Source organism: Leisingera sp. F5 (assembly GCF_001593695.1).
This window is the reverse complement of sequence record NZ_LUKH01000013.1, coordinates 1-55402: the sequence shown is the minus strand read 5'-3', so window position 1 is coordinate 55402 and position 55402 is coordinate 1. Positions and strand designations below refer to the sequence as shown.

The 55402-nt window shown below is 60.1% G+C and carries 55 protein-coding genes and 4 pseudogenes (1 of these 59 cut by a window edge); 14 read left to right on the top strand and 45 right to left on the bottom strand.

The features are described from left to right. From A2I95_RS10825 to A2I95_RS10800, 6 genes are all read right to left on the bottom strand, one after another. Positions 1-1276, bottom strand: the 5' portion of a protein-coding gene (locus A2I95_RS10825) for a dynamin family protein (RefSeq protein WP_291729768.1). 770 nt of this gene lie to the left of the window's left edge; the window shows 1276 of its 2046 coding nt (coding positions 1-1276); the start codon lies at positions 1274-1276; the stop codon falls past the left edge of the window. A gap of 88 nt (positions 1277-1364) precedes the next feature. Then, positions 1365-2558 (bottom strand): hypothetical protein, encoded by a 1194-nt coding sequence (locus A2I95_RS10820; RefSeq protein WP_291729767.1) that lies wholly within the window; start codon positions 2556-2558, stop codon positions 1365-1367. Continuing rightward, positions 2555-3508, bottom strand: a complete 954-nt coding sequence (locus A2I95_RS10815) for a protein phosphatase 2C domain-containing protein (RefSeq protein WP_291729766.1) — start codon at positions 3506-3508, stop codon at positions 2555-2557. The genes A2I95_RS10820 and A2I95_RS10815 overlap by 4 nt, the downstream gene beginning before the upstream one ends. Beyond that, the gene (locus A2I95_RS10810; protein WP_291729765.1) at positions 3492-4841 is read right to left on the bottom strand and encodes an FHA domain-containing protein; all 1350 of its coding nucleotides are present in this window, start codon (positions 4839-4841) and stop codon (positions 3492-3494) included. Before A2I95_RS10810 ends, A2I95_RS10815 begins: the two co-directional genes overlap by 17 nt. Positions 4842-4852: 11 nt before the next feature. Then, positions 4853-6211, bottom strand: coding sequence for a serine/threonine-protein kinase (locus A2I95_RS10805; RefSeq protein ID WP_291729764.1), 1359 nt, complete (start codon positions 6209-6211; stop codon positions 4853-4855). Positions 6212-6810: 599 nt separating this feature from the next. Then, complete coding sequence (locus A2I95_RS10800) at positions 6811-7401, bottom strand: TetR/AcrR family transcriptional regulator (RefSeq protein WP_291729763.1); 591 nt, start codon at positions 7399-7401, stop codon at positions 6811-6813. 109 nt (positions 7402-7510) lie between these two features. Here A2I95_RS10800 and A2I95_RS10795 point away from each other — a divergent pair, with 109 nt between their 5' ends. Further along, positions 7511-7660, top strand: coding sequence for a zinc-binding dehydrogenase (locus A2I95_RS10795; RefSeq protein ID WP_291729762.1), 150 nt, complete (start codon positions 7511-7513; stop codon positions 7658-7660). 54 nt (positions 7661-7714) lie between these two features. Here A2I95_RS10795 and A2I95_RS10790 read toward each other — a convergent pair whose 3' ends face one another. Genes A2I95_RS10790 through gstA form a run of 4 tightly spaced genes read right to left on the bottom strand, consistent with a single transcriptional unit; the run spans position 7715 to position 9896 of the window. Continuing rightward, positions 7715-8686: a nitronate monooxygenase gene (locus A2I95_RS10790; RefSeq protein WP_291729761.1), complete on the bottom strand. Its 972-nt coding sequence runs from the start codon at positions 8684-8686 to the stop codon at positions 7715-7717. Next, positions 8683-8904, bottom strand: coding sequence for a 4-oxalocrotonate tautomerase family protein (locus A2I95_RS10785; protein ID WP_291729760.1), 222 nt, complete (start codon positions 8902-8904; stop codon positions 8683-8685). Before A2I95_RS10785 ends, A2I95_RS10790 begins: the two co-directional genes overlap by 4 nt. Positions 8905-8907: 3 nt before the next feature. Next, positions 8908-9288 (bottom strand): nuclear transport factor 2 family protein, encoded by a 381-nt coding sequence (locus A2I95_RS10780; RefSeq protein ID WP_291729759.1) that lies wholly within the window; start codon positions 9286-9288, stop codon positions 8908-8910. Then, positions 9285-9896, bottom strand: a complete 612-nt coding sequence (gene gstA / locus A2I95_RS10775) for a glutathione transferase GstA (protein WP_291729758.1) — start codon at positions 9894-9896, stop codon at positions 9285-9287. Before gstA ends, A2I95_RS10780 begins: the two co-directional genes overlap by 4 nt. Before the next feature lie 109 nt (positions 9897-10005). Here gstA and A2I95_RS10770 point away from each other — a divergent pair, with 109 nt between their 5' ends. After that, entirely contained in the window at positions 10006-10890 is an 885-nt protein-coding gene (locus A2I95_RS10770; protein WP_291729757.1) for a LysR family transcriptional regulator, read from the top strand. 665 nt (positions 10891-11555) lie between these two features. On the opposite strand, the gene A2I95_RS10765 is transcribed toward A2I95_RS10770, so the two are convergent. Together A2I95_RS10765 and A2I95_RS10760 are read right to left on the bottom strand one after the other, a co-directional pair. Continuing rightward, positions 11556-11801: a hypothetical protein gene (locus A2I95_RS10765; protein ID WP_291729756.1), complete on the bottom strand. Its 246-nt coding sequence runs from the start codon at positions 11799-11801 to the stop codon at positions 11556-11558. A gap of 61 nt (positions 11802-11862) precedes the next feature. Further along, entirely contained in the window at positions 11863-12414 is a 552-nt protein-coding gene (locus A2I95_RS10760; protein ID WP_291729755.1) for a hypothetical protein, read from the bottom strand. Between the two features lie 301 nt (positions 12415-12715). Here A2I95_RS10760 and A2I95_RS10755 point away from each other — a divergent pair, with 301 nt between their 5' ends. Continuing rightward, positions 12716-13735: an AraC family transcriptional regulator gene (locus A2I95_RS10755; RefSeq protein ID WP_291729754.1), complete on the top strand. Its 1020-nt coding sequence runs from the start codon at positions 12716-12718 to the stop codon at positions 13733-13735. A gap of 308 nt (positions 13736-14043) precedes the next feature. Here A2I95_RS10755 and A2I95_RS10750 read toward each other — a convergent pair whose 3' ends face one another. The 4 genes from A2I95_RS10750 to A2I95_RS10735 are packed head-to-tail and all read right to left on the bottom strand — an operon-like array spanning position 14044 to position 17032. Beyond that, positions 14044-14604, bottom strand: a complete 561-nt coding sequence (locus A2I95_RS10750) for a hypothetical protein (RefSeq protein ID WP_291729753.1) — start codon at positions 14602-14604, stop codon at positions 14044-14046. Beyond that, positions 14601-15200 (bottom strand): SCO family protein, encoded by a 600-nt coding sequence (locus tag A2I95_RS10745; RefSeq protein WP_291729752.1) that lies wholly within the window; start codon positions 15198-15200, stop codon positions 14601-14603. The genes A2I95_RS10750 and A2I95_RS10745 overlap by 4 nt, the downstream gene beginning before the upstream one ends. Next, positions 15200-16660, bottom strand: coding sequence for a cbb3-type cytochrome c oxidase subunit I (locus A2I95_RS10740; protein WP_291729751.1), 1461 nt, complete (start codon positions 16658-16660; stop codon positions 15200-15202). Before A2I95_RS10740 ends, A2I95_RS10745 begins: the two co-directional genes overlap by 1 nt. Then, positions 16661-17032, bottom strand: a complete 372-nt coding sequence (locus tag A2I95_RS10735; protein WP_291729750.1) for a cytochrome C oxidase subunit I — start codon at positions 17030-17032, stop codon at positions 16661-16663. It lies immediately after the preceding gene. A 245-nt stretch (positions 17033-17277) separates the two neighbouring features. Here A2I95_RS10735 and A2I95_RS10730 point away from each other — a divergent pair, with 245 nt between their 5' ends. Beyond that, positions 17278-17742 (top strand): Rrf2 family transcriptional regulator, encoded by a 465-nt coding sequence (locus A2I95_RS10730; RefSeq protein ID WP_291729749.1) that lies wholly within the window; start codon positions 17278-17280, stop codon positions 17740-17742. Positions 17743-17920: 178 nt separating this feature from the next. Here A2I95_RS10730 and A2I95_RS10725 read toward each other — a convergent pair. From A2I95_RS10725 to A2I95_RS10715, 3 genes and pseudogenes are all read right to left on the bottom strand, one after another. Continuing rightward, positions 17921-18082 (bottom strand): annotated as a pseudogene (locus A2I95_RS10725) (IS3 family transposase); the annotation flags it as partial. Positions 18083-18085: 3 nt separating this feature from the next. Then, positions 18086-18328, bottom strand: a pseudogene (locus A2I95_RS10720) (integrase core domain-containing protein); the annotation flags it as partial. Between the two features lie 413 nt (positions 18329-18741). Beyond that, the gene (locus A2I95_RS10715) at positions 18742-19638 is read right to left on the bottom strand and encodes a TauD/TfdA family dioxygenase (RefSeq protein WP_291729748.1); all 897 of its coding nucleotides are present in this window, start codon (positions 19636-19638) and stop codon (positions 18742-18744) included. A gap of 95 nt (positions 19639-19733) precedes the next feature. Between A2I95_RS10715 and A2I95_RS10710 the strand changes: the two genes are divergently transcribed. Further along, on the top strand, positions 19734-20654 hold the full coding sequence (locus tag A2I95_RS10710; protein WP_291729747.1) for a LysR substrate-binding domain-containing protein: 921 nt from the start codon (positions 19734-19736) through the stop codon (positions 20652-20654). Between the two features lie 184 nt (positions 20655-20838). Here the strand turns inward: A2I95_RS10710 and A2I95_RS10705 are convergent, their stop codons facing one another. After that, a complete protein-coding gene (locus A2I95_RS10705) occupies positions 20839-21369 on the bottom strand; it encodes a cytochrome b/b6 domain-containing protein (protein WP_291729746.1) in 531 nt (176 codons plus the stop codon). A 129-nt stretch (positions 21370-21498) separates the two neighbouring features. Between A2I95_RS10705 and A2I95_RS10700 the strand changes: the two genes are divergently transcribed. Beyond that, complete coding sequence (locus A2I95_RS10700; protein WP_291729745.1) at positions 21499-22392, top strand: LysR family transcriptional regulator; 894 nt, start codon at positions 21499-21501, stop codon at positions 22390-22392. Between the two features lie 182 nt (positions 22393-22574). On the opposite strand, the gene A2I95_RS10695 is transcribed toward A2I95_RS10700, so the two are convergent. The 5 genes from A2I95_RS10695 to A2I95_RS10675 are packed head-to-tail and all read right to left on the bottom strand — an operon-like array spanning position 22575 to position 26745. Beyond that, entirely contained in the window at positions 22575-23612 is a 1038-nt protein-coding gene (locus A2I95_RS10695) for an ATP-binding protein (RefSeq protein ID WP_291729744.1), read from the bottom strand. A 6-nt stretch (positions 23613-23618) separates the two neighbouring features. Then, a complete protein-coding gene (locus A2I95_RS10690) occupies positions 23619-24179 on the bottom strand; it encodes a hypothetical protein (RefSeq protein WP_291729743.1) in 561 nt (186 codons plus the stop codon). Then, entirely contained in the window at positions 24176-24775 is a 600-nt protein-coding gene (locus A2I95_RS10685; protein WP_291729742.1) for an SCO family protein, read from the bottom strand. The genes A2I95_RS10690 and A2I95_RS10685 overlap by 4 nt, the downstream gene beginning before the upstream one ends. Further along, complete coding sequence (locus tag A2I95_RS10680) at positions 24775-26235, bottom strand: cbb3-type cytochrome c oxidase subunit I (protein ID WP_291729741.1); 1461 nt, start codon at positions 26233-26235, stop codon at positions 24775-24777. Before A2I95_RS10680 ends, A2I95_RS10685 begins: the two co-directional genes overlap by 1 nt. Further along, positions 26236-26745: a cytochrome C oxidase subunit I gene (locus tag A2I95_RS10675; protein ID WP_291729740.1), complete on the bottom strand. Its 510-nt coding sequence runs from the start codon at positions 26743-26745 to the stop codon at positions 26236-26238. A gap of 108 nt (positions 26746-26853) precedes the next feature. On the opposite strand from A2I95_RS10675, the gene A2I95_RS10670 reads away from it, so the two are divergent. Next, positions 26854-27309: an Rrf2 family transcriptional regulator gene (locus A2I95_RS10670; RefSeq protein WP_291729739.1), complete on the top strand. Its 456-nt coding sequence runs from the start codon at positions 26854-26856 to the stop codon at positions 27307-27309. A 41-nt stretch (positions 27310-27350) separates the two neighbouring features. Here the strand turns inward: A2I95_RS10670 and A2I95_RS10665 are convergent, their stop codons facing one another. From A2I95_RS10665 to A2I95_RS10620, 10 genes are all read right to left on the bottom strand, one after another. Further along, the gene (locus A2I95_RS10665; RefSeq protein ID WP_291729738.1) at positions 27351-27533 is read right to left on the bottom strand and encodes a hypothetical protein; all 183 of its coding nucleotides are present in this window, start codon (positions 27531-27533) and stop codon (positions 27351-27353) included. Continuing rightward, on the bottom strand, positions 27517-28389 hold the full coding sequence (gene ccoP / locus A2I95_RS10660; protein ID WP_291729737.1) for a cytochrome-c oxidase, cbb3-type subunit III: 873 nt from the start codon (positions 28387-28389) through the stop codon (positions 27517-27519). The genes A2I95_RS10665 and ccoP overlap by 17 nt, the downstream gene beginning before the upstream one ends. Next, entirely contained in the window at positions 28380-28547 is a 168-nt protein-coding gene (locus tag A2I95_RS10655) for a cbb3-type cytochrome c oxidase subunit 3 (protein ID WP_039174659.1), read from the bottom strand. The genes ccoP and A2I95_RS10655 overlap by 10 nt, the downstream gene beginning before the upstream one ends. Beyond that, entirely contained in the window at positions 28544-29275 is a 732-nt protein-coding gene (ccoO, locus tag A2I95_RS10650; protein WP_291729736.1) for a cytochrome-c oxidase, cbb3-type subunit II, read from the bottom strand. The genes A2I95_RS10655 and ccoO overlap by 4 nt, the downstream gene beginning before the upstream one ends. Positions 29276-29281: 6 nt before the next feature. Continuing rightward, the gene (gene ccoN, locus A2I95_RS10645) at positions 29282-30904 is read right to left on the bottom strand and encodes a cytochrome-c oxidase, cbb3-type subunit I (protein WP_291729735.1); all 1623 of its coding nucleotides are present in this window, start codon (positions 30902-30904) and stop codon (positions 29282-29284) included. Next, entirely contained in the window at positions 30894-31184 is a 291-nt protein-coding gene (locus A2I95_RS10640) for a DUF1971 domain-containing protein (protein ID WP_291729734.1), read from the bottom strand. Before A2I95_RS10640 ends, ccoN begins: the two co-directional genes overlap by 11 nt. Further along, positions 31181-31921, bottom strand: coding sequence for a DUF2189 domain-containing protein (locus tag A2I95_RS10635; RefSeq protein ID WP_291729733.1), 741 nt, complete (start codon positions 31919-31921; stop codon positions 31181-31183). The genes A2I95_RS10640 and A2I95_RS10635 overlap by 4 nt, the downstream gene beginning before the upstream one ends. A gap of 73 nt (positions 31922-31994) precedes the next feature. Continuing rightward, entirely contained in the window at positions 31995-32414 is a 420-nt protein-coding gene (locus A2I95_RS10630; RefSeq protein WP_291729732.1) for a group III truncated hemoglobin, read from the bottom strand. 127 nt (positions 32415-32541) lie between these two features. After that, positions 32542-33441: a haloalkane dehalogenase gene (locus A2I95_RS10625; protein ID WP_291729731.1), complete on the bottom strand. Its 900-nt coding sequence runs from the start codon at positions 33439-33441 to the stop codon at positions 32542-32544. 115 nt (positions 33442-33556) lie between these two features. Beyond that, entirely contained in the window at positions 33557-34387 is an 831-nt protein-coding gene (locus A2I95_RS10620) for an SDR family oxidoreductase (RefSeq protein WP_291729730.1), read from the bottom strand. Positions 34388-34881: 494 nt separating this feature from the next. Here A2I95_RS10620 and A2I95_RS10615 point away from each other — a divergent pair, with 494 nt between their 5' ends. Continuing rightward, positions 34882-35385: a hypothetical protein gene (locus A2I95_RS10615; RefSeq protein ID WP_291729729.1), complete on the top strand. Its 504-nt coding sequence runs from the start codon at positions 34882-34884 to the stop codon at positions 35383-35385. 47 nt (positions 35386-35432) lie between these two features. On the opposite strand, the gene A2I95_RS10610 is transcribed toward A2I95_RS10615, so the two are convergent. The 3 genes from A2I95_RS10610 to A2I95_RS10600 form a co-directional block, all read right to left on the bottom strand. Next, the gene (locus tag A2I95_RS10610) at positions 35433-36935 is read right to left on the bottom strand and encodes a hypothetical protein (protein WP_291729728.1); all 1503 of its coding nucleotides are present in this window, start codon (positions 36933-36935) and stop codon (positions 35433-35435) included. Between the two features lie 245 nt (positions 36936-37180). Beyond that, positions 37181-40309 carry an efflux RND transporter permease subunit gene (locus A2I95_RS10605; RefSeq protein WP_291729727.1) on the bottom strand — a complete coding sequence of 1043 codons (3129 nt, stop codon included), beginning with the start codon at positions 40307-40309 and terminating at the stop codon, positions 37181-37183. Between the two features lie 2 nt (positions 40310-40311). Continuing rightward, positions 40312-41445 (bottom strand): efflux RND transporter periplasmic adaptor subunit, encoded by a 1134-nt coding sequence (locus A2I95_RS10600; RefSeq protein WP_291729726.1) that lies wholly within the window; start codon positions 41443-41445, stop codon positions 40312-40314. Positions 41446-41577: 132 nt separating this feature from the next. Here A2I95_RS10600 and A2I95_RS10595 point away from each other — a divergent pair, with 132 nt between their 5' ends. Further along, positions 41578-42195: a TetR/AcrR family transcriptional regulator gene (locus A2I95_RS10595; protein ID WP_291729725.1), complete on the top strand. Its 618-nt coding sequence runs from the start codon at positions 41578-41580 to the stop codon at positions 42193-42195. A 174-nt stretch (positions 42196-42369) separates the two neighbouring features. Here A2I95_RS10595 and A2I95_RS10590 read toward each other — a convergent pair whose 3' ends face one another. Further along, positions 42370-42888: a MarR family transcriptional regulator gene (locus tag A2I95_RS10590; RefSeq protein WP_291729724.1), complete on the bottom strand. Its 519-nt coding sequence runs from the start codon at positions 42886-42888 to the stop codon at positions 42370-42372. 81 nt (positions 42889-42969) lie between these two features. Here A2I95_RS10590 and A2I95_RS10585 point away from each other — a divergent pair, with 81 nt between their 5' ends. Both A2I95_RS10585 and A2I95_RS10580 read left to right on the top strand, forming a co-directional pair. Next, the gene (locus A2I95_RS10585; protein WP_291729723.1) at positions 42970-43959 is read left to right on the top strand and encodes an alpha/beta fold hydrolase; all 990 of its coding nucleotides are present in this window, start codon (positions 42970-42972) and stop codon (positions 43957-43959) included. 179 nt (positions 43960-44138) lie between these two features. Continuing rightward, positions 44139-45530, top strand: a complete 1392-nt coding sequence (locus tag A2I95_RS10580; RefSeq protein ID WP_291729722.1) for an aminotransferase class V-fold PLP-dependent enzyme — start codon at positions 44139-44141, stop codon at positions 45528-45530. A gap of 349 nt (positions 45531-45879) precedes the next feature. On the opposite strand, the pseudogene A2I95_RS10575 reads toward A2I95_RS10580, so the two are convergent. Further along, a pseudogene (locus A2I95_RS10575) lies at positions 45880-46266 on the bottom strand (metallopeptidase family protein). Between the two features lie 245 nt (positions 46267-46511). Between A2I95_RS10575 and A2I95_RS10570 the strand changes: the two are divergent. Both A2I95_RS10570 and A2I95_RS10565 read left to right on the top strand, forming a co-directional pair. Continuing rightward, positions 46512-47531 (top strand): IS110 family transposase, encoded by a 1020-nt coding sequence (locus A2I95_RS10570; protein WP_291729721.1) that lies wholly within the window; start codon positions 46512-46514, stop codon positions 47529-47531. Between the two features lie 66 nt (positions 47532-47597). Next, positions 47598-47954: pseudogene (locus tag A2I95_RS10565) on the top strand (transposase); the annotation flags it as partial. Here the strand turns inward: A2I95_RS10565 and A2I95_RS10560 are convergent. The 3 genes from A2I95_RS10560 to A2I95_RS10550 form a co-directional block, all read right to left on the bottom strand. Then, complete coding sequence (locus A2I95_RS10560; protein WP_291729720.1) at positions 47927-48763, bottom strand: PhzF family phenazine biosynthesis protein; 837 nt, start codon at positions 48761-48763, stop codon at positions 47927-47929. The pseudogene A2I95_RS10565 and the gene A2I95_RS10560 sit on opposite strands and share 28 nt — an antisense overlap. Positions 48764-48878: 115 nt before the next feature. Next, on the bottom strand, positions 48879-49841 hold the full coding sequence (locus A2I95_RS10555) for an alpha/beta fold hydrolase (protein ID WP_291729719.1): 963 nt from the start codon (positions 49839-49841) through the stop codon (positions 48879-48881). 13 nt (positions 49842-49854) lie between these two features. Further along, a complete protein-coding gene (locus A2I95_RS10550) occupies positions 49855-50496 on the bottom strand; it encodes a pyridoxamine 5'-phosphate oxidase family protein (protein WP_291729718.1) in 642 nt (213 codons plus the stop codon). Between the two features lie 135 nt (positions 50497-50631). Here A2I95_RS10550 and gcvA point away from each other — a divergent pair, with 135 nt between their 5' ends. After that, the gene (gene gcvA, locus A2I95_RS10545; protein ID WP_291729717.1) at positions 50632-51543 is read left to right on the top strand and encodes a transcriptional regulator GcvA; all 912 of its coding nucleotides are present in this window, start codon (positions 50632-50634) and stop codon (positions 51541-51543) included. Between the two features lie 516 nt (positions 51544-52059). Here gcvA and A2I95_RS10540 read toward each other — a convergent pair. Both A2I95_RS10540 and A2I95_RS10535 read right to left on the bottom strand, forming a co-directional pair. Then, on the bottom strand, positions 52060-53244 hold the full coding sequence (locus A2I95_RS10540) for an acetyl-CoA C-acyltransferase (RefSeq protein WP_291729716.1): 1185 nt from the start codon (positions 53242-53244) through the stop codon (positions 52060-52062). Next, positions 53241-55361, bottom strand: coding sequence for a 3-hydroxyacyl-CoA dehydrogenase NAD-binding domain-containing protein (locus A2I95_RS10535; RefSeq protein ID WP_291729715.1), 2121 nt, complete (start codon positions 55359-55361; stop codon positions 53241-53243). The genes A2I95_RS10540 and A2I95_RS10535 overlap by 4 nt, the downstream gene beginning before the upstream one ends. Between the last annotated feature and the right edge of the window lie 41 nt (positions 55362-55402).

The window sequence follows — 55402 nt, the reverse complement described above, 5'->3', positions numbered from 1 at the left end:
CCTGCTGGCCGGTGGCGGCGGTAACAGCAGAGCCGGCAATGCGGGCCAGCAGCGGCGTGCCAAGATCGGTTACGATCCGTTCAGCCATCACCCGGTTCAGCGCGGGCAGTCCGGACAGTTCCCAAACCATGTTCTGGGCTGACAGTTCGGTATGGGAACTGTTGACCGAGGCTTCGGCCCAATTGAGCAGCGCGGCGGAACTTGCCTTGTCCATGTCCTCCAGCCCGCCGGTCAGCACCTTGTTAGCCCAATAGGCGCTGCCGAAGAGGACGGTTGCGTCCTGGGGCCCGTGATGAGAGTCCAGTGTCTGGCGGATGCTGGCCTCGATCTCGGGGATCTGGGCGGCGGGGTCGGCCAGCTCGTCGATGCGGTTGACAAAAATCACAACCTCGCGGGACTTGAGGTTGGAGATCATCCGGATCAGCCCCATGTCGACCGAGGTCAGCGCCTGGCCTGCCGACAGAACCACCACGCATAGGCGGCTGTCGCGGATTGCTTGGATGGTGATCTGCTCGCGCATCATGAAGGTGTCGTTGACGCCGGGCGTGTCGCGCAAGCACAGGCGGTGTGGCACGCTCTGGCAGTTCAGGTACAGATCGGCTGCACGGGTGATATCGGCAAAGCGGCCTTGTTCGCCGGCACCGCCTTCATCCTCGCCAAAGTCGTCGCCCAGGCAGATGTAGCGTTCGATCAGGTTTTTATCGAAATAGCCGTACTCGTGTTTCTGCCCCATCAGCAGTTCGAATTTACGGCCCAGCCGCTGGCGCGAGCGTTCCCGCATCTCTTCGATCTGAGAGCGGATTTTCTGCAGCTCGCTGCTGGCGCCGGCACGGCCTGCCATTTCACCGATGCGCCCGCCCTTGGTCAGCAGCCGGTCCCATTCCGCCTCGGTCATAAACTGGAAGCAGGCCCTGTTCTCAACCCGGGTATCTCCCGGCGTCAGGTGCAAGGAGGTGACGACCGAGGTCCAGGGGTTCACGTCCGAAGGCAGAAGGTCGGCCCAGCCCGCCATCGCATTGACCAAGGATGTCTTGCCGGATTTCACCTGTCCCAGCAGGGTGACACTGGGTTCAAAGGTGCCAAGTTCCGCCTGCAGCCGCGCAAGACTGCGCTGGACGCGCATCCCCGAAACACCGGACAGGACGGACAGGGCTGCATCAAGCCGCTGCGCTTTGCCGGCGAATTCCGAGAGCGGTTCCAGCCCCGCATTCAAATTGGTCGGACGCGCGGAGGCGTGGATGTCTGTGGCACTCTCGATCTGAGCTTCCATGTTCATGGCTGAACCTTGCTGTGTCTTGCTTTGGCGTGTGTTTCTGCCCTGCCGGGCCGCGGTGAGGCAGCAGGAAAGGATGTGCGGCGGGTCATCACCCCGAGGGGTCTTCGGACAGTTCCTTCTTCAGCTGGATGAGCAGCGTCACCGCGTCGATGGCCGCGTCTTCGTCCTGTTCCAGTTGGCAGAGCATCAGCATTTCCTCTCCGTCCTGCGCCGCTTCGCGGGCGGCCTCCACTGCTGTGCTGCCTGGCATTGCCTCCAATGTCTGCGACAAGCCGCGGATCATCTCCATGCATTGCGCCAGCACCGGACCGGCTTGGGGGCCGCCTGCGGCTTCGGCTTCTGCCAGCATCTCCTCTGCCCGGGCTTGCATCTGGTCCAATGCGCTGCTGAGGCCGCCAGCAGCGGTCCGCGGCGGGTCCGCGGCAGGAAATGCCGGCTGCAGGCCGGTAAGACCAGTTGTTTCGCCGCCAAACTGGCGGATCAGCAATTCGGCCTGATCCACATCCGAGGCACGGCCGGTTTCAACCTGCCGCATCACGCCATCCGCCAATTGCTTGCCGCCGCTGGAGCGCCAAAGATCATGTGCCGGTGCGGGTGCTGTCCGGGCCGTCAGCCCCTGGATCGCGGCAACCGGATAGACGCCCAGAAATTCCTCAGCGGCAACCGGTTCCAGCGTCTTGATCAACCCGGCCAAAGTTCCCCGCATGATCTGCCGGTCGGCCATGGTCAGCACCAGGAAACTGTGATCCTTGGTGCTGTCAGGAACGTCGGCCCACAGGGCCTGCTCCGTGTCCGCAAACGCCTGGCTGCACCACAGGATAATATCCGCCGCGCCTGAGGCCTGCTGCAGCAGATTTTGCTGGCGGGCCTGCGGGCCTGCCAGCGGAAGTTCAGTATAAGTGTGGGTGCGCAGCCGCGGGTCTGGCAGAAACTGGCGGATCCGCTGGGTGCCTGCCGGCACCTCAAGCTCTGCCAGAACACCCGCCTGTTGCAGGCGCTCGCCCTTGGCGGTCTCAAAAACCGCACATTCCTGATCGCCATGGCAAATGTCGACGACAACGCTGCCGGCATTGCGGCCAATGACCACCCGCCCCAGCAGCATATCAATCAGCGCCGACTTGCCGGAACCAATGCCGCCGGTGACAATGATCTGCACCGGCTGGCGCAACCGCTGCAGCAGCTGGCTGCCCCAGCCTGAAAACTCAGCCGGCAGCTGCCCTGTGCTGAGCGTGTGTTCCAGTCGGCCCGCCAGCGGGCTGATATCTGTCTGAGGAAGGCTCAAGCCGATGCATCCGTCTTGTTGCGGCGGGCGGCGGGCGCAGAATGCCACGTCGCTGACGCCAGGAGGGTGATCACCCGGCGGCCGCTGCGCTGATGCGACGGCGCAGGAGGCTGTTCCGGCGGCGGCGGGGATGGCTGGGTCTGGGCAGGAATGGCGGCCTGCGGGTCAATGGGTTTGATCACACAGAAGGCGGCATTGTCCTGTTCCGGAGCGTTCAGCACCTCCAGCTGCTGCATCAGCGCAGCACCGATGCGAGCGCTGGAACTGCCGCATTCTGCAGTGAGGACGGCGGCGATCTCTTCCTCCTCCAGGAATTGCAACCCGTCGCTGGCTGCCAGCACGATATCGCCGTGCTGCAGCCGGACTGGTGTGCTGCGGCAGTCGATGCGGGGGATTTCCGCCCCGGTCAGCACTGAGGTAACGCAATGCCGGTCCGGATGGCTGGCACCCTCGGCCGGGTCCATGCGGCCTTGGGCGACCAGCCTGTCAATCTCTGCTGCCATCGAGTGGTCGGCGTTAAGCCGGATCAGCGCGCCGTCGCGGAACAGGAACAGGGGCGAGTCACCGACCGAGATCCAGTAGAGCCGGTCATTGAACAGCACCGGTGCCAGCAATGTCGCACCCATGCCGCGGGCCTGCGGCTGATGGCTGGCGTATTCGCCCAGGCAGGCATTGGCGCCGCTGGCGGCCTGCTGCAGCACCGCGCCGATCGCCTGCTCCAGCGCGCCCGGGTCGTCCGCGCGCAGTTTCAGATCGCTGAACACCTCGGTGACCACAATCTTGCTGGCGACATCCCCGGCGGCATGGCCGCCCATGCCATCGGACAGCACCGCAAAACCGGTGCCGGTGCCGGCCAGGAAATCGGCGGCAACCGCGTCCTCCTGCCGCTCGCGGCGACCCTTGCTGATGGCCGTCGCAGCATCATATTCGAACTCAGCTGTGCACAGCATGGGCAGCATCGTCGGGTTGCGGCTGGTCCCAGCCGAAATCGGCGCCGCAAAGCGGCACAAAGCGCAGGGTGGTCTCGCCAATGCGGATCAGGTCGCCCGCCGTCAGGGTTTCGGTGCTGAGCACAGGGCGGTCATTGCGGCGCACCAGGTTCGCCTTGCCGCCGTGGCCGACATAGAAGGCTTTCTGTTCCGGGTCATAGGCGATGGCAGCGTGGTTGTCGCGCGAGATGCTGTTGTCACCGAAGTCCAGCCTTACGGTCTGGTTGGCGCCGCGGCCGATCACAGTGACGCCGCTGAACAAAGTAAAGGCAGCACCCCGGCCCGGCCCCTGCACAATAGCAAGCCAGCCGACGGGGAACCGGGTGTAAGCGGGCGCGGTTTCTTTCTGGCTGCGGGCAAAGGGATCGCTGTCTTCGGCTTGAGCGGGGCTGAAACCCAGCAGGCGGGTCTTGACCCGTCCGGCCCGGCTGGCGCCGCGGCCCATCGACGGTGCGGGCACATCAATTGGCGCGACTGCCGGGCTGTCCATGGAGACCGCGGGTTGAGGAGTTTCGGGCGCCGGTTGCGGGGCGGAAACAGAAGCCGCCTGCGGTGCAGGAGCAGCCGGCTGGGAAACACCGCTCAGGATACCGGCAGGCCGTGCTTCGCCGGCGGGCGGGCTGGTTTCAGGCTGTTGCCCGGGCTGAAGTGCCGGAGCAAGAGCTGCGGCAAGGACATCCTCAGCACCAGGTTTGCAGTCTTGATCATGTACACCGTTTTGAGTTCGCTTAAAGGCCCGGTAAAGTTCGCCGCTTTCTGCTGCTGGTTCAAGCGGTTCCGGGCTGCGGAACCCGTCCTCTGCGCCAGCCGGTGCGGGCGCTTCGGCACCAGGTGCGAAGGGATCGTCTGATGCAGCGTCTGCGGGGCTGCCAAAGTTACCGGCATCGCCAGGGTTCGCGCCGGCCGCTGGCATTGCCGCGGTTTCTTGCTCGCGGGCGAAAAAGGCCGCGATGGCCGAGTCCTGCGGCTCCTCTGCAGCAAAGCCAGGCAAGCCTTCGCCTTCTGCCAACGCGTCTTCAGGCCCAGCGTCATCAGTCCAGCAGCCATCCGCCAGATCGCCAGCCAGCGGAGCAGCGGTCTCCGCCGGGGATGCCGCCTGAGCGGCTTCCGGCACCGCATCCAACAGGAAACCCCGGTCGAGGCTGAGAGGCGGACGGGCTGCCCCGGTTTCGACGACGTCAGGAGCAACCGCATCCTGCACAGGCGCCGGGGCCGGGTCTGCTTCTTGTGCGGCATGACCGTCCAGGCGGACCCTCTCCCGCTTTTCGCCAATGATATCCTTGATGAATTTCATACCCATTCCCTTCAGCTCTTAACCGTTTCCGGGTTGCTTTGCCGGCGCCCGAAGATATTGCGCAGCCGGCCAGCGAAACTTGGCTTTTCCCGGCGCAGTTCCAGAACCGGCTCTGCCGGGAGGGCCGCAGCGGATACGGCGACGGGCGGCTGTTCCGCAGCGGGCGCGTTTTTCTTCCGCCGCGGGACTGCATCCTGTTCTTCCAGCCAGGCTTCCACGTCGCTGACCGGCTCACCGAAGATATTCACCAGTTGGCCGGGCGGCTTGGAGGGTGTGCTGACAGGCGGGATCTGCTGTTTCCTGGCCGAACGCGGTTGCCCAGGTGTCAGACTGACGTTGGTTGCCGCGACCAGCTTGGAAATGACGGCATCCAGGCTGGCACTGTTTTCAGGCGCTGGCGCAACGGTGCCGGGCAGCTGAGTGGCTTCTTTCGCAGCGTTCTGCATTTCGCAATCGTCTTCGGCCAGCGTGCCTGCCCAGTCGCACGCCGCCTGAAACCGCTCTGCCGGAAGCACGGACATTGCCATATCCACGGTGGCCAGCACCACAGGATCCGCGTTCCACGGTCTGCCCAGCAGCGGTTGGCAAGGATCCGGGTCTCCCGCCATCACTGCGGTCAGCCGCTGCTGGCTGCCTGCCGGCACTTCTCCGGTAATCAGATAATAAAGCGTGGCGCCCAGCGCATAGAGGTCACAAGCCGGACGCTGAGGCAGCTCGGGCCTGTACAACTCATGCGCGGAATAGCCATCCTTGACCGCCAGCAGCAACGGCAGCGCGGTATCGTCATTAGGAAGCCTGCCGCAGGCGGCCCCGAAGTCGATCAGCGTGAGGCTTCCGTCTTTACCGAGGATGAAGTTGTCCGGCGAGATGTCGCGGTGCAAAATACCTTGCCCGTGCAGGCCGTCGAGCGCTTCCAGCGCCTGTCCCAGAATGTGCCTCAGAAGCGGCGCGGTCAGCCGTTCAGGCTGGTCCTCACGCACGGTCAGCAAGTCCAGACCGTCGACGAATTCCATTGCGATGTAAGCGGTTTGATTTTCCTTGAATACCTGATGCACGCCGACGATGCCGGGATGCCGGGCGCGGGCCAGCAGATGCGCCTCGCGCAGGAAGTTGCGCAAAACATTGCGGCAGGATTTGGCGTGTTCTGCCGTGCTGGGTTCAACATCCGTGCCACTGCGGCGGCAAATGCCAGCCGGAAAGCACTCCTTGATGACGACGCGGCGTTCCAGGCTGTCCCGGGCCAGATAGGTGATCCCAAAGCCACCGCTCAGCAGCGGCCGCTCGATCTGGTACTGGCCTTGCAGCAGTTTGAAGCCGCAGGGCAGTTCACAGGAGAGCGCCGGGTCAGCAGAGGATGTGTCGTCAGGCACAGCGTCAGTTTCCTTGTGGCAGCCGGAGCTTTGGCCGGACGGGGCAGTTGAACCCCAACGCTGGAAGCAGAAAACGGAAGGATCGCGGCGCCATTCGGGCAATCAAGGCAGATGCGCCCAATTCCCGCCGCAATTGACGCAAAACACCAGGAATGACTGCGTTAACGGGCCCGTAACTACTTGTGTTGAAGTTAGTTAAACTGAGTGTGCAAGTGACCATTGTCCCCCGCCCAAGGTGTGAAAGGCGGTGGATCTGGCTGAAAAAGCGTTTGCTGCGTGATTTGAGAGAGGGTTTCCGAAGCCCTGCTTCAGCCAATGATCCGGCAACCTGTTCGGTTACTGCAGCCCCGGATACCAGCCTGCACGCCAGCGGTTCAGGCTGCGCCCCTTGATGAGCCAGAGGCACCTGTGGGACTTGGTGTTTTCAAGGGATGGAAGATTCCGCGGAAAACACTCCTGTGCTCAAAAACAGAACCGGCCTGAAAACAGGCCTGCAGGGGAGTATTTTGAAGCTGCTGAACATATTCCGGATGCGTCAGCAGTTGAGCATGTTCCCGGGGATTTGAAAGATAAGGCACGCAGACGGGCATCCTTGTTTTCTAGGGTAAAACTGCAACTTGACCCAGTGCCAATTCCGCCACGCTGTGCAAAGCATCAGCTGTGGCGCCATCGCGGGCTTGCGCGGCAAGTCCCTGAATCAGAACTGCAAAATACTTCGCCAAAAGATCCGGATCACTTGCCGCCGGCATGTCTCCGTCTTCGATACCACGCTGGATGCGGGCGGCGATCAATGCCTCACTGGACTGCCGGTATCCGGCGAGCAATTTCTGCGCACCTGTGCTGGCGGCACCGCAATTGGTTGCAGCGCTGACAAGCAAGCAGCCTTTGGGCCTCTCCTTACCGGAAAACGCCTCGATGGCCTCAAACAGATAACGGCGCAGGGCCTTGGCAGCCGTTGCTTCCTCTTCCAGCGCGCGGGGGGCATAAGCCGCAATGTTCTGCGCGTAGTGGCTCGCACAGCGTTCAAACAACGCCTGTTTATTGCCGAAAGCCGCGTAGATGCTGGGTGGATTCACCCCCATGACGGCGCTGAGGTCGGCCATGGACGCGGCCTCATATCCCCGTTCCCAGAACAGCAGCATCGCCTGCTCAATCGCGTGTTCGGTGTCAAAACTCCGCTGCCGTCCCAAGGTCGCCTCCATTTTATTTATCGATCACTACACAAAAATACTTGACCGGGCAAGCAACCCATTATTTAACGATCACTACAAATATTGGAGGCACGAATGAAAGCTGCAATTGTCGAGGCTTTTGGCCGACTGGCTGGCCCAGGGCGTCCTGATGCCGGAGGTCCAAGACATCCTGCCGCTTAACCAGATCGCAGAGGCGCACCGCAGGCTGGAGGCGCCCGGGCATACGGGAAAATTCGTTCTGGATCATGCCTGCTGACACCTGCTGAAAGTAGAACAGGCGGGAGCCCCCCGCCTGTTCCGGCACAAAAAGCTACTGCGGTCCCGACTGGCCTTGCCTTGCCAGACACCGCTGCGCATCTGCCGTGATGCCCGCCAGAATATCGCTGGCGGCCTGCACCTTGCTGATCAGGCCGATGCCTTCACCGGCAAAAGCGGTGGCAACGTCCGGATCGCCGGTAACTTGAGCTGCCGACCATTTTGCGGCTTCAGTGCCTGCCTCCAGCTTCAATTCGTCCTCGGAGCCGTGCCATTTCTGAATGAACGGGTTGCGCAGAACGCGGCCGTTGTAGCGGCTGGGCCAATTGAGGCCACGGACCACATCCACTACCCGAGTACGGATGGTGTCGTCCCCCGTTGCTGCCAGCGCGCGGTCCAGAATGCGCGAATGCACCGACGCCTCGCGCGAGGCCCAGAACCGTGTGCCGATCACCGCACCATCAGCCCCGAGCATCAGCGCCGCAGCCAGACCGCGCCCATCCGTGATACCGCCTGCAGCACAGAGCAGCGCCTTGCTGTTCTGGCGTGCGATTTCGTCAGCGATCTCGGGGACTAGGGCAAAGGTGCCGCGCGCTTCACCATGGCCGCCGGCGTCCGCACCTTGGGCGACTATGATGTCTGCGCCGCAGTCCAGCGCCTGCCGGGCATCGCGCAGTGTCTGGACCTGGCAGATCAGCGGCACACCGGCGTCCAGGGTCGCTGGCGCAAAGGGCGCTGGATCGCCAAAGGACAGGAACAGCGCCGCCGGATCGCGCGCCAGCACCCGGTCAAGCAGGTCGGGCTGTTCCGCAAGCTTCCAGGTGATCAGCCCGCACCCTGCGCGGGCGCCCCCAGCGATATCGAACTGCTGATCGATCCAGGCGGCATCGCCGTAGGCGCCCCCGATCATACCCAGCCCGCCGGCGCGGGAGACGGCGCCGGCCAGCGCGCCGCCCGCGGCAAAGGCCATCGGCGCCTGGATCACCGGGCAGGTGATCCCCAGCGCTTCTGTCAGCCGCGTCTTCATTGCGTCTGCTTTCGGTACTCCTGCACCGGCAGACCGCCGACACCCCAATCTTCCAGCGGGACTTCGTTGATGACCACAAAAGTGGTTGCCGGATTCTTGCCCAGAACGTCCCGCAGCAGGTCCGTTACCCCGGCGATCAGTTGCGCCTTTTGGTCAGCACTGGGACCGGTGCCCTCAGGGCCGCCTTCGCGGGTGACTTTGATATTCACATAAGGCATCACTCAGTCCTTTCGCGGAACATATGAGAACACTTTCGCAACGATGCGCCACTCGGCGCCGTGGCGGACAAGGGTCAGCAGGTCATAGAAATCCCGGCCCATCATGGTCATCCGGGCACTGACCCGGGCCAGCCGGTTGCTGGCAAAGGCAATCTCCAGGATCTCCTCCTCCCGCGGGTCGCCGCGCTTTGCCGGCGGCTCACGTCCGTCCACGCGGCGCATGTAGGTTTCAAGATCCAGATACAGTTCATCGCCTTCAGTAGCGCAGACATAGGCCAGCTGCGGGTGAAAGACTTCGCGCAGCATGGCGCTGTCGGCTTGATGGAGGCCTTCGAAATAGGCCTCCATCAGTTCGCCGACCTTTTTGTGGCCGGCGGGCGTCATTGGATCAGCCCCTCAGCGCGCATCGCAGCCTGAGCGGACGGGCGGGCAGCACTGCGGCTGACAAAGGCAGCCAAGCGCGGCCAGAGGGCCAGATCGATGCCGGTGAAATTCGCCCAGTTCGAGACCACGAACAGATAGGCATCCGCGACCGAGAACTGATCCGCAACCAGCCACTCGCGGCCATCCGACAGCTGCGCCTCGATCAGATCGAACTTGCCTGCAACAGCGGTGCGCGCTTCGTCTTTGCCACCCTCGGACGTGCCGTCGCGGAACAGCGGGCCAAAGGCCTTGTGCAGCTCGGTTCCGATCCAGTTGAGCTGTTCCTGCATCCGGGCCCGGGCCAATGTGCCTGCCGCCGGCGCCAGGCCTGCCTCGGGGTAACTGTCCGCGATATACTGCAAAACAGCCGCCCCTTCGGTAAGAACGCTGCCGTCGTCCAGGCCCAGGGCCGGAACATAGCCTTTGGGATTGATCGCGCGGTAATTCGCACCGCTTTCAGTCCGGCCCGCCGCGGTGTCAACGGCTTCGATTTCAAACGGTCGGCCTGTTTCATACAGGGCGATGTGGCTGGCCAGCGGGCAAGCGCCGGGTTTGTAGTAGAGTTTCATGGGTTTCTCCTGTGCTTGGCGATACCCTTTGCCTACGCACCAAGATGATTGATTGATAATATTGTGTTCTCACCATTATGATTAGAAAAGCAGATCATATGGCAAATACATGAAACACGACCAGCTTCTTGCCCTGGAGGCAATTGTCTCAACCGGCACATTCCGCGGTGCGGCTGAACGGCTGCACAAGTCACAGTCCGCCATCAGCCACACGATCCGCCAGCTGGAAGAAGAACTGGAGCTGGAGCTGTTCAGCCGCGCGGCCTACCGGCCGGCACTCACTCCGGCAGGTGAGATTTTCTACCGCGAAGCCTCCCGTGTGCTGCGGCAGATGCAGGGGCTCAGAACCACTGCGGCCCGGCTGCGCGCCCGGGAGGAGCCGGAATTGAACATTGCCGTCAGCGCCACAATGGATCTGGACCCTTTGCTGCCGGCGCTTGCCGACACCGGGCGGCGCCACCCGGCCACCCATCTCCGGCTGCGTATGGAAATGATGGGCGGCCCGATTGCCCGGCTGATGGAAGGCAAAGCGGATATCGCGCTTGCTTCGCTGGACGGGGTGCCGCTGGACGATGTGGAGGCTGAGCTGGTCGCAGAGGTGACAATACGGCCGGTGGCCGGCCCCGGGCTGAACCTGCCGGCCGGTTCCCGTGCAATTTCAGCGTCCGAAATGCAAAGCCACGTGCAGGTGGTCGCAGCGGGCACAGGCGGCGCCGCGCATGAACAAAGCCGCGACCTGCTGCCGGGCGGACTGAAGTGGACCGTTTCCGATCTGACAGCCAAGAAAAAGGTGATCCTCGCCGGTCTCGGCTGGGGTGGCCTGCCTGACCATATGACCGAAGAGGAACGGCTGTCGGGTGCTTTGCTTCCTCTCAACTTGGAAAGATTTCCTGTACGCCAAACGATGATTTTCAAGATGAGACGCAGAGACCGCCCGCCCGGCGTCGTTGCCAGTGAGCTTTGGAACAGAATTGGGGCAGCCGAACCGGTCTAGAAGTTAAAAATATCGGGAAGCAGGTCACTCCGCAGTTATCGGCCAATTCGTCCGGAGGTAGGCTGAAACGGCAGTGCAACTATGACTTTTCCGCCGTAGGCACGTGAGGCGGCTGACGGCTAATACCGGCAAGCCTCCGGAAGGAGACCGCAATTGCGCAGCAAGCGCGACCAAACGGTTTCGGCTCTGGAAAGGCCTGCTCATCCAACAGGAAGTATCTGACAAGCCCCGGGACCAGCCCTTCGGCAATATCGCGCAACCCGATCCAGGCCAGCATCAAACCGGACCGAACAGGCGTCAGAAGCACATGCTTGCGCACGGTCCCGGCAATCAAGGAGGCTATCCATCGCGGCAGCTGCGCTAGCATCCTTTCGGTTGCCGCATCGCTGCCGGTCAGCAGTTTAGGCCGTGATTTCAACGTCTTTGCTAAAACCTCTATAAAGCCACCTTCAGCGGGCCTGATGAGTTTTTCTGTTTGAATTCACTCTTTCCGCATTTTCCTCCCCACTGAAGGAAACTATTCTGGCTCGGTGCGCACAAACACGCCGAGCAATGTTGATTTGCTTTGAGCCCACATTATCGTACAGATTGTTACCGGAAACGCTCCTCGACACAGGCAATCCTTTTCCCTGCGGGTTTTCGGCCACCAGCTCGGTTCCCGCGTCCTAGCGACCTGCGCCCACCATCCCGATCGCGACATTGGTTTGGAAATCAGGCGGCCAATCCGCCGAGGTGATCTGACCAGCCCGCTCGCCATCCTTAGTCAGCGGCCAGGCCGCGCAGGGCGAAACCACCGCCGGCCCGGGGATCGAAACCGGCCGGATCTGCTGCGAAGAGCCCCTGGCCAGCTCAAAGGCCAGTGCCTTGCCGCCAAAATTCTTTGTCTTCGGCAGGCCTGCAGAACTTTCCAAGGCCACATTCCAAAGGGATGCCTTCCATTGTCATGTCATTGCCATGCTTCAACAGCCCGCCCTAGATCCGCTCGATCAGATCTGGGCATCCAGACCGGACATCCAAGTCCTCTCCTGCTTCGAACATGGCATTCCACAAAGCCATTCCATGTTTCGAGCCTTCAACATTGACTTCATAGCCACTCTGCTTTGGACATCCTGAGCGTGCAACGATGAACGGCGTATCTGCAAACCTCATCTTTTTCTGGCGAAGGAACCGGATTTCATGAACAGCACTGCCAAAGACCCGCCCCATCAGCGCATCTGATTTCGGGCCTTGCACAGCCAGCGGAGAGACATCCGGCTCAAACACTGTGACATTCAGGCCCGCCCCGATTGCCAATCCTTTGACCCATAGCAAAAGGTCGCTGCCGGCAATCGATATCCACCAGCGTTTGCCGCTGTGTTTGATCGCCACCGGATCGTTGTGCATCCCGCCGTTGCCGTCGGTGATCGGAACATTATAGCCCTGATCCGGCTGCATGCCGGACAGGTTGCGCGAGGTCATCACGGTATTGCCGCACACTGCAATCTCGCCCGGGATTCCGCCGTCACGCGCAACCGCTTGCCACATTCGGTGTCGATCACCGAATCCGCCTCGACCATCGGCATGGCAATCCTCTGCTCAGCCTGCAGATTCCCGGCAAGTAATTCAACGCAATCGTCGCCCTTTCATCGTCAGGCATGACATCCGGCCAGGCCGACAATGCTTATATGCAGAAGATGCATACCGCGGATCGGGGGCCGATGCGTCCTTTCCAGGGCTCCAGCCTACTGTTCATTCACGTCAAATGCGTGTTGCAGCTGACCAATTCCACGTTCAAAAGAGACGATATGTTTCCCAATAATGACAAACAACGCCAGAGCCCTAGGAAATGACAGTTTCGGATCCTTCAAGCCTTGCCACGGTCTCGTCGCGGTTCGCCGGGGATTGGATTGTGGCCTTGAGGCACTGCTGCACGGATGCCCAGCTGGCATCCTTTCTGCGGCGTGCGGGGATGCATACGATCAGGGGCCACCTTGCCCACCGCATCACTTTGGACCAGATTGTCCGGCTCTACCAAATTGCCGCCATCGAAACCAAAGATGAAATGATGGGCCTTTGGAGCCGGCCGATCCGGGCCAGAGCACTGCAGCACTTGCTGACGACGGTCCGCGAATCCAGTTCACTTCCCTCGGCCTTGCACCGGTTTTCTACATTCTGGAACCTGCTGCTGGACGACTACCAATTCGAACTCGCGTCCCAAAACGGCAACATCAGTTTGCGGCTTGTGCCGCTGGATTCGCAACCCTGTCAGCAATTTGGCCATATGCTGATCCTGAAACTGGCACATGGGCTGCTCTCCTGGCTAGCAGGATATGAGGTGCCGGTCCAGGCAGTTCAATTTGCCTTTGAGCGCCCCGGATTTTCAGACGATTACTCAGTAATCTTTCCTGCGCAGATCAGCTTCAAGGCACCGTGTTCTGCAATTACCTTTGACGTAGCGAAACTTGGGCCGACAAAAAAACGCAGCACTGCGGAACTGAAGGAGTTTTTGAACCGGGCCCCCCGGGACTGGATATTCACGGAGTACCGGGAACATAAGCAGTCTCTGAGAGTCCGGGAGTTCCTTTATCAGACACGCTGGGAGGACGGCCACTTGGCAGGTGCTGCCCGCGCCTTGAATGTCACGCCAAGAACCCTGATGAGGCGGCTGGATGCGGAAAACACCTCCTTTCAGGCGATCAAGGACGGCCTGCGCCGGGACATAGCCATCCGTGACCTGCAGGCTGGAAGCAAGAGCATCGAGGAAATCTCTGAGGATGTCGGTTTTTCCTCTCCCGCAAATTTCCACCGCGCTTTCCGGCGGTGGACGGGCGTAACACCCAGCTCGTACAGGGCGTCGGAAAGCTGAACGCAGACACTCTTTGCCGGGTTGCAGCGGCTCGCGTTCGCAAAAAATTGTTGCATCAGCCTTATTTTATTCTCATTTGGCTGTCCCCTCTCAATCGGAATTTCCGGCCGAACCCGTTTTTGGTGCGGCTTTCCGCGCTGGTTTCGATGCTGCGCGCCAGTAGCCATTACCCATGGTGCCTGCACCGGCAAAGGCCCCCGCCTTGAGCGCGAGGATCAAAAGGCCCGCGGATCGGAACGCAGATTTCTGCTTTTGATTTGCGCAAGCTGCGCAAAGCCCGGAACGGTATCGGCATAGGTCATTTCAGATCAAACTCCGCATTTGGTGCATCCCGCCGTGCAAACCGGCATACTTCGCAGCTGTCCGAACAGCAGCGGGAAGGCCCAAAGGCAGGCCAGCGCCGCGGCGAGATAGAGAAAGGCAAAACCCAGATCCTGCTGGGCTGACACCAGGTAGGAATTGCAGATCCGCACCGGCGCATGGGTGTACAGGAACCCGAGCACCCCCAGCATCGACAGCGCGTTGGCCTTCAGGAACCCGCGCAGGACGGGACCCAGCCAGGGCCAGCTCAGCCGCAGCGGCACGCCAAGCAGCAGCGGCAGGCTCAGGTATTTCGCCAACTCCCCCGCAGGCGTCAGTGCCCAGTCCACGTTGCGCGGCAGTATCCAGAACAGAAAGGCCGTGAGCGCCGTCAGCAACAGCGGAACTGCCCAGCTGGGCGGCACCCGCAGATCCCAGCCCGTAATCGCCCCGGCCAGCACCAGCAAAGGCATCTGCGCCAGCACATGCTGGATCGGGCTGTCCACAGCTCCCTCCCGCAGGGCAACGCCTTCGGCCAAGGCAAGCAGCCCAAGGCAGATCATCCTCATGGCCGAACCTCCTGAACATAGGCAGCCACTTTCTCCACTGCATCAGTGTCAAAGACCGCCGAGAACTGGCCGTTTCTGTCAATCACATGGATTGCCGCGTTGTGCTGGTAACTGCCCCATTCATCCGGGATGACTGTTACATCGAACAGCTTCAGAAGCCCGTCCAAGTCACTCTCTTCAGGCCGGGCAACAGTCCATTTTGCGCCATCCGCTTCATGGGCATCGCCGTAAATGGCCATCTGCTCCGGCGTGTCCCGCTCCGGGTCAAAGCTGACAGAAATCAGCCGTGCCTTCACTCCTTGCAGCTGCAGCCGGTCGCGGACGTCAGCAAAATCCGCCGCAGCAATCTGACAGATATCACCGCAAACCGTGTAGATGAACTCGACCAGCACCACTTCGCCTTCTTGCGGCAGCAGCGGCACCCGCTGGCCGGACATATCCTCTAACATCACCGCGGGGACCGGGCGGGGCGACCCGGCAACATCCAGCCGCCGGGCCGCTTCGCTGGTAAAGGCGCGCGCTCCGTCAGTGGCGTGCCACAGGATCCCGCCGCCAATGACAGCGGCGAGAACCGAAGGGAGGCCGCGGGCAGGCATCAGCCTTCGCTCCGGCCCAGACGGGCGACGAAGCGCAGGACAACGATCAGCGTTCCCAGCACCACAAGCACGCTGAATACGGTACCGACACGGTCGTGGGTCAGCCATTCCTCATAATGCACCGCCCACCGGCGCGGAATCGAAGCAGCCCCGGAGAACAGGAACACCGTCACAAATCCAGCCGCGCCTGCGAGGTAGGCGGCAATGGCCGCACGGTCCAGCCCGTCCATTTGGGAGATCGTCTTGCCGCGCACCAGCCAGGCCATGAAGCCAAAGGCCATCGCAACCTCGCCCAGCAGCAGATAGGTGTGGAAGTGCCCCGGCACCCACATGGTGTTATGCATCACCTTGTTGACGCTGATCATCCCGTCGATCGAGGCGGGGATCGAGCCCACCGACCAGCCTGCAACCGACAGGACCAGCAACGAAGACGCTAGGTCCCAGGTCATTTTCGAACCGCGCACATAGAGGAAGGTGGAAAAGGCGGTGACAGCAATCAGGGGAATGTCGCTGAAGTAGGAAACCAGCTGCCCCAGCACCAGCATCCAGGGCGGCATCACCACATCCTGCAGCAAATGGTGCCAGTAAACCGCCATGACAAAGATCAGCACAGCGTTCCAGGCAAGGGCGAACACCCGGTTCGATTTCCACGGGCGCCCGGTATATTCCGGCAGGATTTCATAAACCGCCGTCACCGCCATGTAGATCGATGCGTTGATGAATACGTGGCCGAAGAAATAGATCAGGTTCTTGGCCAAGAGCGCGTCGACTTCAAAGCCCGGCACCAGCAGATGCACCAGGCTGGCCACCAGAACGGCAGCACCCAGAATGATGCCGATAGAGTTGAAGATGGTGACCGCTGCCGCTGCAACGATTGTCGGCGGCGGCGGGTTGTTATCCTCGCGCCCCAGGATCAGGTTCCAGCCAAGTGCCCGTGCCAGGCTGCCGTAGCGTGCATGGATCTGGCGGCCAAGCTCCAGATAGTAAAGTAGGAAGCCAACGCCGATCGACACATAGCCCAGCATGAAGGCTGCGACTGCACCAGCTTCCCACGCGCCGCCGGACAGGGCTGGCAGCGGGAACAGGAAGGTCCACGCGCCCCCAAAGCCACCGATGAATATCGCGCCCAGGATCAGCACGACACCCAGCAGAAACAAGCCCAGGAACGCCCAGAAAATACCAGCCGTCAGCACCACATGGCGGCCGCTGAAGTACCACAGAATAGCCGCGCCCGAGATCGCCGCGGTGCCAACCATGCCAGTGCCATGCGCAGTCAGGATCTGGTAGAACAGGGCCGGGTCCAGCTCGATCCACTGTCCCTGGGCCGCCCGCATGATCAGCCCGAAGACCATCATCAGAGCAAAGACGGCACCTGAGAGGATCATGGTCAGCTTGACCGCTCCGGCCTGGGGTTCAGCTGCAGCATACCCAGACGCAACAGGTTCAGATGCAGTGCTCACTTATTCCTCCACCGCTACAACTTCGAATTCATTGACCATGTCGTGATGCGCCACCCCGCAGAACTCCATGCACAGGATCTGGTAGCTGCCGGGCTCCTCAAACGTGTAGGTGATCTGCGTGGTGTAGCCGGGGATCGCCTGGACCTGGGTCAGCAGCGTAAGGTCACTGTCATAGATGCCCATGCCGTGGGTCACATCCTCGGTTGTCATGTTGAAATTGACCGGCTTGCGGACCGGGATCTCCGTGGTGTCGATATCCCACCACCACTGGCCGCCGCTGACGTTCACTTCCATCACGTTCCCGGTGCTGGCCAGCGCATGCGGCCAGCTGCGCAACGAACCGATGGAAACGATCACGCCAAGGATCGTCATCGCCCAGATCAGGCCTGTGCGCTTGCTGTTGGCATTCGGACCGGGGCCATCGCCCTGCGACGCCCGCGGCCGCCCAAAAGAAGACCGCTGACAGAACCGCCATCAGGATCAGAGAGACCAAAAGAACAACTGGCTGCATGTGTCGCGCCCTTTAATAAGCACTAAAGATGCCCATCATTGAGGGTGACGATACATGTCAATAAAATACGTATTTTTAATGTTTATTAATTATGGAAAGAACACTTATGCAGATATCAAAGTTCTCAGATTACGCCCTGCGCGTCCTGATCCACCTCGCCACGCATGAGGAAGGATTGATGTCGACCCGCGAGATCGCGGCGATGCAGAAGCTGCCGTTCAATCACTTGGCCAAGATTTCTCAATGGCTGACCCATGAGGCGTATGTGGAATCAGTGCGTGGCCGTAACGGAGGCATGCGTTTGGCACTTCCGCCAGAGGCAATCTCGATTGGCGCGCTACTACGAAAGTCAGAAAGCGGCACCCCCTTGGTGGAGTGTATGAAGGAAGATGGCGGTTGCTGCGTGATGACCCCGGCCTGCGGGCTGCTACCGGTTCTGAACGAGGCACAGGAGGCGTTCTTTGCCGCTTTGGACAGCCGGACACTTGAAGATGTGTTGACTGGAAACCGCGATATGAAAAACTTGATCCGCGCGCTGGAAGCAGGCAGAGAGACTGCAAAACCGGCTTAGGTGTTCAGTCCTGGCCGCTGGCGACGGACGCCGCAATGAATATGTCTGGCTCTGAAGTCCAGATTTGCAGATGTACTCGTATGATGTGGGACCGCTGAGTGTCTTCAAGCGAGGCGCATGTTTCCAGGCATTAAGTGTAGCAGGATCGACCTCGGCTGATATAGAAATCCCGACTTCGGCTGACAATGCAAGCAGGTTTTCCGTAGACCCGGACCAGCGCGTCCAGTTCCCGGGCAACGCACTCGCCTGAAGTGCTGGTGTCCGCGGCCAGGCACAGGTTTTCCCGGCAGCAGTCATCGTTCACGGCCAGGATGCGGAACTTCCGCGATGCGCCGAAGCTGAGCGTTTTGTTCCCCAGCGAAGAGTGCGGCCTGACGTTGTTGTAATCGTAGCGCCACAGCGCCAGCTTGCGGCGGGCATCGCCTAGGGTGTCGAACAGCTCTTCATTGAGAAGCTCGTCCCGCAGGCTGCCGTTGAATGACTCGATGAAGGCATTCTGTTGCGGTTTTCCGGGGTCGATGTAATGCCAATCCACGCCGTTCCTGTCGGCCCATTTCAGGATTGCCCGGCTGGTGAATTCCGTGCCCCTCGCCATTGGGCTTGAACCAATGGCGCCTCAAAGGCTCGATCGCTGACAATGCAAGCAGGTTTTCCGCGATGCGCCGAAGCTGTCCGCCAGGAAGTCCAGGGATCCCACTGCCCGGCAGGCGATTGCGAAGCAATCTGCCGAGAGGGGGCGCTCATTAGGCTGTGTGGCTTCGGGCAGCCATGAATTCGAGATGCGGGGGGATCTTCTGGAACTAATCGGCAAACCGCAGGGAAAATCCCTGGGCGCTGATGCCGCAGTGCAGCATTCGCATTACCGCCGTTCGTGCATCGCGCAGCATTTCCCAAGGTCGAACTCACCGTGTGCCGGACGGAGCCGCCGTTCACCGTAGAAGAGAACGGGCGGCCTTGTCCCGCTGGATCCGAGCTATGTCGGCCGAAGCCCCGTTCGTTTCAGCCGGCCTGGCTAACCGCCTTGCGCGCTGTATCCAAGCCGTCGCTACCGGTCATGGAACAGCAAACGCTCGCAAGGGTTCGCGGCTGCTCATAAGGCCAGGGCATACCGCGATGAAGCGTTGCCCTCTGGTCCCACATAAGAACATCGCCAACCTGCCACTGGTGCGAATACACAAACTGCGGCTGCGTACAGAATGCGATCAGGTCATCCACCAGCGCATCGCCTTCCGCCGGGCTGAGACCCTCCACCTCGAACACATGCGATGCAATAAACAGTGCCTCTTGCCCGTTGACGGGATTTGCCCAGACCGCCGGCCATCGCTGCGCCGGCCATTTATTGAACATGGGAAGATTTGCCAGTTCCATTGAAATCCGTTCCCGAGAGCGGCGGTAGTTGTGCCCCAAAATCCGCCCTCTGATCCTCTGTCGGAGTTCCTCTGGCATCGCAGCCCACGCCGCACGCGTGGACGCTAGCTCTGTCTGGCCGCCCTCAGTTGTCACAACTTTGGCAGCCAGGATGTTGCAGAGCGAGGGAACCGGCATGAAGGTGGAATCGATATGCCACTGCTGGTTGGCCTTCAGATGCAGGGTGTGCAGATCCATTTCTCCCGTGACACCTGCGCCTGTTTCATTGGACACAAGCGACACCTCCGGCGCCTTACCCGGCTGCCGTTCATCCCTTTTCCGGTCCTCAATGGGGCCGAACATCCGCGCCAGGCGCAAGTGATCTTCCGGCGTCAACGACTGGTTGCGAAACAGCAGCGCCGAATGATCTTCGAAAAGTTTCCGGAGTTCCGAGTAATCTTCCTCCACTGAGGTCTTTGATAGATCGAAGTTGTGGACGACAACGCCAAAGCAGTCCGTCAGAGGGCTGATTTCTAGTAAGAGTGACATCGCTTGTTCCTGTGTTGCATTCTCTGACTGCATCCTAAGAAGACGTAGCAGCAAATAAACTTGCTAAAATTGCATGCCGCTCATAGCTTTTCTCTATGCAAGGTCGTTTTCGCCGCACACAGCATCTGCTCAACGCACTTCCCGTTCTGGAGGCATCCGTGCGGCTTGGCAGCTTCACGAAAGCCGGAGAGCACCTGGGCCTTAGCCAGCCTGCCGTTAGTCGCCATATTGCCAATCTGGAGAATCAGCTGGGAGTGCAGCTCTTTGCCCGGGAGCACAACAAGCTGACGGTGACCAGACAGGGCCGGGACCTGGCGAATGCGGTGAACCTAGGCCTGTCGCATATCGATGCAGCCATCTGCAAAACCGCCGGAAGCGCCGAAACCGGCGGCCTGCGCCTGGCCTGCACGCAAAGCTTTGCCAACTGCTGGTTGCTGCCTCGGTTCTCCAGCCTGCGGCAGGCAATGGGAGATGTGCAGGTGCAACTTGCAGTCTCCCATTGGCTGGATGAAATCGACCCTGAAAGCGTCGACATGATTGCCCACTGGCGGCCGCAGGGTTGGGCCGGATGGCCGCGAAAGCAGCTTTTTGAGGAGGTAACCTTTCCGGTGTGTTCCCCGGATTACCTGGATCGCAATCCTGTACTCCAGGATGCCTCGGAGAATCCGTCAGTTTTGGTCCGGCTAGATCTTCTGCACTATGAGGAACGTGCGATGGAGTTCGCAGGCTGGCCAGAATGGTTTGCCGACTCGGGCATCGGCTACACCGCTCCAGACCAGGTGTTCCGCTATCCCAGCTACCAGTTCTTGCTGCAGGCTGCGGCGGATGGCGCCGGGGTCGCATTAGCTTGGCAGCACTTGGCAGCAGATAAGGTTGCTTCCGGCGAGCTGGTGCAGATCGGGCAGGGTTTTCGCCGGGACAGGGCTGGATACTTTCTGGAATACCGGGACACAGAAACCACAGCGCGTATTCAGCGGAGGCTACTGGATTGGTTCTTCGCGGAGGCAGGTAAGTAATCCGTTTTTCGCTGCAGTCGCTAATGTAAGGGCTGTGCCCACCGCGAAAGAACATCAACCTTAGGTCGGTTATGGGCTCCATCTTGCCGTCCGTTGTGGTGGGTGCAGACGGGAAGTTAGAGCCCAAAGTTACTAACAAATTTTGTCGCCGGATTGCTTCAGGCAGCACATTGAGGCCATCAGGCTATGTGCGTTTCCCGAACCACATTCGACTGATCAGCCGGTCCTGCAGATAGAACTGATGATAGACCCAACCCGCGATGTGAAGGCCAATCAGGATAAGCAAAAGAGTCGCAATGACAGCGTGCGCCTGGCGTGCCGCGTAGATGCTGAAATCCGCAGGCAGCGGGGCACCGGACCCTGAAAAGACAATCGCGAACAGATCCGCCGATATAGCGATGCCAAGGCCGCTGGCAACCATCGCAAGAACAAGAACATAGAGCCCCAAATGCGCAAATTTTGCTCCGGAATTGAGCAGCGCATTGCCAGCGCTGGCGGGGAGCGGGCGTTTTGAGAAGGCACGCATGGCCAGGCGAACGATCATAAGCGCTCCAATCGACAGCCCCCAGATCATATGGCCGGTCAGCCCGAACATCTTTTCGGGGTCGCTGTTTTTCATTTCTGCCAGACTGGGCCCGCCAATAAGAAGCGCCACAAGGATCATCACAGCGACAAGCCAGTGCAGGCCAACGAGAAGGGGATGGTATCGTTTCATCTTATTGTCCAGTTCTTCAAAGCTGCAGCACAGCGGGGCGGTCAGGGAAGGTTGACGTCAGCTCCTTGTATCAAGGCCAAGCTCCGCCTAAAACGGAACAAACGGAACATGGTGTTACATTCAAGAAACATGCGTACATTTGATTGGGAGCTTTTGCCCCATTTCCTTGCCGTTGCCCGGGCGGGCAGTCTGCGCGCCGCCGCGCAATCGATTGGCGCCAACTACGGCACTGTCAATCGCAGCATCCAAGCCCTGGAGGCGAGCTATGGCGTCCGCTTGTTCCACCGCTCCAGACGGGGGTTTTCGCTGACCGAAGCAGGAGAAGCTCTTTTGCCGATGGCAGAAGGCGCAGAACAAAAGATTTTTGCAGCCCGAAAGCGGGTTGAAGGGCTGGACCGGAGCGAGTCCGGCAAAATCCGGTTCTCGCTCACGCCGACTCTTGCCTACGACATCGTGGCACCGCTGATCGTGCGGTTCGCTGACCGCTATCCGGAAATTGATATCGAACTGCGGCTGACCTCGAAGGTGGAATCAATCACCAACGACGAGACCGACGTCTCATTGCGGGCCGCACGGGACGTTGCGGATGACGTGGTGGCCCGAAAGCTCCTGCAGCTGGATATAGGCGTCTACGCCAGCGAGGAGTATCTCAAAAGCGTTTTTCCGTCAGCAGGCCCGGGCGGTTCAGGACTCACGTGGATCGGCATGCCGGGCGGAGATGGCGGTCATGGCTGGCAGTCGCATTCGCCGTTCCCGAACGCAGCCGTGCGCCATGAAGTCTCTGACGGTCAAATGCGGACGCGCCTGGTCAGTTTGAATGCGGGCATGTCGCACCTGCCCGTCCTGCTTGAACCCGCTTTCCCGAACCTGCGCCGGGTGCCTGGAACGGACATTTCTCCCGGACCATGGCTTTGGATTCTGCTTCACTCAGACCTCCGGAAAACAGTGCGCGTCAGGCGGTTTGTCGACTTCCTAACTGAAGAATTGCGCGCCTTGCACAAGCATTCTATGACTCAGCTTTGAGGGCTCATTGATTGGCAGGTGTACCCGGCCCCTTAGCCTTCCACGAGCCGCACGACGAAGGTCGGGTTTGCGCCGTTCGTGCTCCGCTGCGCATGCGAGGTGCTTCCAGGCGGCCGACGGCGGCTGAGGGCTCTAAAATCATCTCTGATCGTGCAACCCGGCACTTAACCTTGAACTGATTATCATGAGAGTGAGGCTTGGGGAACGGTTTGCCCTCGCAGAAGTACAGAGTTGGACTGCTCGAATTGATTGGCTGCCTGCGCTTCCGGCAACGGGATCTGCATCGCGAAAACAGATCCTTCCCCAGGCTCAGAGGTCAGTGAGATCGTTCCGCCCATCAGATTGACCAGGCGCTGTGTGATCGACAAGCCGAGCCCGGTGCCGTCAAAGCTTCGGGTATAGCCGTTATCAACCTGCTCGAAGGCGGCAAACACAGCCTCCTGCTTGTCTTCGGGAATCCCCACACCTGTGTCCTGCACTTCAAAAACGAGCTGCGAACCAAGACCGGGGCGGATAAGAATGCGGACGTGGCCTTCCTCTGTGAATTTCAAAGCGTTGCCAGCCAGGTTGATCAAGCACTGACGGAGACGGCCGGCATCGCCGTTCACCCAAACCGGTGAAGGCAACTTGAAATCAGTACAAATCTCCAGCCCTTTTTCCTGAGCCCGCGGCGACAAAAGCACGGCAACATCATCGACGACGACCTTCAATTCGAACGGCGCGGTTTCGACCCTTAGCTGGCCGGCTTCGATCTTTGAAAAATTTAGAATGTCGTTGATAACCAAGAGGAGTGCGTTGGCCGAGCTGAAAATAGTGCCGGTGAGTTCGCGTTGCTCTTCGTCCAGATTGGTCTCGGTCAGCACTTCAGTCATTCCCAGGATGCCATTCATAGGAGTCCGAAGCTCGTAGCTCATGTTCGCAAGGAACCCGCTTTGTCCGGTCAGCAGCCCGTGGTTCATGTACATGGTGTGGCCAGTGAACAGCTCAGCCCCCGCAAACACCACTAGCGTCAGCGCGATGCCGAAGCTTGCGCCCATGACGAGGGGGCGGATGGCGCCCTCCACCCCCTGCCCGACCGAGAAGATCAGCAGGATGCCCGCGCCGACAAAGGCGCCGGCCTTTAGGGCCAGGATCAGAAAGGCCAGCGGATCCCCCCGCAGGCTGGCGCTCTTGTTTCGCGCCACCTTGGCAAAACCCAGAACGGTTTCGGCATAAGTCATCTTGCTTCAAGCTCCGCATTTGGCGCATCCGGCGCTGCCAAAAGGCAGGCAGCGCGGATGCCCGAACAATACCGGGACGGCCCAGAGGCAGGCCAAACCCGCGGCGAGATAGAGGAAGGCAAAGCCCAAGTCCTGCTGGGCGGACACCAGGTAGGAATTGCAGATCCGCACAGGGGCATGGGTGTAAAGGAACCCTAGCACCCCCAGCATCGACAGCGCGTTGGCCTTGAGAAAGCCGCGCAGGACGGGACCCAGCCAGGGCCAGCTCAGCCGCAGCGGCACGCCAAGCAGCAGCGGCAGGCTCAGGTATTTCGCCAACTCCCCCGCAGGCGTCAGTGCCCAGTCCACGTTGCGCGGCAGCATCCAGAACAGAAAAACCGTTAACGCCGTAAGTAATAGCGGACCCGCCCAATCACGGCGGCAGTGCAAATCCCAGCCCAGAAGAAAGCCCGCCAGAACCAGCAGCGGCATCTGCACCAGCACATGCTGGATCGGGCTGCCCGCCGCCGCACCTTGGAGGGCAACGGCCTCAGCCGTGGCCAGCAGGGCCAGGGCGATCATCTTCATGGCTGTACCCCCCGGAGATGGGCAAGCACCGCCTCCACAGCATCCGTGTCGAAGACCGCTGAAAACCGGCCGTCGCTGCTGATCACGTGGATCGCCGCATTATGCTGAAACCCGCCCCACTCATCCGGGATGACGGTCACGCCGAACAGGTCCAGAAGCCCCGGCAGGTCGCGCTGGTCCGGCCGGGCGACAGTCCACATCCTGCTGTCTGCCTCATGAGCATCGCCATAGATCGACATCTGTTCCGGCGTGTCTCGCTCCGGGTCAAAGCTAACGGACAGCAGCCGGGCCGTTACCCCCTGCGCCTGCAGCCGGTCACGGATCTCGGCAAAATCCGCCGCCGCGATCTGACAGATGTCGCCGCAAACGGTGTAGATGAACTCGACCAGCACAACCTCGCCCGCTCGCGGCAGCAATGGCACTTGGCGGCTGGTCATATCCTCCAGCAGCATTTCGGGCACTTTGCGGGGCGACTGCACCACATCCAGCCGCCGCGCCGCCTCGCTGGTAAAGGCCTGGGCCCCGTCTGTTGCCTGCCAGAGGATCCCGCCGCCGGCAACGGCGGCGAGAACCGAGGGGAGAACACGGGCCAGCATCAGCTCTCGCTCCGCCCAAGCCGCGCCACGAAGCGCAGTACAAAGACCAGGGTGCCCAGCACCACCAGCATGCTGAATGCGGTGCCGATACGGTCATGGGTCAGCCATTCCTCGTAATGCACCGCCCAGCGCCGCGGGATCGAAGCGGCGCCGGAGACCAGGAACACCGTCACGAAACCGGCAGCCCCCGCCAGGTAGATGGCAAATCCCGCCCGGTCCATGCCGTTCATCCGGGCGATCGTCTTGCCGCGCACCAGCCAGGCCATGAAGCCGAAGGCCATCGCCACCTCGCCCAGCAGCAGATAGGTGTGGAAATGCCCCGGCACCCACATGGTGTTGTGCATCACCTTGTTGACACTGATCATCCCATCGATGGAGGCCGGGATGGCCCCCACCGACCAGCCCGCAACCGACAGCACCAAGAGCGCCGAGGCCAGATCCCAAGTCATCTTGGAGCCGCGCACATAGAGGAAGGTCGAAAAAGCGGTGACTGCGATCAGGGGAATGCCGCTGAAGTAGGAGACCAGCTGCCCCACCACCAGCATCCAGGGCGGCATGATCACGTCCTGCAGCAGGTGGTGCCAGTAGACTGCCATCACAAAGATCAGCACCGCGTTCCAGGAAATCGCAAACAGCCGGTTCGATTTCCAGGGCTTGCCGGTGTATTCCGGCAGGATCTCGTAAACAGCCGTCACCGCCATGTAGATCGAGGCGTTGATAAAGACATGGCCGAAAAAATAGATCAGGTTCTTGGCCAGGAGCGCATCCACTTCGAACCCCGGGACCAGCAGATGCACCAGGCTCGCAACCAGTACCGACGCGCCAAGGATAATCCCGATCGAGTTGAAGATGGTGACTGCCGCAGCGGCAACGATCGCAGGCGGCGGGGGATCATTATCCTCGCGTCCCAAGATCAGCTTCCAGCCAAGCGCCCGCGCCAGGCTGCCGTAACGGGCATGAATACGGCGGCCCAGCTCCAGGTAATAGAGCAGAAAACCCACCCCGATAGCGGTATAACCCAGCATGAAGGCCGCGGCTGCGCCCGCCGCCCAGGCGCCGCCAGAGAGTGCAGGCAGAGGGAAAAGGAAGGTCCAGGCACCGCCGTAACCGCCGATGAAGATGGCGCCAAGGATCAGCACCACTCCCAGCAGAAACAGTCCCAGGAAGGCCCAGTAAATGCCGCCGGCCAGCTCCAGATAACGGCTGCAAAAGTACCACATGATCGCCGCGCCCGACAGCGCCGCGGTGCCCACCATGCCCGCGCCATGCGCGGTCAGCAGCTGATAGAACAGCGCCGGGGCCAGCTCGACCCACTGGCCCTGGGCGGCGCGCATGACGAGGCCGAAGACCATCATCAGCGCAAACACCGCGCCGGACAGGATCATCGTCAGCTTGACCGCCCCCGCCTGGGGGCCGGCTGCTGCCGGTTGAGATGCGAATGTCTCGGATGCAGTGCTCATTTATTCCTCTCCCGCAACAACTTCGAATTCATTGACCATGTCGTGATGCGCCACGCCGCAGAACTCCATGCACAGGACCTGGTAGCTGCCCGGCTCCCCAAACGTGTAGGTGATCTGCGTGGTGTAACCCGGGATCGCCTGCACCTGGGTCAGCAGCGTGAGGTTGCTGTCGTAGATGCCCATCCCGTGGGTCACGTCCTCGGTGGTGACATTGAAATTGACCGGCTTGCCCGCCGGGATTTCCGTGGTGTCGATGTCCCACCACCACTGGCCGCCGCTGACATTCACCTGCAGCGCGTCGCCGGTGCTGGCCAGCGCATGCGGCCACTCCCTCAGCGATGCAACGGAGACGATCACACCCACAATCGTCATTGCCCAGATCAGCCCAGTGCGTTTTGCGTTGGCGCCCGGACCCGGCGCCGGGCCGCGCGCAGCCCGCGCTGCCAGAACAAAGACCGCTGACAGCGCCGCCATGAGGATCAGCGAGATTAATAGAACAACTGGCTGCATGAGCTGCCTCCTTTTAATAAGCATTCTTAATGCCTATTATTGGAGGGTGACGATACATGTCAATAAAATACGTCTTTTCAATGCTTATTAATTGTGGGATGAACGCTTATGCAGATCACCAAGTTTTCAGATTACGCCCTGCGCATCCTGATCCACCTCGCCACCCACGAGGACGGACTGATGACCACCCGCGAAATAGCCGGGATGCAGCAGCTGCCGTTCAACCATCTCGCTAAGATCTCACAGTGGCTGACCCACGAAGGTTATGTGGAATCGGTCCGCGGCCGTAACGGCGGCATGCGCCTAGCCCAGCTGCCCGAGGCGATCTCCATTGGCGGGCTTCTGCGCAAATCCGAACACGGCACGCCGCTGGTGGAATGCATGAAGGAGGACGGCGGCTGCTGCGTAATGACGCCGGCCTGCGGACTGCTGCCCATCCTGACCGAGGCGCAGGAGGCCTTCTTTGCCGCGCTGGACAGCCGCACCCTGAAGGACGCGCTGGAAGGAAACCGCGGCATGAAGAACCTGATCCGGGCGCTGGAAGCGGAGCAGGCCTTGAAATAGGCTGCACCCGCTTGCCCGGCCCCGGCCGTTTCAGCCGCTCCTCACTTGGCGGCGCCGGAAACCGTGCCCTCCAGCACCTGCCCGTCCCAAGCTTCAAACGCCACTGACAGATGCCAGGCCTTGAACCCGGCGTAACCTGCCAGAAGCGCCAGTATCAGCAGGTACATCGCCTTGCGGAAACGCGGATTTTCCTCAGACGGTTTTTTCTCATTCGGCGGCATCATTGCCATTCCACAGCACGTAAAGTGTCAGCATCCGGATTTGGGCATCGCTCAACCGGCCCTCCCAGGCCGGCATGACACCCATCCGGCCATAGTAGACACTGCGGTAGACGTCGTCCCGGTTGCCGCCATAGATCCACTGGCCATCACCCAGATCCGGGGCGCCGTTTTCATAACCGCCGCGCCCATCGTCGCCATGGCAAGCAGCACAGTTGTCCTCAAACACCGTCCTGCCCGCTTTGGCCAGCTCCGCGTTATGCGCCTGTCCGGACAGCGACAGCACAAATTCCACTGCTTCCTTGACCTGCGCCTTTTCCAGCATTCCGTCAGCGCCAAAAGCCAGCATCTGGGCGCTGCGGGTGTCGTCATGGGCCGCATTAATGCCATAGCGGATGCTGTATTCGACCTCATCGGGGCTGCCCGACCACAGCCAATGCCCATCCGTCAGATTGGGAAACCCGGTCTGGCCCGTCAGCTCCGCAGTGTGGCAGGCGGCGCAATTGTCGGCATAGAGCTTGCCGATCGCCTGGCCATAGCGCGCTTTAAGCGCCACGTCCGCTGCCAGCGCCGCAATGTCCGCGGACTGGAGCGGCGCAAAGGCCTGCGCCCGCTCCGCCTCTGCCTGATCCACCGCAGCTGCCACCTCCGCCCGCGTGGAATAGCCCAGCAGCCCCTTGGCATAGCCGGTGACCAGCGGAAATGACGGGTACAGTAGCCAGAACAGTACCGACACCGCAATGCTGATCCACAGTGCCCATCGGGAGGCCCAGGGCACGGGCGTGTCCATTTCCTTGATCCCGTCCCACTCGTGGCCGGTTAGCTCAGTGCCCGAAACCGGGTCCTTTTCCCTCACTGCCATGGCTGATCCTCACGCCCGTCCAGCGGGGATTGTGCCGCGTCGTCATAGATCCGCCGCCGCGACGGCCAATAGGTCCAAAGCACTGCCGCCAGGAACACCACCAGCAGGTAAACCGCCCCCCAGGTCTTGGAGAACACAAGAACGGCATCATGGGTCATCGGTTGCTCTCCTCCGGGTCAAGAGTATCCAGGTCAGCAAGCGTTCCCAGCATCTGCAGATAGGCGACCAGCGCATCCATTTCCGTCAGCCGGCCGGGCTGGCCGTCAAAGTCGCGCACTTGCACCTTTGCACCATAGCTCTCCTGCAGCTCGCCTTCGTAGTTCTGCTCGAAATCCGCCTGCCAGACCGCTTCCCTCTCTGCGTTTTCGATCTGGGCTTCGGTATAAGGCACCCCGGCACGGCTCAGCGCCTTCAGCGCCGCAGGCAGATGGCCGGTCGCCAGCCGTGTGTCCGACAGAAAGGCATAGCCGGGCATCACCGAGCCCTCCACCAGCTCCCGCGGGGCCTCCAGGTGGGCCACGTGCCAGGCATCAGAGTATTTGCCACCGATCCGCGCCAGATCCGGACCCGTGCGTTTCGAGCCCCATTGGAACGGATGGTCATACATGCTTTCGGCCGCGAGGCTGTAATGGCCGTAGCGCTCCACGTCCGAGCGCAGGGTGCGGATCATCTGGCTATGGCAGGCATAACACCCCTCCCGCACGTAGATGTCGCGCCCGGCCAGTTCCAGCGGCGTATAGGGGCGCATCCCCTCGACCTCCTCCACCGTGTTCTCGATGGTGAACAGCGGCGCGATTTCGACAATGCCGCCGATCGAGGCCACCAGCAGGATCGCCAGGGCAAACCCGATAGAATTCCGTTCAAGCTTCTGATGCTGTGTGCTCATGGCTGATCACTCCGCAGGCTGCCGGGGAATTGGCCCCGATTGCCGGGTTTGGGCCTTTCGCGGCCCGCTCACCGTCATCCAGATGTTGTAGGCGCCGATGCAGCCGCCGATCAGGTAGAGCAGCCCGCCGACCGCGCGCGCGGCGTAGTAGGGATGCATCTCCACCACGCTGTCGAGGAAGGAATAGAGGAACGCGCCATCGGCATCATAGGTCTGCCACATCAGCGATTGGGTGATGCCGCTGTTCCACATTGCGCCGACGTAGATCAGCGTCCCGGACAGGGCGAGCCAGAAGTGCCAGGCCTCCAGCTTCAGGGAATAGACACCTTCTCGTTTCCACACCCAAGGTACCATCTTGTACATCGCCCCGAAAGTGATGAAGGCAACCCAGCCCAAAGCGCCAGCATGCACATGGCCCACGGTCCAGTCGGTGTAATGGCTCAGCGAATTCACCGGGCGGATCGCCATGAACGACCCCTCGAATGTCGCGAGTCCATAGAACAGCACCGCAACCATCATGAACCGCACCGCGGGGTCGGTGCGCACCTTGTCCCAGGCTCCGTTGATGGTCAGGATGCCGTTGAAAACCGAAGCCCAGCTCGGCACCAGCAGGATGATCGACATGGTCATGCCGAGGTACTGCACCCAGTCCGGCAGCGCCGTGTAGTGCAGATGGTGCGAACCCGCCCAAAGGTAGAGGAAGGTTATCCCCCAGAATCCGACGATCGACATCCGGTAGGAATAGACCGGCCGGTTCACCGCCTTGGGCAGGAAGTAATAAAGCATCCCCAGGAAGCCGGCGGTCAGCAGGAAGCCAACCGCATTGTGGCCGTACCACCACTGCGTCATCGCATCCTGGGTGCCGGAGAACAGCGAGTAGCTCTTGGGGTAAGCAATCGAGACCGGCACCGACAAGTTGTTCACCGTGTGCAGCATCGCAATCACCACGATGAAGGCCAGGTAATACCAGTTGGCGACATAGATATGCGGCTCTGCCCGCCGCGCCAGGGTCTTGAGATACAGCGCCAGATATCCCACCCAGACCACCAGCAAGAGCAGATCCGCATACCATTCCGGTTCAGCGTATTCCTTGGATTGGGTGATGCCCAGCGGATAGCCCGAGGCCGCCAGCACCAGGAACAGGTTGTAGCCCCAGAACACCAGCCAGGGCAGCGTCTCGCTCGCCAGCCGCGCCCGCGAGGTCCGCTGCACCACATAAAACGAAGTGGCAATCAGCGCGTTGCCGCCAAAGCCGAAGATCACGCCGGAGGTATGCACCGGCCGCAGCCGCCCGAAGTTCGACCAGGACATATCGCCGTTCAGCGCCGGGAAGGCCAGCTGCCAGGCCAGGATGTCGCCCACCGCGAAGCCGATGATGGCCCAGATCAGTGCTGCGACCACGCCGAAACGGATCACCCTGTCGTTATAGGCCTGCGGCACCTCTGCCGGGGTTTCGCCCAGCCGGTTCAGCATCCACAGGATGCCCCACCCAGCGCCTAGCGCGATCAGCCAGCCATGCAGCACATAAGGCACCGGCACACCCCAGCCCAGGATGGCCAGCCCGCCCAGCAGCACGAGGCACAGGGCGCACAGGATTGCGGTATCTTCCAGGGGAACTCTACGGAGCATCGGGGGCCTCCTGCCGGAAGAAGCGGACTTCGAATTCCATCTGGCCAGGCGCATCCACCGAATGCACCTCCTGCGGCGCAAAAACGGCGGCCTCGCCAGCCTTTATCAACAGGTCCGCCTTGCCTTCACGGCGGAACAGCAACTGCCCGCTTTGAACCGCCAGCTGCCCCCAGACCCCCGCCTTGGTGCTGTGGTGCGTGCGCAGCTTTTCCGGCAGGGTTTGCTCGTTGAAACGCGAGGTAGCGTAATGCACCGCACTTTCAGGAAGGGCCTCATTCATCTTGCTTCTCCATGAAACAGATCTGCGTAAGCGTGCCAGGTCGCGTAGCCCAGCAGCGGAAAGATCACCGCCAGCCCCAGCAGGCCGGTCAGCACCCCCAGCCCGGTCAGCAGGGTGATCGCCGCCCCCCACCAGACCGACAGCCGGAAGTTATGGGTGGCAGCGTTGAAGCTCAGCCCCATGGCGGAGAAACCGTCGATCCGGCGCTCCACCAGCATCGGCAAAGAGAAGGCCGAGACCGCAAACCCCAGCGCCGCAAACAGCCCGCCGGTCAAAGACCCGGAAATCAGCAGCATCCAGCCTGCCGGCGTGCTGATCATCAGCACCAGCGTCTCAACAAAGCCGGCAAAGGGCCTGAGGCCATAGACGATGGCGAACAGCACCGTCGCTGCCCGGATCCAGGTCAGGGCAAAGACCATCAGGATTGCGCCCACCAGCGCGATCTGGCTTTTCGACGCGACCTCGCGCCGCCCGCGGGCCACCGTGTACAAGCCGACCGTTGCAACCGGTCCTACCAGCACCCCGCCCGCCAGCAGCGGCAGCAGCATCCAGCCGGTGCCTGTGGCGGCCAGCAGCCAGGCTGCCAGCCAGCCCAAAAGCACCAGCGCGCCGCCGTAACACAGCGAATATCCGGGATTGCGGCGCAGGTCGGCCCAGCCTGCCGCCAGCCAGCGCCGCACAACACGGGCAGGCGGCTCCGAGATGATCCGAGCCTTGGAGTAAAGTGGATCCGGCATGTCAGCTATCCCCCGCACCTGCGGCCTGTACCGTGAGCATAGCACATTCGGCCCCCTGCCTTTGCCATCCGGGTCACGTCAGCACCGGCGGTGCATCCGTTTCGCGCCGGAAGTTCTCCAGCCCGTACGACAGCCCCTTGCCGATCCGGTCCGCCAAGGCGGCAAAGGCCCGGGCAGTTTCCGGCCTCAGCTCCTGCTCCGCGGTTTCGCGGAACAAGGCCAGCCAGACCGGGAAGTGCTCCGGCCTGATCTCTGGATTGGCCAGGTGGATCTGCATCGGATTGCCGTCATAGCCTGGCTCCCGCAGGATCGCCCCGCGCCAGAAGGCTGCGATCTTTGCCTCATGCGCAGGCCAGTCGCCGATCGCCGGATTGAACACCGGTCCCAGCACCGCATCCGCACGGACTCGGGCATAGAAACAACTGACAAGCCTGGCGATTTCTTCGGCTGTCACCTCGAACATCCAAGGCTGCTTTTGCGGCGAATCCTTCATGGCACCACTCCATACATACATGCAACATTCATGTATCATTAAATAGGCATTGTAAAGTCGTATTTAAAGCGCCAAAGGGATCATGGAAACTGCCCGGCCACTGACCCGGCGCCTCCAATTAACCCTATTACTCCAACGCCAGCAGCCATTTTTCCAATGCCGCTCCGATTTCATGCGGGCTGGATTCCTGCAAAAAATGCGACCCAGACCCAAGATCGACATGGGTGAGGTTCAAAGCATTCGAGATCACATACTTAGCGACAGGTGGCGGCATCAGCGCTCCCGGCTGCGCATGAAAGTAAAGCTTGGGAATATCCGATGAATAGAGCCAGTCCCCATTGGCCTCAATTTCCGCTACGACATCGGCAGGCTCTCCCGCAATCGGGATCTGGCGTGGCCAGGCCAGCGTCGGAAGGCGGTCCTTTACGACGGCAAACGGCGCTCTGTAGTGCAGCATTTCCGCTTCACTCAAGGTCCGCCCCGAGCCTATTCGGCCAAGCACGGTTTCCACAAAGAAGTTGTGCTGAAGAACCATCGACTCACCCAGCCCTGGTGTTCTGAGAGCCCGGAAAAGCCCGCCAGTGAGAGGACCCATTGCATCATAGCTCGCAACAGGCACACCAGGCGGGACCAGAGCCTCCATAAAGGCAATTGCCGTTACATTCTCCGGGTTCCGCCGGGCGTATCTCATGCCCAGAACCGAGCCCCAATCGTGGACAACCAAGGTAATATCACGCAGTCCCATAGCCTCGATGAAACCGTCCACGTAGCGCACGTGATCTGAAAAAGTATAGTTGATGTCCGGCTTTGAGCTGTCCCCCATTCCGATGAGGTCCGGCGCAACAACACGGTGGTTCTTGGCAGCATAAGGGATGAAGTTGCGCCAAAGGTAAGACGAAGTCGGATTGCCGTGCAAAAACAACACCACCGGCCCGCTGCCCTCATCTATGTATGCGATACGTTCGCCCAGAACTTCAGCAGCCTTTTTTTCATAAGGAAATTCCGCTGATACTGGACGGCTGGGCACCAGGGCTTCCGACGCAGCCGGCGTGGCAGGCAGCAAAAGCGCAGTGGCCGCACCCCCGGCAGTCAGCGTGCCGGCGGCGTGTTTGAAGAACTCTCTCATCATCGTTTCTGTCCTGTTATGCCGCGTCTTTTTCCGAAGGGTGACGGAGTTTGTTTCTCAGCACGGTCCGAAACACGTTGCCAAAGGCCCGAGTGGCTGCCTTGCGGCTCATCAGACGTTTGCTCAGGTGATAAAGCAGAGAATTTCCCTTCCCTGGAACAGCCAGGCGATGGCGCCCGATCGCTTCGATCGCCGCCGCAACCGCTTCCGGGGCCATTGGCTTGAACTTTGTTCCCGAAAATTCAAAATCCGGCGACAGCTCGGTGTCGGTGAATCCCGGCGCAATCGCGAGCACATCGATACCCGCCGGCTCCAGCTCTGCTGCCAAGCTTTCGCTCAGGATCAGATCGTAGGCCTTTGTCGCTGCGTAATTGGCGATCAGGGGTACGCCCTGGAAGGCAACAATCGAGGAAAGGAACACGATGCCGCCACGGGACCTCTTCGCCATGTCTTGCGCGAAATGGTGGGAGAGCAGAAGCGGGGCGCGCGCATTAAGATCCAGCGTCATAAGCGCAGCATCAATACTGCTGCTAAGGAAGGGGCCCGAATCCTCCCGGCCTGCGTTATTTATCAAAAGACCTATTTCTAGACCGGCTGCCGCATCTTGCACCGATTGCACTCCGGCATGAGTTGCAAGATCGGCGACGACTATACGTACATCGGTCTTGTGCTGCGCCAACAACTTTTCCGCCAAGGCGCTCAAGTGACCTCCGCGCCGCGCAACCAGGATCAGGTCAAAGCCTTCGGCCGCAAGATAGCCGGCTATTGCCTTGCCGATACCGGATGAAGCGCCTGTGACGACCGCCCAGGGCCCGTATTGGGTGAGTATCCGTTTCTGCTTTACCATGGTGCAGCCTCCTGGATGCAAAATATTTGACCCGCCGAAGCGGAACCCAAGACGCTTCGGCGGGTCGGCTCTGCGCCGCTCCAAACGGTGCGAACGGCGACTGGTGAACAGGGGTTCCGCTCAGATAGAAGAATGGGGGCTGAGGCGCCTGAAACCGAAGTTACTAACCGTTAACAGCAGGCCGCATTCTTGCTCGAAATCATCAAGATTGAAAATTTACCGCCAGGATTTCAGATATTTATGCCGCACCTGAGTGATATCGCATGGAGTATGGAGTTCAGTCTGCCCTCTCAGGTACTTGGCACCGGCAGCTCGCCCAGTGGCGGGAAACCAAACCGCCTTACCCGTTACTAACTCCCTTAAACTACAAACCGTCCACCTTAGCCCCAACAATATCTCTGTTCGCAATGGCCTACGCTGCACCTGAGCCATCCGGTGCCTGCGGGTATCTGCTGCCCGGAAATAGGAGCAGCCCCTCAAGGAAAGGAAACACCATGCCACTGGAAGCCATCTTTGGACTTCAGCTGATCTTCAGTATTGTTGTTGTCTCAGTAATCGCACGGGTTTACATCGCCCCGTGGCTGTCGGGATTTTCGCACCACGCCGCACTGGCCATTCTTGTTCTGCCGCACACTATCCGCCACATCGGAATGAGCTTTCAGGTGCCAGGTCTCGTTGGCGACGCTTTACCAAGCGACTTCGCCGCAGCTGCGGCTTATGGCGACCTTGCCAGTGCGGTGTTTGCCCTGCTCGCTTTCCTCCTGCTTCGCTCCGGGGCTTCAGTCGCCATCGGCTTTGCCTGGATCTTCAATCTCATCGGATTTATTGATCTGGTCAATGCGCTGCGACAGGCTGAGGCAATACCGCAGCTTGGCGTAACCTGGTTTATCCCGACTTTCATCGTGCCGGTTCTTTTGGTCACTCACGTGATGATTTTCGCCCGGTTGATCCGAGGCGCACCAACCGCGCAGCCAGGCAGCACAGCACTGACAGGCTGACCCCGCCAAATAAAGTCTCTGGCTCAGGAACCTACTGGCGCCAGAGACTATTGCGGCAGTTCTTCCAGGTAATACCGATAGGCCGCGCTCGCGGCGTAACCAGGGTTAATTTCCTCCATTGCCTGGCGCGCTGTTACCGCCGCCTTATCATCCGACAGCTCCAGCACATGGACCTTGAAAACATGGTTGGGAAGAAACACCGGATTGCGCCGGATGCCACGATCAAATGCCCCCAAAGCTTCCATCGGCCGGCCAAGCGCCAGCTGCGCCCGCCCGTAAGCAAAAATTGAAGTCACGCCATAATGCGGGTTGAGCGCCATGCTTGTTTCAATTGCCGCCAGCGCCTCATCGCCCCTGTCTAGCGCAGACAAGATCAGCGACTGCCAGATATATGCTTCAGCGAAGTTCGGGTTGAGCGCCACAGCCTGGCCGATTGCCTCCGCCGCAGCTTCGTACTGCCCGTCCCAGCGCAGCGCCCAAGCCAGATTTGCATGCCCCATCGGCAAGGAGCTATCGAAGCGGGTTGATTTACGTGCAAGTTCAATGGCGTTGCCGATTGTCTCAGACTTTGACGTTACAAATCCCGCAATAAAAGCATAGACAAGGGCGCGTGACTTCCAGGCATAAGCGTCAGCAAATTCAGGATCCGCTTCGATGGATGCGCCAAAGAGCTCCACCGCTCGGTTCACTCCAGCTTGGGTAAACTGGTAGAAGCTCTCCCGGCCTTGCAGATAGGCATCCTGAGCGATGATGCTAGATGTGCCGCGACGGGCCAGCTGGGCTTCCGCCTGGCGCGTCAAGGCAATCTCAAGCGCAGCTGCCACCTTTCGGGCGACATCAGTCTGCACCGCGAACACATCGCCGGTGCTCCTGTCATACCGACTTGCCCAGATATGGGCTCCAGAGGCCGCGTCAACTAACTGGGCCGTGATCCGCAACATACTGCCCTCCTTGCGCACACTGCCCTCCAGGACATGTGATACGTTTAGATCGCGTGCCACGTCGCGGATGGTAACGGGCCGCTCCTTGTAGGCGTACGTGGAGTGCCGTGCGATCACTGTCAGCCCAGGAATGATCGAAAGATCGGTTATGATGTCCTCGGTGATGCCGTCGCTGAAATACGCCTGCTCAGGCCTTGCGCCCATATTGTCGAACGGCAGGACGGCGATGGAGGGCTGCGGTCCCCGGGCCAGCCGGCGGGCAGGCTCATCTGCCCTCCATTGGACAACCAACAAAACCATGCCAGCCAAGGCGCATAGCAGCATAAGCGCAGCCCAAGCCCAAATCGTAAACCGGATCCGCGGCTGCGGCGCGCTTTCCGGTTCCCGCCTCAGAACCCGCAAACGCGGCGCGTAGCCGCCTTTCGGCAAGTCGATCAGTACGGCGTCCCTTAGGCCGCGCCCGGTGTAGTATTCGGTTAACTTAGACCGGAGCCGCCCAGCTTCCACCCGGACAATCGCGTCGATTGCCGGATCGAAGGAGGCATCGCGGTCAAAGACATCTTCGCCAAGAGAAAATTGAGAAAGTTCTGCATCGCGCCCATCAAGCACGGCCTCGACGATATAGCTTAGAAACCTTTTCTGCCGTGGACCTTGCGCAAACTCCGGGGCTTCGAGAATCCGCTTGAGCTGATCGCGTATCAGCTTTGCATCTGCTTCGCTCCACTCTGAAATCGCACAATCTCCAACTTAAGGCGTCGCAAAGCCTTATACCAATTCCTGGGCTTGGCATCCATTGCTCCAGCCCCAGCGCTGCCCGCCGCTGCTGGCAGCGGATGCGTTTCAAGCCGGATCGATTACTCGGCCGCCACCCGCGAGCCCGCCGTCGGCACCGGCACAACTCCGGCCCGCGGCTTCCGTCCTGCAAGCAGGCTGAAAGCGGGCGGCACAAAGTACAGCGAGACGATCGAAGACAGCAGCACACCGCCGGCAATCGAAACCGCGAACGGCGGCCAGAACCCGCCCCCGGCCAAGATAAGCGGCAGGAACCCCCCGAAAGTCGTGATCGTTGTTGAGATGATATGGCGGCTAGAGCGCATCACCACACCACGGATCGCGTCCCGGTCTCCACGCGAAGCTGCTCGGTCTTCCTGCAGGGCAGTCACGATAATGATCGCTGCGTTGATCGACACTCCGATTGCCCCGATCACCCCGATCAACGCCTGGATGCCGAAAGCATAAGAAAAAACCTCCAGCGGCAGCAGGCTGAGCCCCATCGACAGACCTGCCACTACGAGGACCACACCGCTCAGCCGCCATGAATTGAAGGTCAGAACAATAGTAGCAACCGTCGCCACGACCACCAGCCCCATGACCGACATAAGATTGCGGATTGTTTCCGCCCTTGCGTCCCCTTCACCGCCCCACTCAAAACGGTAGCCAGGTGGCAGTTCGATTGGATCCTTGTCCAAGGCCTCCTGAAACTCGGAAAGGGCCATATCCGGAAGCACGCCGTGAGCCAGGAACCCCTGCACCGTGTTCACGCGCTCGCCGTTGCGCCGGGCAATCGGGCTGTCAGAGGGTTCCAGCAGCAGCCCGCCGAGCGCCAGCAGCGGAATGCCCGGATTAGCAGATGCCAGCGCCTGGGACCCGGGCGGCACAATCTGCAGCGCCGCAAGCTTGTCAGCGGCAGCCCGTTCCGGGCCGGACAAACGCACACGCACCGGCAGCTCCTCGGCCCTCTCTACCAGAGACCCGCCCAGGGCACCTTCAGAAAAACTCTGCAATTGCGCGGCCACATCGTTCAGGTTCAACCCCGCAAGCCGCACCTTGTCCTCATCTAGATCGAACAGCAGCTTTGCGGCTCCGCCGGCCAGCACTGTTCGGCTGTGAATCACACTGTTCACACCGGCCATCCGCACACGGGCTTCCTCGCCCAGGGCGCGGAGCACTTCCAGGTCCGGTCCGACAAGCCGCAGCTCAAGCGGAGCATCAACCGGAGGCCCCTGCTTCAGACCGCGTACCAGGATCCGCGCCTGCGGCAAGGCGGTATCAAGCGCTCTTTGCAACTCCGGAATAATCCGGGCCGTCGCCTCAGGTGAATCTGTTGTCACCAGCGCCTCCGCAAAGGTCGCGTCATTGTCCCTGTTGTTCAGCATGTTGTAGTAGAAGGCAGGGGCACTGCGTCCCACCACCCACTGAACCTGGGTAATACCTTCGACCCGGTTCAGAACCTTACCGGCGGCAATCGCCGTGTCCCGTGTTTGCTCGATTGCGCTGCCGTCAGTCAATTCCACCTGCACGTGGAACTGGTCGCGATCCACTTCAGGGAAGAATTGGGGGCGAAGCGTAGGAAAGGAAAAAAACGCGACAATGGCCGGCGCCGCAGCACACACCATTGCCAGCCGCGGCCAATTCAGCGCCGCGGCCAAGCTGGCATCAAACAGGCGGCCGGCTGCTTTGCTCCGGATCCCTGATTGCCACCATGCCTGGCCTTCGCGCCCGCCTCTCAGCGCCAGTCCCGCGATGGCGGGAGTAACTGTCAAAGCCAGCAGCAGCGAGCAGACCAGCATGACGATAACCGAGACTGCGATTGCACCAACAAAGTCGCCGGGCGGCCCAGGCAGCACCATCATCGGGACAAAGGCCAGAACCGTGGTGACGGTCGAGGCCAAAAGCGGCAATGCCAGCCGCCGCACGGCGCCGCCGACGGCGGCTTGCGCCGGAACCCCCGCCTGAAGCCGCCGACGGACCTCATCCGTGGTCACGATGGCTGCATCGACCAGGAGACCCAGCGCCACGATCAGCCCGGTAACCGACATCTGGTGGATGGTCATGCCCAGCTTCTCAAGAATTGTGAGAGACATCAGGCAGGTCAGCGGCAGCATGGCGCCAACAACCAGAGCAGAGCGCCAGCCCATCGACACGAACAGGACCGCAATCACCAGTGCCACACCTACGGCCATGTTCACCGCGACTTCGGTCAGACGCTGTGTGGTATATCTGCTTTGATCGAACAGCAGCTCAAGATGCAAGCCGCCAGGAAGGTCAGCCTTAATACTCTCGATTTCCGCTCGGGCCGCGTCGGCCCAAACATCTACCTGCCGGTCATCCTCGATCTTGGCGACAACCAGCACCGCTCGCCGGCCGTTGACATAAGCCAGCGCCTCAGCTGGCGTCTTTTCGGTCCGCAGCACGGCAGCAACGTCGCCAACCCGAACCGTTTGCCCGGTTGCACCAGTTCGCAACGGGATGTCCCGGATTCGTGCCAGACCGTCGATTTCTCCCGCCAGCTCGACCAGATAGTCGGAGGCACTGCCGCGAACCTTCCCGGCCGGTACCTTGGCGTCGGCCTGCGCGATACGATTCGCCACCGCGCCAGGCGTCAGCCCCAGAGATGCCAGCGCATCCGCATCAACCTCGACGCGGATCTCCTCCGTCGCTTCGCCATAAAGGGCCACCAGCTTGGTACTGGGAACTTGGCGCAGGCGCTCCTGAAGATCCTCTGCATACCTGCCAAGGATACCAGGGGCGGCCTCCGTCCCGCCAGCCGCCGTGATAGAAGCCAGCATCGTAAAGGCACCAACCCGGTCGTTGTCGAATTCCGGCTCCGGCACGCCGCGAGGCAATTCCCGCCCGGCGTCCGCCAGCGCATCGCGCACTTCCGACCAGACCTGTTCGATCCGAGCATCCGGAGTGAAGTCCGACAGCTCGATCTGCACAGTTGAAATTCCCGTCCGCGACACCGAAGAAATCACGTCGATTTCCGAAATCTCTCGCAGCTCAGCTTCGATTTTCTCTGTAACCAACGCTTCGACCCGGGCCGGATCGGCTCCAGGATAAGGTGTTATCACCGTTGCAAAAAGATTGGTGATCGTTGGATCTTCCTGCCGCCCGATGGACTGAAAGGCAATAGCCCCTAGCGATGCGATGACGAGAAGCGCGAGGATCAGAATGCGAGGGCGGCGGTACAGATAGGTTTCCATGGTCAGCTCCTGCCAGCTATGGTGACGGCCTGGCCGTTGCTGAACTTATGCGCTCCGGACCGGACATACAGAGCACCACCAGCAAATGTGCCGCGGACAAATGCACGCCCGTTTTCAACATGCAGAACTTCAGCAGCCTCCCGGCTGATGATCTGCGCCCCTTCCTTTTCCACCACCGTCAGCACCGACCAGAGACCGTTGCCCGCATCACTCAGCGCTGATAGGCCAACCCAGGCACCGCGCCCCGGAACACGCCGCTCCATCTGCAGCCGCACCACCTGCCCCATGGTCAGCTGTGTGTCCGTCGGCAAGTCAACCAGAACTGCAACAGTGCGCGTGGCGTGATCCATATCTCTGGAAACGGCAACTACCCGGCCTTGGAGTTGCTGGCCCAGATATTCCAGCTCAAGCACTTGCGATACCCGAAGCGCCGTGGCACGGTCCGGAGGAACACCGATGCGGGCTTGAGGTCGGCTGGTTTCCTGCAACTGAACAATTGCAGTGCCTGCATTGACGACTGCGCCTTCGTCCGCCAGCCGCGCGGCGATACGCCCGGCGTAGGGAGCAGTCACCACAGATTTCTCAATATCCAGCTCCACCAGGGCAATAGCGGCATCCAGCGCATCTCTGCGTGCCTTGAGAGCCGCTAGGGAGAACTGCGCCTCATCATTGATCTGACTGCTCGTCCAGCCCTCACCAGCCAGTTTCGCCCGCCGCACCGCGGTGCGCCGGGCCAGCTCTATTTCGGCGTCCAGCCCCGCCCGTTCCGCAGCCAGCCGCGTGCGTTCGATTTGCAGCGGCTTTGCATCTAATCGGGCCAGCATCTGACCCTGAGCCACTTGGCTGCCCTCTTCCAACAGGATCTCTTCTATCAAGCCGGCGCGTTCCGCCGCAGCGAGTGTTTGGCGGGCAGGCTCGACCCGTCCCGCAAAACTTTCCCGGATGACATAGCCATCGTCGACCGTCAGCTGCCCAGTTAACGCAATTGCGGGTTCCCCAATGCTGCCGCGCTCGGCCTTGCCTGCACGTGCGTGCAATGTCTGAACTGCCACCGCGCTGCCAGCGAAAACCGCCAGGCCAAAGGCTGTGGCTACAGGCCAGCCGCGAAAATACTGTTTCTGCGATGTTATAGGCATGGCGTGCTCCTTGAGGTAAGTAAGTATCTCTTACTTACATTGAGTGCTGCTGACATGGTGTAAGATGCTCTTACTTTCAAGAAGCTGATGGAGTAGAAATTGGCAACCGCCGCAACCGCTCAAGGAAACCCGATGACTGAGCCGCAATCCAAGAAGAAATTCCATCACGGTGATCTCAAGACCGCCCTGATCGATGCAACCATTGAAATGATCCGGGAAAGGCGGGTTGAGGACGTAAGCGTTGCCGATGCCGCCCGCGCCGCCCAAGTTTCAAGCGGCGCGCCCTACCGGCACTTCAAGGACCGCGATGAATTGCTGGCAAATGTCGCAGCTGAAGGCTTCCGGAGATTGTCCAAGGCCAAGATTGCAGCCTTTGCCAAACATCCGAAACATTCAGTTGAAAGCCTGATTGCTGGCGGCTGCGCCTATGCTGAGTTTGGCGCAGACAATCCCGAACTGTTTCACCTCATGTGGGCGGCGGCCCGCAGCCGGGACACCACCGATGTCGCGCGCGTGGCCAGCAGCGCTACATACAACACCTTTATTGAAGAACTGACAGGCATAATGAAGGCTCAGGGCCTCGGCAATCTGGACCCGCATGATTTCGGAACTCCGTTATGGGCAATGGTGCATGGATTTGCCAGTTTGCTGATCGGAAAACCTGCAAATCTGGACAGCAGCCGCCAAGCGCTCCGAGGCCGCATAGCAGACGCCACCTGGGCTTACGTCCGGGGCTACCAGACCGGCTAGCACCCTGGCCGCAGCCCGAAGCAGACTTCCGGCACAATCTGGTTCCGGATTAAGTAAGATCGAACTGGTTTCTCCGCCGGCAGGTATCTGATCCGGCAATTTGGGCTGCCACGCTGGCTTCACGAGCCCCCCTCGACGTTTGCGCAACAAGGCCTGGCACTATTGCCGGACGCCTCAGTCCGGCCCGTTTACAGGCACCAGTATCGGGCAGTTTGTGCAGGCGCGGCTGTCGCACAGGCGGCAGGTCCGCAGTTTATGGGTGTCGTCCCTGGCAGCAGCTTGCAGCAGTTTTTCCAGCAGCCGGGCCAGGTCCTTTTGCTCGTCATCAGACAGGCCGCCGGTCACTGCCTCCAGTGCCGCCAGCCGCTCGCGCAATATGTTCTCCCGTGCGGCTTGGCCGGCCTCAGTGAGAAAAAGAGCAACGCTGCGCCTGTCGTGCTCCGCCGCCTGTCGTCTGACAAGGCCATCCTCGGCCAACCTGTCGACCAGGCGCACCGTGCCCGTGTGGGTGAGATCCAATAGCCGGCTCAGGGCGTCGTTCGACAAACCTGGCTGGTGACCCAGCGCGCAAAGCGCCGCAGGCCCTTCTCCGGAGCGGTGGAACTGCCTCGCCAATACCGTCTTCAGCTCATCATGCAGGCAGAGCACCGCCGCCCCCAGCAAATTCGCAGTCCGTCGTGATTCATCTGTCATGCCGCAAATATGTGACTCACACACTTGAATTGGAAGAGGTCATTTATATATGTGACTCACACACATTAAGGGAGAAACCTAATGACCGTTGACCTTCAGTCCATTGACCCTGCTTCGCAGCAAACCGCACCGGGTCATGATCCGCGCCTGATCCCAGTCGCTGCAGAAGAAACCTTCGAAGGAACCTGGCCGTTTCAAGCCCGCTTCAGTTCCGCCGCCGACTATCCGATGCATTATATCGATGAGGGCAGCGGCCCGGAAACGCTGCTGCTGCTGCATGGCGAACCGACCTGGAGCTACCTTTACCGTGCTCAGATTGCTGAATGGTCCAGTGATGCCCGTGTGATTGCCCTTGACCATATGGGATTTGGTAAAAGTGCCACCCCGCAAGACCGCAGCTATTGGCTGCAGGACCATATAGACAATGCGGAACGCTTTGTTTTGGAGCAGGATCTCCGGGATGTGACCCTTGTCATGCATGATTTCGGCGGACCGGTTGGCATGGGCCTGGCCATCCGGCACCCGGACCGGATCAAGCGGATCGTTTCGATCAATGGCCCGACGCCCCTCGGGCAGCCCGATCTATTTGACCGTTTGATGGCCAATGCCTGCGCTGCACCCTGGTTCCAGTGGATCAGGCAGGCAGAGGAAAAAGGCACCCTGGAAGCGGTGCTCGGGCACCTTGACTACAACATCCTGTCGACGCTCAAACTGAATGGCTTTGTCCGCAATGAACTGATCACCGATACTTGGCTGAATGCCTACCGGGCGCCGTTTCCCGCACCTGAATTTGCTGCGGGCGCAATCGGCTGGGCCAAAGGCTTTGCCACCGGCAAACATGCGTTCGAAGAGGCAAGTGACGCCGTAAAGTCCGAACTGGCCAAGAAACCTGCTATCGCCATCTGGGGCGAAGCCGACAGGACTCTACAGGCAGAACATTTTCTGCCCCTGTTCCGGCAGGCGTTCCCCGACGGCCAGGTCAGGACCTTGCCCGAAACCGGCCATTACAGCCCGGAAGACGCGCCGCAGCAGATATCCGGCCTGGTGTCTGAGTTCATCGCGGCCAGCTGAATTGCGGGCGGGCTTTCAGCACGGTTGTGCGTCTGCGCCGTTCCCGGCGCACATGCAGCAAGCAGAAGGCAGAAGGTGCAAAAACATGCGAGCGCAGGCCAGGCACATCGCTGACAGCAATGCCCGCAGTCTTCGAGTCTGCTATAAACTAGAGAACGTTCTCAAACAAGGAGTTCAGAATGCAAAGGACGGCGACGGAAGAACAGCAGGACGAACTGCAGCTGCAACGCGATGCCGAGGCCAGAGCCGCTCGCTACATATCCAGTGTGGCGGAGATGCCTGTTTTTCCCGATGCCGCCGCCCGGCGGCAGCTTGCACGGTTTGATGAGCCTTTGCCGGACGGCAAGGGATCGGCAAAGAATACACTTGCCTTGCTGGATGAAGCCGGTTCGCCGGCGACGACTGTTTCGAACGGCCCCCGGTACTTCGGCTTTGTAATCGGTGCAACGCTGCCGGTCGCCGCCGCCGCGCAGCGTCTGGCGTCGGCCTGGGATCAGTGCGCTTCCTCCCAGAAAAACTCACCAGTAGCGGACAAGATTGAGAAAGTCGCGGCAAAATGGCTGCTGGAGATCTTGGACCTGCCCCGCGAAAGCGGCGTGGCGTTTGGAACGTCGGCAACCGCTAGCACACTAGTATGCCTTAGCGTCGCGCGGCGCGAGCTGCTGGGAAAGCGCGGATGGGACTTTGATTCAATGGGGCTGCAGGGGGCGCCGGAAATCAAGGTCGTCGTTTCTGAGCTGGCACATATCACTGTTCTCAAGGCCCTCAGAATACTGGGCTTCGGCCAAACCCGGCTGATCAAGGCGCCGGTCGACAGCGACGGCCGCATTGATCCGGCCCGCCTTCCCGCGCTGGATGCGCAGACCATTCTGTGCCTGCAGGCCGGCGAGGTGAATACGGGCAGCTTCGACCCCTTCCTTCCGCTGATCGAAAGAGCGAAAAAGGCCGGCGCATGGGTGCATGTCGACGGGGCATTCGGCCTGTGGGCCCGCGCGGCGCCAGCCAAGCGCGGGCTGACCAGCGGCATAGAGGGCGCGGACAGCTGGATCACTGACGGCCACAAATGGCTCAATACCCCGTATGACGGCGCTGCGAGCATCTGCCGCGACCGGGACGCGATGGCGGCCGCCATGAACAGCGACGCAGTTTATTCCACCGCTTCCACCGAGAGTCAGAAGAACCTGGGCATCGAATTTTCCCGGAGTGCGCGCGGCGTGCCGATCTGGGCGGTGCTGCGCACGCTTGGTCGCGCCGGAGTTGCCGAACTGATTGAGCGCCACTGCAGCATGGCTGCCCGTATTGCCAAGGCTCTGCCCGATCTTGGATTTGAGCTGCTGTGCGAGCCCGCGTTGAACCAGGTCCTGTTCCGCTATGGCACTGAGGCGCAGACCAGAGAGCTTCAGCAGTTGGTAGAGCGCTCCGGGAAAGCGTGGTTCGGCGGCACCGTCTGGAACGGCGAACCGGCCCTGCGGATCAGCGTATCGTCTTGGCGCACAAGCGATCAAGATATCGATATTCTGCTGAACACGCTGCAGGCGGCCCGGGACAATTTGGACCGTAGAAGCCAGTGAAGCTGCAAAATGCCAGCTGATGCTATGGAGATGAAGCCCCGCAAGCTCCCTGCCCCGGTCCTGAATTGGTGCCAATCTCGTCTCTGTTGCTGACTGCTGTAGCCTGCAACCGTCCTGATCACTGAGACCGGGACACGATGAAAGGCAAATTTCCTTTTCAGGCTGAGGCAGCTGGCTGTTTGGCGTTCTGAATTCCAACGAAGCACTGCCGGCAGCGTGTGTTGCGGCTGGGATGCTTACGCGCATTCTGTCAGAGGCGGGTCGTTGGCGATTTTTCTATTGTTTGGGGCTAAGGGCTGTGAACGGTCAACCGCATGCATGGCAACTCTCCCGGGAAGGAAACAACGGCTCAGACCCACCATTGGTCGATAGCTGCGATCTCCTCGTCAGTCCATCCAAAATGATGAGCGAATTCGTGAATAACAACATGCGCGATCAACTCGTTCAGCTCGACATTGCCGCGATCGCGCCATTCAGCCAGGATTGGCTGACGGAAGAGCCAGACAACATCCGGAGGCGGCGCTATGTCGAAAACCGATTTCTAGGTCATGGGAATGCCCTCGTAGAGCCCCGTCAGCTCGTGCGGATCCGCTAAGCCAAGATCGTTCAGCATGGCGGGCGCAGGCCAATCAGCGACGCGCAGAATGACGTTTTCTGCAGCAGACCGAAACGCTTTGGGTAAAGAAGCAATAGTCGCGCGAGCAATCTTCTCGAGATATGCAGGATCGTGGTGCATGCACTGAATATGGTTTCTTGGAACGGTGTAGTGAACCACTTAGCCAGAGGGAGGCAGTCCGTGCCCCTAGTACAAACAACAGCCTCGAACGGCCCCTCGAACGGCCCAATGTGGTCATTGATCAGCGTTCCCACGCTGCAGTGCAGCTTCCCCAGAACGGATGGTGTGGATAGCTCCTGCTCCGCCCGGCGTCGCGATGCGCCATACTGCAGTTGTTATCGACTGCTTATGAGAGGAGCTACCCAATGCAGGTTACAACAGTCGGCCTCGATCTGGCCAAGAATGTCTTTCAGATCCACGGCGTGAGTGAGAATGGCGAAATCGCTTTCAATCAAGCTCTGCGGCGGGCGCAGTTGCTGGCGTTCTTTGAGAAACTTCCGCCCTGTCTTGTTGGCATGGAGGCCTGTGGCTCCAGCCATTACTGGGCGCGGCAGCTTGTGATGCTTGGTCACGACGTTCGTCTGATCCCGGCAATGTATGTGAAGCCCTATGTAAAGCGAGGCAAATCCGATGCCGTTGATGCTGCTGCCATCTGCGAGGCTGTGACGCGTCCAACAATGCGTTTTGTCGCGATCAAGTCTGAAGAGCAACAAGCTGTCCTGTTCCTCCACCGCGCCCGCGATCTGATCGTTCGGCAAAGAACCCAGCTGAGCAATATGCTGCGCGGCCTGTTGGCTGAGTTCGGCGTCGTGATTGCGCAGGGGATCGGCAGCGCGGTCAAGTTCGCAAAGGGTGTGCTTGATGGAGACAGCCCCGGCATTCCAGATGTTGCTATTGACGTGCTCGGCAACCTCAGCAATCAGCTTGTTGCCCTGCACCTTCGTGTCCGTTGGTACGAAATGCGAATGCGCCTCCAAGCGAGGCAGGACGCCCGTGTGATGTTGCTACGCACAATCCCCGGTGTCGGGCCAGTGACGGCGTCGGCGATCGTCGCAACAGCCGGAGACGCCAGCCAGTTCAAGAACGGTCGCGAATTTGCGGCTTGGCTGGGCCTGACACCGCTCAACCGATCAAATGGCGGTAAGGAAAGGCTTGGACGCATCTCAAAGATGGGGGACCGGTATATCAGGCGTTTGCCGGTCACAGGAATGACCTCGCGACTGAGGCAGATGAAGACACATCCGGAACGCGTTGATCCGTGGGCGCAAGCTCTGCTTGAACGCAAACCAGTCCGCCTTGCCACTGTGGCAATGGCGAACAAAACAGCCAGGATCATATGGGCGGTCTTGACCAAGAACGAATATTATAGACCGCACACCGCATAGCCTGGTGGATTCACATCCGAAGTGCAAATTCTGTATCAAAACAGATGTTTGCATGGAGGTTATTGAATGGGACGCAGTTACCCTCACCTGAGTTTGGAAGAACGCCGGAAGATTGCCAAGTGGCGTGAAGCCAAAATGCCGGTGCCTGAGATCGCAGACCGGCTGGGCCGCGCACCGTCTACGGTCTACCGGGAACTCAAGCGTAATTTCTTTGATGACAAAGAACTTCCTGAGCTGAACGGATACCACGCCGTGGCCGCCCAGCAGATGTACGAGCAGCGGCGCGCGTTACACCGGAAGATGATCGTCCACCCGGAACTGAAAGAAGCGGTCGAAGACCGCCTCAAGGCCGGATGGTCACCTGAGCAGATCGCCGGCCGGATGCGGCTCGAGCGTCATCCGGTCCGGGTCGCCCCCGAGACGCGGATCCCCTCGCCCGGAATGGAGCTGATTTTTGCTTTTAGCAATGACTTTGCACCGATGTCCTCGCCTTGCACGATGTCGATCTCGCCGTCATGGGGCCAACCGATGTCGCGAAGATAACCAGACAGCGCGGCGGCGGCGGCCCCCGTCGCGGGGTCTTCGATCACGCCACCGATCGCAAAAGCATTGCGACTGTGAAACCGGCGCGGAGTCTCTGCCCACAAAAGGCTGATCGTCGTCAATCTGTACCGCTGCATAAGTTGCGCGCCTTTGGTCAAATCATATGATATTCCGGAAAGAGTCAGCCTATCGTGAAGCACAAGGATCAGATGATTGTTCCCGGCATAGGCAAGTGCCGGTGGCAGAGCGGAGTCAAGGTCAGCAACTTTGAGATCGAAGAGCGTAAGCGCGGCATTCAATAAATCCGGGTCCGCCTCGGCGCTGTGGGCGGGGGGAGACGTCAGGGTTGTGCTGCCAAAATTGTCGGTTTCGACACTGATGCGACCCGAGTTAAGGTCGAGCTGAAACAGTCCCTGACCCTCACGCGCGGATAGAGCGCTGCCCAGTGCAATTGTGGCATGTCCGCAGAACGCCACATCTTCCTCGGGTGAGAAGAACCGCACTCGCCATCCGTCGGCTTGGGGCGCGGCAAAGACAGTTTCGGAGTATCCGACTTCTTTTGCGAGACGCTGCATTTCGGACTCGGGCGGAAGCGAGTCACCGACCGCAACACCCGCGGGATTGCCGCCTTCGGCGCCATCGGAGAAGGCCGCGACACGGAGAATGTATAGGTTCGCTTTATCTTTCATGGGCTTAATCCTTTTCTGCCGTTGCAATCTTGGAACGGCCTGCCAAGAGGCGCGAAGCCATTGCTGAACGTATCCATTTGGCCCCGGCGGAGTGTTCCGCCGGAGCTGGCTGTGGTCATTTGGTGATACGGCCGAGGAAATCCTGCATCTCTGCAGCAATCACATCGCCATATTCCTCAAGCGCAAAGTGGCCTGTGTCCAGCAGATGGAATTCCACGTCGTTTAGATCAGCCTTGTAGGGATGGGCACCGTCCGCCGGAAAGATGTGATCGTTCTTGCCCCATACAATCAGCGCTGGAGGCTGATGCTCTCTGAACAGGGCTTGCCACTTCGGATACTCTGTAACATTGGTGCCGTAATCCAGGAACATCTTCAGCTGCACTTCTTGGTTTCCCGGACGGTCCAGCAGGTACTGGACATGCCAGAAATTGTCGGGGTTTACGGTCGAGATATCGCCGACACCGTGGGTGAACTGCCATTTGGTGGCGTCGAGCGTCAGAAAACCACGCAATGCATCGCCATTTTCCGTGCTGGGGTCGGCCCAATAGGCTTTGATGGGATCCCAGAACTCGCGCAGGCCCTCATCATATGCGTTGCCGTTCTGAATGACAAAACCGGTGACGCGTTCGGGGTGATCGGCGAACATGCGGTACCCGATCGGCGCACCGTAGTCCATCAGGTAGACGGCGTATGTGTCGACCCCTTTTGCGTCGATCAAACGCGTGACGGTTTTTGCCGCATTGGCAAAACTGTAGTCATAGCTGTCGGCAGATGGCATGCCCGACGCGCCGAAGCCAAGATAGTCCGGAGCTATCACGTGGTAGTCCTCGGCCAGGACCGGGATCAGCTCGCGAAACATGTGCGACGACGTAGGAAACCCGTGAAGAAGCAGGACGGTTGGGTTCGACGGATCGCCAGCCTCGCGATATGCAATGGTCTGCCCGTCAAGCTCCATCGACTTCATATCCACAGCAAAGGGGCTTTCCGCAGCGACTGCACTGCTTGGCTGGATCGCCGGCAGCAGCATGGTGCCGGCCAGCAGCGCGGCGAGTACGGGAGTGCGCAAACATTGTTTCATTGTTCAGTTCCTTTCAGGATTTGGTTGGGTTGCCAGGCGCATGGGAGGCGCGAATGGCAGTGTTTTCGGCCCCCAGGGCCTCGTTTTCGCGGCGCAACACCGCAATCTCTTCGTGCGTCTCATCAATGGTGAGGCGACGTGGAATATGGCTGGGACAGTTCCAGTCGAAGGCCTCGATGGTGATAAGCACCGCGCGCTCGGGGCGTGCCCGATAGGATTGGTCGTGCAACTGATCTAAAACTTCGGGATTGTCTGCGCCTTCAATCAGGCGGGCCCGTCCCCACAGCTTCAGGCGGCGGCGGTTGGGGTAGTCCATAAGGATCATCGACAAGCGATCGTTGCCCGACAGGTTGCCCGTACTGATGTACTGACGGTTTCCGCGAAAATCGGCATAACCGAGCGTTCTGGGCGACAGCACCTTCAGAAAGCCGGTCGGACCGCCGCGAAACTGTACGTAGGGCCACCCGGTTTGTGACACCGATGCCTGATAGAACCCGTCACGGGCGGCGATGAAGTCGATTTCTTGGGGACCAAATTCATCTGGGTAGATCACGTCGTCGGACAAGAGCTTGCTGTACCCTTGGGCAGAGCCCATTCGGGACTGCTGTGAGCGTACTGCAGGCGTAAAGGCGATGGTCGCGAAGGCCCGTGCCATAGCGTTTTCCTTTCGGATAATCATTAGTTTTATTAGGTGAGATGCCCGGTCAGTCTATTTCTGACAGCAAATTTGCGCTTCAATTCGCAATTTGACAAATGACTATGTCTATCGCAGACTTAGAAAAAGTAAGCCATGATAACAAACCGCAAAAACTATCCCCTGAACGCGCTCCGCGCCTTTGAGGCCTCCGCACGCCATCTAAGCTTTGTCGCTGCAGCCGAAGAACTGTCCGTGACCCCGGCCGCGATCAGCCATCAGATCAAGAAACTCGAAGACTTCCTTGGCGTCCCGCTGTTTCGACGGCGGACGCGAGGCCTGGTTCTGGTCGAGACGGGACAGCTCTTGGCCAAAGAGCTGCACGCGGTTTTTTTGAATCTTGATCAGGCCATGGAGCACGTGATGGAGGCTGACAAGGGCGGCTCTTTGGCGTTAACTGTCGCACCAACATTCGCTGCTATGTGGCTGATCCCGCGGCTACAGAAATTTTACGCGCAACATCCGGCAATCGACGTACGCATTTCAACGAGCTTGGGACTGGTGGAATTCCAGCGCGACGACTTTGACGCCGCCATTCGCCTCGGTCACGGCCAATGGCCCGGCCTTGAAGCCATCAAGCTCTTTGACGAGTCTGTTATTCCCATGTGCAGCCCGCGTCTGCTTGAAGGCCAGAACGCGATCAGAACGCCGTCTGACCTTAGAAAGCACGTTCTTTTGCACAATCATTCGATGGACTTCGACCCCAACGCACCAACTTGGCAGACTTGGCTTGACGCCAGCGGTACAAGCGACGTCGACGCCTCGCACGGAATGCATTTCAGCCTGCCAGACCATGGGCTACAGGCTGCCATAGATGGTGCTGGTGTCGTGCTTGGATGGCGATTTCTTTCGGCAAAGGACGTCCAGGCTGGACGCGTGGTCGAGCTTTTCGACTTGGCAATTCCGCTTGGATCAACGTTTTACCTTGTCTATCCGGAGGCGCACTCTCGGAGACCGAATATTGTTGCTCTTCGTGACTGGATATTGGGAGAACTTAAGGTCCCCTAAATGGAAAGTGTGGGATGGAGCAAATCCAAATTTCCCCTTCGCTGCGAATGGCTGGAATGTAGGCTACGACTGCAGTTTCGCGAGTACGTAGCAATGGCCACTATCCGCCCGAGCTGCATGAGTACCCCTCACGGCTGGGAGACAGGACGGAAGTCCGGTTCGGTCTGTCCGCCGTCATTCACGCCTAGCGCGGCAGATGGCTGGAACGAGCCCAACCTGTAAATTCTAATTTCTCGCTGCATGCGCACGCAGCGCTAGAAATGCTGCATACGCGTGAAACTCGGTGCTGCCGCGCAGCGGAAGGAACGGTCATTCATGCTGGCCGCAGCGAAGATCAGATGCTGAATTCACAAGATGCGCAACTTTTCAGACTTTCGCTGCGAGTTCTCAAATAACTGCTATCTTGCACATTGCGCCCGAGATGGAACGTGTCATCTGCAGAAGGCGACCTTCGCAGATGACAGGTCGTCGATGTCTCGGTCAGATAACGCTCCGCTTAATTTTACTTCAGTGGCGTCAGGCGACTTCGAACAACGCTGCGGCCCCCATGCCTCCGCCAACACACATGGACGTAACCACGTATTTTACGCCACGACGCTTACCCTCAAGCAAAGCATGCCCGACTTGTCTCGCGCCTGTCATGCCGTAGGGGTGGCCAATCGATATAGCGCCGCCATTCACGTTGTAGAGCTCGGGATCAATGCCAAGATGGTCGCGGCAATAGAGCGCCTGGCAAGCGAATGCTTCGTTGAGTTCCCAAAGGCCGATGTCTTCGATGCGAAGACCTGCATTCTTCAGCAGCTTTGGAATTGCAAAGATCGGGCCGACCCCCATCTCTTCCGGTGCGTTTCCTGCAACAGCCATGCCGCGATAGATACCCATCGGTGAGAGACCCTGTTGCTCAGCCATTTTGCCTTCCATGAGAACGCAAGCCGAAGCGCCATCTGAGAGCTGGCTTGCGTTGCCGGCGGTGATAATGCCTCCATCAATGACTGGGTTCAACTGACCAAGTGTTTCGACTGTCGTGCCCGGCCGGTTGCCTTCGTCTTTTGACAAGGTCACCTCTTCCAAGGTCTCCTCCCCGGTTTCGCGGTTCCTAACCCGCTTGCTGGAGGTGAACGGGACAATCTCGTCGTCAAAGATGCCAGTGGCCTGTGCCCGTGCAGCCCGTTCCTGCGAAAGCGCGGCGTATTCATCCTGCGTTTCACGGCTTATCCCGTAAACCCGGGCTACATTCTCAGCTGTCATCAGCATCGGCATATAAGCATGTTCGCACTGGGCGATAACGCTTGGGTCCTTCTCATCGCCTGCCCACTTCAGATAGGCATTCTGCACGGCGGAGATATTCTCCTGCCCGCCTGCAACCGCAACGTTCTGCCCATCCATGATGATCTGCTTTGCGGCCGTCGCAATGGCCATCAATCCTGATGAACATTGCCTGTCGATCGTCTGACCCGGCACTGTGTTGGGAAGGCCAGCCGCCAGCGCGGATAAGCGGCCGACATTCAGCCCTCCTGTTCCGGCAGTCAGGACCGATCCGATCACAACATCGTCGACCAAACCGGGGTCCACAGCCGCGCGTTCGACCGCATGCCGAATGGCATGGCCCATCAAGGTTGGTGACTTGATGTTGTTCAGCGCGCCCTTAAAGGCAACACCGATCGGGGTTCGGGCGGTTGAAACGACAACGGCTTCTCTCATGATTTTTCCTTTTTGGCCTCAAAGCGCTCTGCAAGCGTCACGCTCGTGTTTGCGAGTTCTTCCAGCAAAGGCGCGGGTGTGAACCACATCTCGCCATAGGCGCCCAGCGATTGCCGGTAGTGGTTCATGCGGTCCAGAATGCGGGGCAATCCGACCTCATCAGCATAGTGCATCGGGCCGCCGCGCCAGTTGGGGAAGCCATAGCCATTGATCCAGATCAGGTCGCAGTCACCGGGGCGCGTTGCGATGCCTTCTTCGAGGATGTGAGCGCCCTCGTTGATCAGGGGATACAGACACCGTTCAAGGATTTCCTGATCGTCGATGTGCCGGCGCAATATGCCATGCTGTTCGGCCAGCTCGGAACTGATTTGAACAACCTCGGGGTCTTCAGCCCGTGTCCGGCCCTCGTAGGTATAGCTGCCGCGCCCGGTTTTCTGACCCAGCCATCCCAATTCAAACAGTTTGTCCTGCACAGCCTGGTATGCCGGGTCATGTGCGATTTCACTTCGCCGCTCCTGACGCACGCGTGCGCCCACATCGACCCCAGCCAGATCTGCCATCGCATGAATGCCCATGGCCATGCCGAAGCCTTCAAGGACGTCATCCACCTGTTTCGGCGTCGCCCCCTCAAGAAGCAGACGGGACCCTTCGCGGAAGTATGGCTCCAGCATCCGGTTCCCGACAAAGCCGTAGCACACGCCAACGGTGACAGGGAGCTTTCGGATTTTCTTTGCGACCGTGATTGCCGTTGCAATGACATCGGGTGCGGTCTTGGCACCGCGCACCGCCTCCAGCAAGCGCATGACATTGGCCGGGCTGAAGAAATGGAGACCAATCACATCCTCCGGACGGGACGTGACCGCGGCTATTTCATCAAGATCCAACGTCGATGTGTTTGAGGCCAATATCGCGCCAGGTTTTGCGTGCTGGTCTAGGCTCGCGAAAATCTGGCGTTTGACATTCATGCTTTCAAACGCCGCTTCAATGATCAGGTCGGCATCTGCAAGGTCTGCATAGCTGAGCGTCCCGGTGGCGTTGGCGGCGATTGCCTCTGCCCGATCGGCACTGAGCCGCCGTTTTTGGGCCGCACGCTGGAAATGCTCCCGGACCTTTTCCAGCCCCAGTTCCAGCGCAGTTTGTGTGGTTTCCAGAAACGTCACCGGATACCCAGCCTGAAGAAAGGCGATAGCAATGCCGCGCCCCATTGTTCCGGCGCCGATCACGGCAACCGATGAAATGCTACGTGGTTGGTCAGCACGGGTAACGCCGGGAACCTTGGTGCATTCACGCTCTGCAAAGAACAGGTGACGGCCCGCGCGCGATTGAGGTGTGTCGAGCAATTCGGCAAATCCTGCCTTTTCCTGTGCCAGCCCCTGGGTCAGCGGCAATTCACATGCGGCTTGAAGCGATTTCAGGCATCGTTCAGGGGCGACAAGGTTTTTGGATCTTGGCGCGATCTCGTTCCGGAAACCCGCGAGAAATCCTTTCGGATCGGGGTGTGCGACGGTCATACTCGCGCAACTGCGTTTCGGAGCCTCCTCACGCGTAATCCTGGTGGCGAACTCTAAAACATGCGCGCGAAATTCCTGATCATTTTCAAATAGCGCGTCGACCAACCCGAAAGACGAGGCATATTCGCCTTTCACGGGATCACCCGAAAGGATCATTTGCGTTGCCGCTTCCAGCCCGGCAATCCGAGGCAGCCGTTGGGTGCCCCCGGCGCCTGGCAGCAGCCCCAGCTTGATCTCGGGCAGCCCCATCAATGCATCCGGCGTGGCGACACGGTAATCACAGGCAAGTGCGATCTCCAGCGCGCCACCCATCGCAGGGCCTGCAATAGCCGCGACAACAGGTTTCCTGCTGGTTTCAATCGTTACACACAGGTCTGGCAAGTCCGGCTTGTCCCAAACTGCCCCGGTACGGAACTCGGCGATGTCAGCGCCGCCGCAAAAAAGCGGCAGTGCCGAACATAAAACGATGGCCTTGACCTGCTCGTCAGCTTCCAACTCGTGAACGGCCGAAGAGAGCGCTTGCCGCATCTTCAGGCCAAGGGCGTTCACTGGCGGGGCGTTCAGCTCGATGACTGCAACGCTGCCGCTGCGTTCTATAGAAAACATTTTGGGAAACCTCAGATGGACTTTTGGGCAAGACCTTGTTC

Excerpts from the sequence above, each read along its gene's own strand:
- A2I95_RS10810 (WP_291729765.1), bottom strand. The coding sequence starts at position 4,841 with ATGAAATTCATCAAGGATATCATTGGCGAAAAGCGGGAGAGGGTCCGC.
- A2I95_RS10535 (WP_291729715.1), bottom strand. The coding sequence starts at position 55,361 with ATGTTTTCTATAGAACGCAGCGGCAGCGTTGCAGTCATCGAGCTGAAC.
- A2I95_RS10605 (WP_291729727.1), bottom strand. The coding sequence starts at position 40,309 with ATGGAAACCTATCTGTACCGCCGCCCTCGCATTCTGATCCTCGCGCTT.
- gcvA (WP_291729717.1), top strand. The coding sequence starts at position 50,632 with ATGATAACAAACCGCAAAAACTATCCCCTGAACGCGCTCCGCGCCTTT.
- A2I95_RS10580 (WP_291729722.1), top strand. The coding sequence starts at position 44,139 with ATGCAAAGGACGGCGACGGAAGAACAGCAGGACGAACTGCAGCTGCAA.
- A2I95_RS10595 (WP_291729725.1), top strand. The coding sequence starts at position 41,578 with ATGACTGAGCCGCAATCCAAGAAGAAATTCCATCACGGTGATCTCAAG.
- A2I95_RS10685 (WP_291729742.1), bottom strand. The coding sequence starts at position 24,775 with ATGCTGGCCCGTGTTCTCCCCTCGGTTCTCGCCGCCGTTGCCGGCGGC.
- gstA (WP_291729758.1), bottom strand. The coding sequence starts at position 9,896 with ATGAAACTCTACTACAAACCCGGCGCTTGCCCGCTGGCCAGCCACATC.
- A2I95_RS10560 (WP_291729720.1), bottom strand. The coding sequence starts at position 48,763 with ATGAAAGATAAAGCGAACCTATACATTCTCCGTGTCGCGGCCTTCTCC.
- A2I95_RS10615 (WP_291729729.1), top strand. The coding sequence starts at position 34,882 with ATGCCACTGGAAGCCATCTTTGGACTTCAGCTGATCTTCAGTATTGTT.
- A2I95_RS10700 (WP_291729745.1), top strand. The coding sequence starts at position 21,499 with ATGCGTACATTTGATTGGGAGCTTTTGCCCCATTTCCTTGCCGTTGCC.
- A2I95_RS10715 (WP_291729748.1), bottom strand. The coding sequence starts at position 19,638 with ATGTCACTCTTACTAGAAATCAGCCCTCTGACGGACTGCTTTGGCGTT.
- A2I95_RS10665 (WP_291729738.1), bottom strand. The coding sequence starts at position 27,533 with ATGATGCCGCCGAATGAGAAAAAACCGTCTGAGGAAAATCCGCGTTTC.
- A2I95_RS10630 (WP_291729732.1), bottom strand. The coding sequence starts at position 32,414 with ATGAAGGATTCGCCGCAAAAGCAGCCTTGGATGTTCGAGGTGACAGCC.
- A2I95_RS10815 (WP_291729766.1), bottom strand. The coding sequence starts at position 3,508 with ATGCTGTGCACAGCTGAGTTCGAATATGATGCTGCGACGGCCATCAGC.
- A2I95_RS10730 (WP_291729749.1), top strand. The coding sequence starts at position 17,278 with ATGCAGATATCAAAGTTCTCAGATTACGCCCTGCGCGTCCTGATCCAC.
- A2I95_RS10785 (WP_291729760.1), bottom strand. The coding sequence starts at position 8,904 with ATGCCTTATGTGAATATCAAAGTCACCCGCGAAGGCGGCCCTGAGGGC.
- A2I95_RS10680 (WP_291729741.1), bottom strand. The coding sequence starts at position 26,235 with ATGAGCACTGCATCCGAGACATTCGCATCTCAACCGGCAGCAGCCGGC.
- A2I95_RS10600 (WP_291729726.1), bottom strand. The coding sequence starts at position 41,445 with ATGCCTATAACATCGCAGAAACAGTATTTTCGCGGCTGGCCTGTAGCC.
- A2I95_RS10620 (WP_291729730.1), bottom strand. The coding sequence starts at position 34,387 with ATGGTAAAGCAGAAACGGATACTCACCCAATACGGGCCCTGGGCGGTC.
- A2I95_RS10705 (WP_291729746.1), bottom strand. The coding sequence starts at position 21,369 with ATGAAACGATACCATCCCCTTCTCGTTGGCCTGCACTGGCTTGTCGCT.
- A2I95_RS10675 (WP_291729740.1), bottom strand. The coding sequence starts at position 26,745 with ATGCAGCCAGTTGTTCTATTAATCTCGCTGATCCTCATGGCGGCGCTG.
- A2I95_RS10640 (WP_291729734.1), bottom strand. The coding sequence starts at position 31,184 with ATGAATGAGGCCCTTCCTGAAAGTGCGGTGCATTACGCTACCTCGCGT.
- A2I95_RS10760 (WP_291729755.1), bottom strand. The coding sequence starts at position 12,414 with ATGTGGCAAGCGGTTGCGCGTGACGGCGGAATCCCGGGCGAGATTGCA.
- A2I95_RS10690 (WP_291729743.1), bottom strand. The coding sequence starts at position 24,179 with ATGAAGATGATCGCCCTGGCCCTGCTGGCCACGGCTGAGGCCGTTGCC.
- A2I95_RS10755 (WP_291729754.1), top strand. The coding sequence starts at position 12,716 with ATGACAGTTTCGGATCCTTCAAGCCTTGCCACGGTCTCGTCGCGGTTC.
- ccoP (WP_291729737.1), bottom strand. The coding sequence starts at position 28,389 with ATGGCAGTGAGGGAAAAGGACCCGGTTTCGGGCACTGAGCTAACCGGC.
- A2I95_RS10750 (WP_291729753.1), bottom strand. The coding sequence starts at position 14,604 with ATGAGGATGATCTGCCTTGGGCTGCTTGCCTTGGCCGAAGGCGTTGCC.
- A2I95_RS10655 (WP_039174659.1), bottom strand. The coding sequence starts at position 28,547 with ATGACCCATGATGCCGTTCTTGTGTTCTCCAAGACCTGGGGGGCGGTT.
- ccoO (WP_291729736.1), bottom strand. The coding sequence starts at position 29,275 with ATGAGCACACAGCATCAGAAGCTTGAACGGAATTCTATCGGGTTTGCC.
- A2I95_RS10635 (WP_291729733.1), bottom strand. The coding sequence starts at position 31,921 with ATGCCGGATCCACTTTACTCCAAGGCTCGGATCATCTCGGAGCCGCCT.
- A2I95_RS10695 (WP_291729744.1), bottom strand. The coding sequence starts at position 23,612 with ATGACTTATGCCGAAACCGTTCTGGGTTTTGCCAAGGTGGCGCGAAAC.
- A2I95_RS10780 (WP_291729759.1), bottom strand. The coding sequence starts at position 9,288 with ATGACGCCCGCCGGCCACAAAAAGGTCGGCGAACTGATGGAGGCCTAT.
- A2I95_RS10590 (WP_291729724.1), bottom strand. The coding sequence starts at position 42,888 with ATGACAGATGAATCACGACGGACTGCGAATTTGCTGGGGGCGGCGGTG.
- A2I95_RS10550 (WP_291729718.1), bottom strand. The coding sequence starts at position 50,496 with ATGGCACGGGCCTTCGCGACCATCGCCTTTACGCCTGCAGTACGCTCA.
- A2I95_RS10570 (WP_291729721.1), top strand. The coding sequence starts at position 46,512 with ATGCAGGTTACAACAGTCGGCCTCGATCTGGCCAAGAATGTCTTTCAG.
- A2I95_RS10540 (WP_291729716.1), bottom strand. The coding sequence starts at position 53,244 with ATGAGAGAAGCCGTTGTCGTTTCAACCGCCCGAACCCCGATCGGTGTT.
- A2I95_RS10790 (WP_291729761.1), bottom strand. The coding sequence starts at position 8,686 with ATGAAGACGCGGCTGACAGAAGCGCTGGGGATCACCTGCCCGGTGATC.
- ccoN (WP_291729735.1), bottom strand. The coding sequence starts at position 30,904 with ATGCTCCGTAGAGTTCCCCTGGAAGATACCGCAATCCTGTGCGCCCTG.
- A2I95_RS10555 (WP_291729719.1), bottom strand. The coding sequence starts at position 49,841 with ATGAAACAATGTTTGCGCACTCCCGTACTCGCCGCGCTGCTGGCCGGC.
- A2I95_RS10745 (WP_291729752.1), bottom strand. The coding sequence starts at position 15,200 with ATGCCTGCCCGCGGCCTCCCTTCGGTTCTCGCCGCTGTCATTGGCGGC.
- A2I95_RS10585 (WP_291729723.1), top strand. The coding sequence starts at position 42,970 with ATGACCGTTGACCTTCAGTCCATTGACCCTGCTTCGCAGCAAACCGCA.
- A2I95_RS10770 (WP_291729757.1), top strand. The coding sequence starts at position 10,006 with ATGAAACACGACCAGCTTCTTGCCCTGGAGGCAATTGTCTCAACCGGC.
- A2I95_RS10735 (WP_291729750.1), bottom strand. The coding sequence starts at position 17,032 with ATGACGATCCTTGGCGTGATCGTTTCCATCGGTTCGTTGCGCAGCTGG.
- A2I95_RS10710 (WP_291729747.1), top strand. The coding sequence starts at position 19,734 with ATGCAAGGTCGTTTTCGCCGCACACAGCATCTGCTCAACGCACTTCCC.
- A2I95_RS10670 (WP_291729739.1), top strand. The coding sequence starts at position 26,854 with ATGCAGATCACCAAGTTTTCAGATTACGCCCTGCGCATCCTGATCCAC.